Here is a 57,671-nt window from a genome sequence, read left to right on the forward strand (position 1 = left end):
ATGAACCATGTACGCATCATGTTTTCCCTTCATGGTTAAAAAAACATGACCTGCATATAGGTGGGTATATTGATGGGACTATGCTATATAATTTGCATAACATGATGGGAAATACCCATGAATTATCAGCCCAGCCTGAATGACCTAAAGGCATTTGCCTGTATTGCGGCCCGGCAGAGCTTTCGCAAGGCTGCCGATGATCTGGCACTCGCACCGTCGACGTTAAGTCATGTTATCCGTAGTCTGGAAGAGAATCTGGGGGTGCGGCTGTTTCATCGCACTACACGCAGCGTTGCCTTGACCGATGCCGGGGAACACTTGCTGGCAAGGTTGCAACCCTTGTTAAGCGAGCTGGATTTTGCCCTGGATGAAGTGAACAGCTTTCGCAGTAAACCAAGCGGTCTTTTGCGGATCAATTCCAGCGAGATCGCGATTTCATTGCTGCTTGACGATGTGGTGCCCGTTTTTTTGGCACAATATCCGGAAATGTCACTGGATTTGGTGAGTGACGGGCGGTTGGTCGATATTGTGGCGGAAGGGTTCGATGCTGGCCTGCGGCTGGGCGAAACCGTGCCACAGGATATGATTGCCGTTAAGTTTGGTGGGGAGACCCGGTTTCTGGCTGTGGCATCGCCAGACTATTTTGCTCGTCACAAGCCACCCCAAAGCCCGGAGGATTTAAAACGCCATCGTTGTATTCGCCATCGTATGCCCAGTGGCAAGCTTTATCAGTGGGAATTTGAACGCCACGGGCTGGAAGTGCGTATTGATGTTTCCGGTGCCCTGACGCTGGATCATCCAGGGATGATGGTCAAGGCGGCGCTGGCAGGGTTGGGTATTGCCTATGTGCCGCTTTATCTGGTGGCGGATGCGCTTGAGGATGGCCGACTGGTTAATGTACTTGATGACTGGTGCCCGACAATACCAGGCCTGTATTTATATTATCCCGGGCATAGGCATGTGCCAAAGGGGCTGAGGGCCTTTATTGATGTGATGAAGGCACACATGAAGAAAACGGGCAGGCACCAGTAGGTGTTGAACGGTTTAGTACGGGGTTTCGGACGGGGTTTTGTGCTGGCTTAGTGCGACGGGGTCAGTGCTGTATCAAGCCAGAAAGTTTCTATCATTTTCATCAGATCGATAAATTCGAGGACATCGACCGGTTTTCGCAAATAGCAGTTGGCCCCGGCAGCATAACACAAGTCGACATCGCGTTCGGCGGCGGATGTGGTCAGTACAATGACCGGGATGCTGGCTGACGTCGGATCGTTGCGGATTTCACGCAACATTTCGCGGCCATCCTTGCGCGGCATGTTCAAATCCAGCAGGATAAGTTTGGGCCGTGGCGCATTGCGATATTGTCCATCCTGCTGGAGGAATTGCAACGCCGTGATGCCGTCCTTGACGTGATGCAGGTTCACCGGACGGGAGAATTCCTTCAGGGCTTCCTCGACAAGGCGGGCGTCACCAGGATTATCCTCTATCAGCAATAAATCGCTGGGCGTTTTCACCGCTGACATGCTTCTCATGCTCCATTATCCTTACGAACAAGGCCGGCACCTCGGACAGCTAGCTTTGACCTAAACTTCACTATAGCATTGCCGATTATTTATAGGGGAGCCGTTTTTGATTGTCGTTTGCAATTTAGCATCCAAAAGGCAAAAAGCGGCTTTTTTTCCATTTCGTGAAATAAAAGTACGAGATGTGAGCCTGTGAAACGTGCTTTTTTTTCACCCAACATGTGGAATGCCGGGAGAAATGGGTCTCACAAGCCTTTGTTCCATTCCAGCCTAACAGGAGTCGTAATCATATGTACCGCACGATCTTCTGTTAGGGGCAGATAGTGTTTTTGTCGAGATGACGTTGATATGGGCTAATTGGTCGCCAGCCCTACCTGGTTGGCCAGTGCGGCAAGTTGGGCCAGGGCCGGTTTGTTACCCTCAAGCGCGGTTTGCGCCTGTTGATAGCTTTCCTGCGCCTTGTCTTTCATTCCCATCACGACATAAGCGCGCATCAGACGGGCCCAACCGTCCGGGTCTTGCGGGTTTTCCTCAAGCTTTGACGCAAGACGTCCGACCATGCCTTCGATCATTTGACGGCGTTCTTCGGGTGTCATCTCGGCGGCGGCTTTCATGTCCTCCTGCGAGGGGCCGACATTGCCGGCAATGGCCGGCGGTGTTGTAGCAGAGGGCAGTTTTAACCGACCAGAGATATCAATGCCGCTGGCGGTTGCCGTTTGTTCGATTTGACGGACCACCATCGGTAGCCAGGAGGCATCGGCCGGGGCACCATTTGCCAGCGCAATCCAGCGCTCCAGCGCAGCCTGGGTTTGACCCTGCTGCAGGTCGGCCAGGCCAAGGTAAAAGGCGATGCGCGGATTATGGTTGCCGGATTTGGCTGCTTCCTCTAGGGCGCCGCGGGCGGCTGCCGTAACCTGCCCGTCGCTGGCGCGAATAATCGCTTCGGCATACATGGCGAGATAGGCCCCGTCACGATTGGACAGTTTAACGGCTTCAAGAAAAGCGGTTTGGGCCTGTTGCGGGCGATTAAGCGCCATCAGGCTGTTGCCCAGCATTTCCCAGTTTTCAAGATTGTTGGGGTTTTGGATCAGTTTGTTTGACAGATCAGCAACCGCTTTGCGCAGGGCCTGTTCACGTTCGCCATTTTGCAGGCGGGCATTGCGCGCAGCCATTATTTCGTCGCTGCGCTGGGCAATCGGGCGGTCTGGCAGGGCAGGGTGCCCGAGATCAAGATAAAGACCCAGACCGCCAATAAGACTGATCAGCACCAAGGCAATCGCTATCGGGCGGGCAAAGGTACCGTTTTTTTTGCCCGTGCGTTTTTGGGAACGGGCTTGAATGCGCTGGTCGGTGGCAAGGATACGGCGCTGAACTTCGATCCGGGCGGCATCGGCCTGTTCGGCATTTAACACGCCGCGCTCAATGTCACGGTTAATTTCGGCCAGCTGGTCGCGGTAAACATTCAGGTCGCGTTGCAATTCGTCCTGGTCGGACAGGGCCGATGCCTGCGCGGCCATTTGATCGGCGGTTGCATCTTTGGGCAGCGGTTGACCACGACGGGTGCCGACCAGAACAGGCCATAGCACATAGCCCGCAACAGCCAGGGTAACGAGGGCAAAAACAATCCAGACGGTCATGGGTAAAGGGTATCCTGTTTTCGTTTTTGCCGTTTATTCGGCCGGTTGGGCAGTATGGCCGGTTTTGGGGGCTTTTTTGCGTGACCGGTTAGGGGCCCCAACACGATAGCGCCGGTCAGAGAGCGACAACAGGCCGCCTGCCACCATCACCAGTCCGCCGACCCACATCCACGGGATCATTGGTTTGATGTAAAAGCGCGTGACCCAGGTGCCATTATCATCCGGGTCGCCCAGCACGGCATAAACATCGCCAATGAAGCCCGATTTGATGGCGGCTTCCGTTGTTGGCTGGCCTTCGACGGTATAGATGCGTTTTTCCGGGGCAAGAATGGTGGTTTTGTCGCCCGGATGCTGCACCGTGATATGGGCGCGACGGGCCATATAGTTTGGTCCCTGGACTTCCTTGATATCATCAAGCGTAAAAGTGTAGCTGCCAACCTTGACACTGTCGCCAACCGACATTGCCTGCACGCTTTCTGTTGTCCAGGCCTGGGAGCCGGTAATTCCGGCAATAACGATTGCAACCCCGGCATGGGCCAGCATCATGCCATGCGCGGAACGCGGAAGGTTGCGCATGCGGCGGAAACTGTTGCCCAGTGGTTCACGAAACAGCTTGATCCGCTGGGCCCATTCCAGAAGGGAGCCCACAAACAGCCACACCGCCAGCCCCATGCCAAACAGGGCAAAGGCCGGGCCACCCGAGAGCCAATACGTGACCAGTACCGTTAGCACGACGATGGCAATGGCGAGTTTCAGTTTGCCAATGGCAACAAACAGATCGGCACGTTTCCAGGGTAAAAACGGGCCAATTGCCATCACAACAATCAGCGGCGTCATGATCGGCACAAAGGTTGAGTCAAAAAACGGTGCCCCGACCGAGATTTTTTCGCCGGTCAGGGTTTCCAGAAACAGCGGATACAGCGTGCCCAAAAACACCATCGCTGCGGCAATGGAAAGCAGCACATTGTTAAAGACCAGCGCCCCTTCGCGCGAGATCGGCTGAAACAGTCCGCCGCCCTTAAGTGTTGGCGCACGCCAGGCATAAAGCGCAAAGGACCCGCCGACCGACAGGGCCAGCAGCGCCAAAATGAAAATGCCGCGTTTGGGGTCGGTCGCGAAGGCGTGAACCGATGTCAGCGCGCCGGAGCGCACCAGGAATGTGCCCAGAAGCGAGAAGGAAAAGGCGATGATGGCAAGAAAGATGGTCCAGCTTTTAAGGGCGTCGCGTTTTTCAACCACAATGGCCGAATGCAACAGCGCCGTCCCCGCCAGCCACGGCATGAAGGATGCGTTTTCAACCGGGTCCCAGAACCACCAGCCGCCCCAGCCAAGTTCGTAATAGGACCACCATGAACCAAGCCCGATGCCTGCGGTTAGAAAAACCCAAGCGGCCAGGGTCCAGGGCCGGACCCATCGTGCCCAGGCCGGGTCAACCCGGCCTTCGATCAGGGCGGCAACGGCAAAGGCAAAAGCGACCGAAAAACCGACATAACCCAGATACAGGAACGGTGGATGAATGGCGATGCCCGGATCCTGCAAAAGCGGGTTCATGCCCTGGCCGTTTAAGGGCGGGTTGGCAATGCGTTCAAACGGGTTGGAGGTCAGCAGGATGAACAGCAGAAATCCGACCGCGATCAAACCCATGACGCCAACAACACGCGCGAGTAGGCTGGGGGGTAAATTGCGACCAAAGGCCGAGACCGCCGCACCAAACAAAGCCAGGATCATGACCCATAGCAGCATCGAGCCTTCGTGATTGGCCCAGACACCGGTGATTTTATAAATGAGCGGTTTGGCCGTATGGCTGTTTTCCACCACATTAAGAACCGAGAAATCGGACGTGACATAGGCATATGTCAGCGCGCCAAAGGCAAACGCGATCAGGATAAAGCTGGCAATCGCGGTGCGCGGGGCCACCCGCAGCAGCGCGGCATCATTGCGGGCCGCAGCCAGAAAGGGCACGGTGGACTGTGCAAAGGCCATCGCCAGCGCCAGTACGAGGGCATAGTGTCCGAGTTCAACGATCATGGGGGCGTGCGCGTCCTTTATATTCAGGTTCGAGCCGGTATAATGTGTGATGCAAAGTTTGGAAACCTTGCGGAATATCAAATTTGCGCTATTTGCACGGGCACATTAAATAGAATTATTATATACACCCAGCTTGAGTGCCAAGTTAGCCACACCGAAGGGTCGTAAAATGAACCAATGTCCCGTTATTGACATTGCACAGCGGGAAATGTGGGCGCGTCGGGCGACCACGGCGTCCATCATTATTGCTGCGACCCTGATCGTTATTAAGGCGATTGGCTGGTTCATGACCGATTCGGTCAGTCTGCTGTCTTCGATGATTGATAGCATGCTTGATATCGGTACGTCCGTGATCAATTTCATGGCGGTGCGCAGCGCCTGGCGCCCGGCCGACCATGACCACCGTTTTGGACATGGCAAGGCAGAGCCCCTGGCCGGGCTGTTTCAGTCCGCCTTTATGCTTGGTGCGGCGGTGTTGGTGCTGGCCGAAGCCTCATCGCGTCTGATGGACCCGCAACCGATGCGCCTGGCCAATGAAGCCATTTATATTATGGTGGTGTCCCTGGGCATGACGATTGGCCTGGTTCTGTTGCAGCGCAAAGCGATGCGGATGTCCGGCTCGATGGCCGTTGAGGCCGATTCGCTGCATTACAGTTCGGATATTCTGGCGAATGCGGCCGTGATTGTGGCCCTGTTGATGGTGGGGTCGGGCTTTTTATGGGCTGACCCGTTAATTGGCGGCATCGTGGCGCTGTTCTTGCTCTATTCGGCAGGAAAGGTCGGGCGCGAGGCGGTTTCGGTGCTGATGGACAAGGAATTACCGGAATCCGATAGCCAGCGCATTATTGAACTGACCATGAAACACAAATCCGTGATCGGCATTCACCGCTTGCGCACCCGGTCATCGGGCGTGCATCGCTTTGCCGAGATCGAACTGATCATGGATGGCGGTATGCTGATGCGCGAGGCGCACACCATTTGCCATCAGGTGATGGACAGTATTCGCGGTGAATATCCCGACCTGGATATTACCATCCATCCCGAACCGCCCGAAGACATCCATCTTGACGAATTCAACGGTTATACCGAAGACCCGGAATTCTGGCATGCGGCCCGGGCGCGCAAGGTGGGCATGGATGATATTCCCGTTTCCAATAGCGAACTTGCCACCGGGCGGTAAAGCTTGAGCCGGGTTTTGATACGCTGACATGTCGGGCAAAAAGATCGGGGGCCGCTGATGCAGCCCCCGTTGTTGTTCCTGTTGGTGCGCGTTAACGCGATTACAAAACCGTTAGCATGCTGGCAACCAGCGGATGGCGGACAATATCCTTGTCACGCAACTGCACGCAGGCAATATCCTCGACATGTTGCAAGCGGTCCGACATTTCCGACAGGCCGGAAAGTTCGGGCAGAAGGTCGGTCTGGTCCGGGTCGCCGGTCAGGATCATGGTGGAATTCCAGCCCAGGCGCGTGACCAGCATTTTAAGCTGCCCATAGGTGCAGTTTTGTGCCTCGTCGATCACGACAAAGGCATTGTTGAGCGTGCGACCACGCATATAGCCGATGGGCGCAATTTCAATTGTGCCATCGGAAAGATAGGTGCGCAGGCGTTTCGCCCCTAGCCGGTCATTTAACGCATCATAAAGCGGGCGAAGGTAGGGGGCCATTTTGGCCTCTACATCGCCAGGCAGGAAACCGATATTTTCGCCTGCTTCCACCGCCGGGCGGGCGAGAACGATGCGGGCAATGTCCCCGGAATCCAGGGCCTCAACCGCCTTGGCAACGGCGATATAAGTTTTACCCGTGCCCGCCGGACCCAGGGCCAGCACCAGGTTGAAATTGTCAATCGCTTCCATCAGGGCGGCCTGGTTTTCACTTTTTGGCCGGATATGGCGACGGTAGCTTTGATCGCGATGGGTTGGGGGAACGTTCTGACCCTGTTCTGCCAGGGGGTCCCAGCCGGTTTTGCTGTCATCGAACAGTTCGTGGATGTTGCTGTCTGCCTGTTGCGGACGGCTCCGACGGCGTGCTGCGCGCTTACCCATGATGATCACCTCGCGATTTGAAACCGGCAAAACCCGAAAAGTCCCCATTTCGGTTTGACGGTTTACGTTGTGCAAAAAGCAAAACGCGCCATTCCAGTGCAGGAAAGGCGCGTGAACAATTTTCATCGTGCAAAAAGTAAGAGGACGGTCTAGGCAACTGGCCGGATCCCGATACAGGCTGTATCTGCGATCCGGGGGGAGAAAAAATACGATGTGAGACGCTGATTTGCGGCACTCGTTTGTCCCCTGTTAAGCCCGGCTCATGACCGGACACAAGAATCCTACGCCCGCTTTAACGGGCTTGTCATCCTTTTTTGCATTGTTAAATTTGCATGAATCTGGAAAATCGCTGAATTTCAAATGTTTATCTTGCAGGTGCGAAAGAAAAATTTGCTTCACTGCGGCATAGTCCGATGAAGGGATATCTAAAGAAGGTATTTTTGCTTCCGATTTGACTGTGGGTTGCATCGTGTCGGTATCGTTTTTGGGGGCTAACAGCCTGCTTCATGCCCGATATGATGATTTCATTGTGGTAACGCGGCCAAAAATCGCTACAGTGCGCCGCAATTGAATGTGTCAGGATAATTGGAACTACCATGTCGTCGATCGACCAACAGGTATCGCGCCGCCGGACCTTTGCCATCATTGCCCACCCGGATGCGGGTAAAACGACACTGACCGAAAAGCTGTTGCTGTTCGGGGGTGCCATTCAGATGGCAGGTGCGGTGAAGGCGAAAAAGGAACAGCGTGGCGCGCGTTCGGACTTTATGAAGATCGAACAGGATCGCGGTATTTCCGTGTCTTCGGCTGTGATGACCTTCGAGTTTGAAAAAAACATCTTCAACCTGCTCGATACGCCGGGCCACGAAGACTTTTCCGAAGATACCTATCGCGTGCTGACCGCAGTGGACAGCGCGGTGATGGTGATTGACGGTGCAAAGGGCATCGAGGCCCAGACCCGCAAGCTGTTTGAGGTTTGCCGCCTGCGTGACGTGCCGATCACGACCTTTGTCAACAAGCTTGACCGTGAAGCCCGTGATTCGTTTGAACTGATTGATCAGATCGAACAGGATCTGGCGCTTGATGTGTCGCCGGTGACCTGGCCGATTGGTTCGGGCCGTGATTTTCATGGCTGCTACGATTTGGTCAATGATCAGCTTCTGTTCATGGAAAAAGGCGGCAATGTCGTCAAGGAAGCCATTCCGATCAAGGGGCTTGATGATCCCAAGCTTGATGAACTGATCCCGGATTATCTTCTGGAAAAGCTGCGCGAAGAAATCGAAATGGTGCGCGAAATCTGCCCGCCATTTGATTTGCAAAGCTATCGCGAGGGGCATCTTACGCCGGTCTTTTTTGGGTCGGCTGTCAATAATTTTGGCGTGCGTGAATTGTTGCGCGGACTTGGCGATATCGCACCAACCCCGCGCCCGCAGGAAGCGGCAACGCGCATGGTCGAGGCGGTCGAGCCCAAGGTGGCGGGCTTTGTCTTCAAGGTGCAGGCCAATATCGACCCCAACCATCGCGACCGTATCGCATTCATTCGCCTGTGTTCGGGCCATTTCAAACGCGGCATGAAACTTAAACATGTGCGGGCCGGTAAACAGATGGCGGTGCATAACCCGATGCTGTTTTTTGCCAATGAACGCGATATTGCCGAAGAAGCCTGGCCGGGGGATATCATTGGTATTCCCAACCACGGCACATTGCGCATCGGCGATACCCTGACCGAAGGCGAAGACCTTCGTTTCCGTGGTGTTCCGGCCTTCGCACCTGAATTGCTGCAAAAGGTGCGTCTGGATGACCCGTTAAAGGGCAAACATCTTCAGCGTGCGCTTGAACAGCTTGCCGAAGAAGGCGCATCACAGGTGTTCAAGCCGATGATGGGCGCGGACTGGATCGTTGGTGTGGTCGGACAGCTTCAGTTCGAGGTTCTGAAAGAACGTATCGCGGCCGAATATGGCATCAAGGTTCACTTTGAACCGACCCCGGCCTATGCCGCGCGCTGGGTGATGTGTGATGACCCGCTGGAAATGAAAAAGTTCCGCGATGCCAACCAGTCGGCCCTGTATGAAGACCATGACGAAACGCTGGTTTTCATTGCCCGCAACGCCTGGCACCTTGAAACCATCGAACGCGACTGGCCGAAATGCAAATTTGAAGCCACCCGCGAACAGAATATGGTTGCGGCGTAAAACACGCGATTAAGCCTGTTATGATAGTTTGAAAAACCGCCCGGTTCATGTCGGGCGGTTTTTTGTTATGTGATTATTGCAAAAAAAAGCCGCCAGGTCGCAGAACTGGCGGCTTTGTGTCACGGGGGGAGCGTGACACATGGAGACTGATGGGTTGAGCATCAGGCCCCGAAAAAATAACGTCCCGCGGCGACCAGCCCCATACCGGCGATCATGGCGGCAAAGAGATTGCGGGTGATGATCATGGCAAGCAGGGTGGCGCAGGCGCCGATCATGCCGATCAGCCCGGCGGAAAGCGCGCTGGGCACCCAGACGGAAATCAGAACAGCACCCGGTAAACGTTCCAGCACATGGGCCCAGCGGCCGGTTTGGGGCAAACGGTCGGCCATCAAAAGGCCCCCCAACCGCATGCCATAGGTGACAACGGCCATGCCAAGAATGGTCAGGACGGCTTCGGGGGTGAAGCTTGTGAAATCGGGCATGGTTTATTCTCCGGCGCGGGGCGAGAGGGAGCGATCATTGGGAACGGGCGTGTCATCACCGTCAGAGATGCCATCGCGGATGGTTTCAGGCTGGGCTGATTTATCGTCATCACCCTTCCAGGTCAGGGCGGAAACCACAACACCAGCCCCCGCACCGGCCAGGATCGACCAGGTGCCGGGCAATAGATAATGCCCGATGATGGAGCCAATGGCCGCTGCAATCCAGGGCAGTAGGTCCGCCCGGCCTTTCCACATGCCAATGGTCAGGGCGGCGAAAATGGCGGTAAAGGCAAAATCCAGGGCATAGACATTGGGGTCGGGTATGCCACCTGCCAGCAGATAGCCAATGGTGTTACCACTGCCCCATATCACGGCAAGGAACAATCCGCCGCCCAACAGAAAGCCCGGTATGGGTGTTTCCTTTTGCGCCATCGTCATGGCCCAGTTTTCATCGGCAACCATGTGCATCGCGCAGATTTTGACCCATAAGGGCCGCCCGCGAAAAACCGGGCGCAGGGAGGCGCCGATCAGGACATAGCGCAAATTGATGATCAGGGTGGCAACAATGATGGTCAGTGCGGGAATGGTTTCGCGCCACAGGTCAACCGATACAAACTGGGCGGAACCGGCAAAGACCGTGAGGCTCATGAACAGCAATTCACCCAGGCTAAGCCCGCGCTGGGTGGCAAGCACACCCAGAACCGCGCCAAAAATAAAGGTGCTGGGCAGCAGCGGCAGGCAGGCAATGGCCCCGCGCCGGATGGCATCGGTGGTGAAATGGGCATTATGGTCGTTATGGGGACTGGTGGGCATGATCGTTCCCGAACGGTTTCTTGGTGGCATTTATCATTGAACCCTCTATGCCACTTTTTAGGTGTTCTGATCTTGAACGATATTGCTGTTATCGGGTGTGGGGAATAAACGCGCTGGGGCTGACTCCCCACATGGCCTTGAAATGCCGGTTTAAATGGCTTTGATCGGCAAAGCCGGTGGCGGCTGCCGTATCGGCAATGCTGCACCCGTCAAACAGCATCCGTTTGGCCCGGCGCAGGCGCATATGGTTCAGATAGGTATGCGGCGGCAGGCCGGTTGCGTCGCGAAAAACGCGAAGCAGATGAAAACGGCTTAACCCGGTTAAGGCTGCCAGGCTTTCAAGCGAGATATTTTCATCCTGGTGGCTGTGCATATAGTCGATGACCTGGCGCACGCGGCGGTCTTCGGCCCCGGGTTTGAAATCATACGGGGCGGCATCGGCATGGCGGAGCGACAGGCGGGCGGCACTGTAAAAAAGCTGGGTGTCGCGTTCAAGGTCGCTGGTCAAATGCCGGCCTTCGGGGGCAAAAATGCGATGGAGTTTTTGCAACAGTAAATGCAGGTCGGGATCGTTGATGACATGCTGGCTAAAGCTGGGCAGGCCTTTGCTTTTGGGTGAAATTTCCGCCACCAGATCGGCAAAGATTTGCGGGTTAATGAACAGCACCTGATAGTGATAGCCGTCATCGCAACCCGGGCCGCCATCATGGACCTGCATCGGGTTCATGGCAATTAACTGCCCGCGCCGGGCAATGTGGCTGGTGCCGCGTGTGGTAAATTTCTCCGCCCCGTTCAAAACCGTGCCAAAGGCGTAATAGTCGTGGCTGTGTTTGGGAAAGGTGAAGCGTTTATAGTCTGCTTCAAACAGGTCAATACCCTCTGCCGCGCGCCAGTGGCGGGCACGTTCACGGGGGCGCTGGTTCGCCCGGGCGGGGTGTGTCAGCATGGTCATGGTCGCACTATAACGCGGAAAAGGGATGTCATCTTGTACAATATTGACACCATACAATTTGGCTGAATGACAAGAGTGGGGCATTTTTATTGGCGAATCGTGCCGGAATATCGTGCGGCGGGTGACGGTTTGAGATTCCTGATCGTAAGAGTAGGTTCATTTAGTGCGCCAAGTGGGATGATAAATGTTCGTTTGATGCTTTTACGATGGTTGTTTCGGCAAAAAACCCGCTGAAACATGATCTTAATGGAAGTGTTACATTCGCCAGAGTGATTTCGCGCTAAGGCAGCAGCATGAACGCTTTTTACCGACTTTTCGGAGCCGTCATGTTGTTTGACCGAATTCGTATTGGCCATCGCATTTACGCCGGGTTTTTGATCCTTGTTGCGATGTTGTTGGGTTTAAGTGCCCTGTCATCCTGGTATTTGCTGGGATTCGCCAGTGATGCGGACCATATCGCCAAACGAACCGAACTGGTTGGTCTTGCCAATGATTACGCGTTGAAGCTGGAGCGCCTGTCCAACCAGGTGCTGCTGTATGCGCAAACGGTGGACCCGGACGTGCGCAGCGAAATCGCCATCATTCAGGATAATGCCATTGCCAGCCGTAAATCGCTGGCCGATGCCCTGATTGCCATTGGCGACGAGGTCAAGGCAAACGAGCTTAAGGTTCTGGCGGAAAAATACATTGCCACACTGGAACCCCTGGTGCTGCGGGCCGAAAATATGACGGCATCGGCCGATACCATTTTGCTCGGAGCGAACCAGATGGGTGGATCATCGTCGGAACTGGTATCGTTTATCAATAAACGCGACCCGGAAATTGCCGAAAAATATGGGGATCGCTTGTCGAAAGCGAACCTGAATGCGATTGTTGCCAATTTGGAATATGCAATTGTCCATACGCCAGCAGCACTAGAGAGCGCGCGTAATGCCACCGCAGCCCTGACGGATTTGCACGAAGAAATCAAATCGGCGATGGGGAAGTTAAAGCGGGCGGATAAAAAGCTGTTTTCCTATGCCACGCGCGATAATGACCTGCTTAAGCAGGGGGCAAATCAGCTTGAAGGATCATTTAGTGGTTTTGGTCAGTCGATGAATGACTTTAAGGCCGCCGTGCGTGAAGTGCAGAAGATTACCGGGCAAATCCGAACCGAAGCGATTGCCGGGCAGAATGAACTGGTTGATGTGGTGCATGGCAAATCGCAAAGCTCCGCCATGACCAATATGATTGTTGCGATTGTCGGGGCCTTGGTTGCGATTATCCTGGCGGCGGGCACCGCAACCAGTATTTTGCGCCCGCTACGCCGGGTGAATGGCGATATGGTGCGGTTGGCAAGCAACGATACGGCTATTGACCTTGCCGATATTAAGCGCCGTGACGAATTTGGCGCGATGGCGCGCACGGTGTCGATTTTCCGCGATAATGCCCTGAAAATCGAAACAATGGCCGAAGAACGCATCGAACTTCAGCGCCAGGAAGAGGAAAAACGCCGGGCATCGCTGGGCGGAATGGCCGAAACGATTGAAGGCGAAACATCGGGGCTGGTAGAATCGGTTTCGCGCCAGGTGAACCGGATGCGCGATGCAGTGGGCGAAGTTGCCGCCGCCGCCGACCGTGTGAACGGCCAGACCGAAGCCGCCACCAGTGCCGCAGAACAAAGCCGTGAACATGCCCAGTCGATCAGCGATGCCGCCAGCCGCCTTTCCGGGGCGATTGGCACCATTGCCGGGCGGGTGGAACGCCAGCGTACCATTGCCCAGTCCGCTGTTGAAAGCACCCGCCAGTCCGCCGCTGCCGTGGATGATTTGCGCGAAGTTGCCAGCGGGATTGAACAGATGGTGGACCTTATTCGTGGTATTGCCGCACAAACCAATATGCTGGCGTTGAATGCGACCATTGAGGCCGCCCGCGCAGGCGAGGCCGGGCGCGGTTTTGCCGTGGTTGCCGCCGAGGTCAAGAACCTGGCCGGGCAAACCGCCGAAGCCACCGAACAGATTACCAGCCATGTGGGGGCGATGGGCAGTGTGACGGACCGGTGTGTTTCGGCGATGGAAAATGTTGGTGTGACGGTGCATGACATGATGGCGATTTCCGATGAAGTTGCCGGGGATGTAATTTCGCAGCGCCGCGCAACCGAGGAAATTACCCTGGCCATTCAGGCCGCCAGTGATGCGGCGAAAAATGCCGGCGATGCGATCATGGAAGTTTCGCGTGATATTGACCATGCCCGTAACCTGAGCGTGGATTTGACCGGTCATGCCGATGATGTTACCGCCCATGTCAGTGAATTGACTCTGTCGCTTAATCGGGCGGTGCGCGATGCAGCGGAAAAAGACAATGACAAAAACAACGACCCGATTGTAACGGCTGGCCGGGATATACGGGTGATGTTTGATGATCAGGGGACACGCGTCGAAACCAGCCTGTTTGACCTGTCGATTGGCGGGCTTTCGGTAACACCGCCGCAAAGCTGGGAACGTGGTCGCAAGATGGCGGTGGAAATTGAGGGTTTGCGCGGCAAATATAATGTCGAGGTTATGAGCCGCCGGGGGCTTGATGCCCCGAAAATGCGCCTGAAATTTACCGATCCGCTGGAGCAGCGCGGGGATCTGGTGATGTTTGTTGCCCGCATGTGGCAAAAACACCTGGCGGAAAGTCAGATGACCCAGGGGCACGATGAAAACAGCCTGCGGGCCGAGGCCGCCAATGACTATTTGGCCGCACCGCAGCTGATTGCCGGATAAGGCCGTCGTCTGCCTGTCGATAGATTTCGCATTCAATGCAAAACGAATTAAGCCGGGTAACGCATTGCGTTACCCGGATTTTTTTGGCTGACCGTTAAAATTGCCGAGGCGAAAGACCGGGATTATTGCCCGTTATGGCTATACGTTTGGGAATAAATCCAGTTTTCATCATGCTGCGTACGTTTTGATACAATGACGTACAATTTTGCACTCGTACAAATGTCGGGCCGGTGGCACTGTACGTGCGAGAATGGTTTTAAAGCCCGGTGATGGCTTTGGGATATTTTCATTTTTGCTATGGGACGCATGTGGATTTCAGGGGACGGGACAGTCAATGTCACGAATGGTAAGGCTTGTTGTAATTTGTGTGGTGGCGATTGTCCTTATTGGCGGGCTTTTGGCCTATCGTGCCGGGAAATTGCCGTTCCTGTCGGTTGACGGGCCGATCATTGTGCAAAATAACGGGGCTGCCTCGGCGGCAAAAAATGGGGACAAGGGGGCGATGCCTGCTGCCCCGCCCTTGCCGGTGATTGCCGAACGCGCCGTTTTAACCCCCAATGACACTGTGGTGGAAGCCGTTGGAACCGGGCGCTCCGCCATTGGGGTCACGCTTTTTCCCCCGGTGGCGGGCGAGGTTAAGGATGTGCTGTTTCACGCCGGAGACAGGGTGAAAACCGGGCAGGTTTTACTGATTTTGGATTCCGCACGCGAAAAACTGGCACGCGACCTGGCCGCTGTGCAGGTGCGCGATGCCAAACAGCTTTTGGACCGCTATGAAAAGGCCCGCCCGCGCGGGGCGGTATCGGACAGCGAAGTGGACGAAGCCCGCACCGCCCTGGCAGAGGCCCGCATTCGCCTGGATCAGGCGGCGGTGGACCTGGATGATCGTACCATTTTGGCCCCGTTTGATGGCATGATGGGGATTCCGGCGGTTGAGCCGGGCGACCGGATTGAAAAAACCACGGCCATTGCGACGCTGGATAATATTGATAGCGTGCTGGTGGATTTTGAAGTTTCCGAAACCCGTTTTCGTGATGTGAAACCGGGGCAATCCGTGCGGGTGGAAACCTGGAGCCTGCCGGGCGAGAAATTTGAAGGTGTTGTCGACGTTATTGGCAGCCGGATTGACCCGCAAAGCCGTACATTTTCGGTGCGTGCGCGTATTCCTAACCCTGATGGGCGTTTGCGCTCTGGCATGTCCTTTGCGGTTTATATCGATATTGCCGGGCAGTCTTATCCGGCAGTGCCGGAAATTTCGGTGCTGTGGGGTGATAAGGGTACCTACGTTTGGCGGATCGAGGATAACAAGGTCAGTCGTGTGCCCGTGCGTGTTGTGAAGCGAACGACGGGTCGCATTTTGCTCGATGGTCCTATCAAGGCGGGCGACCTGATTGTGGTGGAAGGCGTGCAACGCCTGCGCCCCGGTCGTGATGTGGCCGCCACCATCCGTGATGACGAACAGGGCGTTGCCCAGCGAAACGGGCCGTCGGACGGGGGATCGTAATATGTCGCAACATAATGATATTGCGTCATTAAGCGTGCGTCGCCCGATCTTGATTGTCGTGATTTCCCTGCTGATCATTCTGGCCGGTCTGGCGGCGATGATGGGAGTGGAAATTCGCGAACTGCCCGATGTGGACCGGCCTGTTGTTACCATTTCGGCGACCTATACCGGCGCCTCGCCCGAAACGGTGGATACCGAAGTGACCAGTGTCATCGAAGGGGCGGCATCGCGCGTGAGCGGCGTGGAGGATATCAGCTCCAGCAGTGAAGAAGGGAGTTCGCGGGTTCGTATCGAATTTTCGCCTGATGTGGAAATTAATGATGCGGCCAATGACATTCGCGAAGCTGTCAGCCGCGCCCAGCGCAGCCTGCCTGACGAGGTGGACAATATTCGCGTGGTCAAGGCGGATTCGGACGCCAGCCCGATTTTGCGGCTTGGCGTGGTCAGCAACCGTTTGACCGAAGATGAACTGGCAAATGTGGTGGAAGACCAGGTTATTCCCGCCTTTTTGTCCGTCCCCGGTGTGGCCGAGGTCAATGAATATGGCGACCGGGAAAAGGTCTTGCATGTGCGGGTGGACCCGTTGCGCATTGCCAGCTATGGCCTGTCGATTGACGATATTGCCGATGTGTTGAAAACCGCCAAATTTGATATTCCGGCAGGCAGCTTTGATTCCAGTGACCAGAACCTGTTTGTGCGTGCCGATGCGTCGGTTTGGAAACCGGCCGATGTGAAGGCGATTTTTGTGCGCGATGGTGTGCGCCTGGGCGACTTGGCCGATATTTATTATGGCCCGGACGATGCCACATCCTATGTGCGCCTGAATGGCCGCGCGGTGATTGGCCTTGGCATTGTGCGCCAGGCGCAGTCCAATACGATTTCGATTTCCAAGGGGGTTCATGCCACCGCTGAAAAGCTGAACAAACAGCTTGATGGCGTGCAGGTGATGGTGAATTCCGACGACGCCGTGTTTATTGAAGGTGCCTTGTGGGAGGTTGTGCGCAGCCTGGCGCTGGCGGTGGTGATTGTTGTTGGCGTGCTGTATCTGTTTTTAAGGTCCCTTAGCGCGACCCTTATTCCAACCGTGACCATCCCCATTGCCCTGATTGGCACAGTGGCGGCCATCTGGTTGCTGGGATTTTCAATCAATATTCTGACCCTGCTGGCGCTGGTTCTTTCAACCGGGATGATTGTGGATGACGCGATTGTGGTGCTGGAAAATATCCAGCGCCGACGTCATCAGGGGATAAAGTCGCTGGCGGCGGCGGTATTGGGCACACGGCAGGTGTTTTTTGCCGTGATTGCCACCACCTTAACGCTGATGTCGGTTTTTGTGCCGATTTCGTTTTTGCCCAGCACGGCTGGCAGGCTGTTTCGTGAATTTGGCTTTGTGTTGGCGGTGTCGGTGGCGATTTCGTCCTTTGTCGCCCTTACTTTGTGCCCGCTTTTGGCATCGCGCCTGAAACATATCGACCCCGAAGCCCCCAAAAAGGGCGATGGAAAATTTCATCTTCTGGATCGTGCTGGCGCGTTTTTTGCCGGGCTTTATAAGGCAGTGCTGGAACTTGTGCTGCGATTTCCGGTGATGACGGTGATTGCATCGCTGTTGGTGGCAGTGTTGGCGGTGGGCGCATTCAAGCTGGTAAAACAGGAATTGCTGCCCGACGAGGACCGGGGCCGGTTGCTGGTATCGTTGCGCGGGCCGGATGGTGTTGGCATTGATTATATGGACCGGCAGGTGGAGGCGGTGGAAAATATTTTGAGGCCCATCGTTAATCGCGGTGAAGCACAGAATATTTATACCATTGTTGGTTTTCGCGATAAAAACCGGGCCCTGGTGATTGCCAGCCTGGCCCCGTGGGAAGACCGCAGCCGCAGCCAGCAGGAAATTACCGCCTCCATTCGCGGGCAGTTAAATGCCCTGCCCGGCGTTCAGGCCTTTGTCTATCAGCCCAATTCGCTGGGGTTGCGCGGCAGCAGTTCGGGTGAAAGCCTGGAATTTGCCTTAACCGGCACCAATTACCGCAAACTTGCCGCCAATGCCCAGGCCCTGCAAAAGGAACTGGAGGCAAATTACCCCAATATTACCGGTGTTCGTGTGGGTTATCAGACAACCCAGCCGCAGCTTTTGGTGAATATTGACCGCCAGCGTGCCTTTGACTTGGGCATTTCGATTGAGAGCCTTGATACCACCCTGCGCGCCATGATTGACGGTTACGAAGTGACCGATCTTTCGGTGGATGATACGACGGTGCCGATTAAATTGCGCAGCACCGCCGGGGCGATCCGCGATCCATCGGACCTGGATAACCTGTTTGTGCCGGGCAAGGACGGGCGCATTTTGCCGCTATCTTCGATCATTCATCTCGATGAAGAGGCGGTGGCTTCCGAACTGGACCGTGAAGGCCAGCAGCGTGCCGTGACGATTTCGGCCAATATGGCGCCGGGTTATACCCTGCAACAGGCGGTATTGGATGTTGAAAAGGCCGCGCAAACGGTGGTGCCAACCGGGACGGGCCTGCTGTTTTTGGGCGATGCCGCGGCCCTGGGTGAAACGTCGCATGATGTAATGATCACGTTTTTGGTGGCGGTGCTGGTGGTGTTGCTGGTATTGGCCGCGCAGTTTGAAAGTTTCATGTCGGCGTCCGTCGTGGTGTTAACGGTGCCGTTTGGCCTGGCGGCAGCGATTTTTGCCCTGGTGATCAGCCATACCTCGATCAATATTTACAGCCAGATCGGCCTTGTCATGCTGGTGGGGCTGATGGCGAAAAACGGGATTTTGGTGGTGGAATTTGCCGACCAGTTGCGTGACCGGGGTAAATCGGTTCGCGATGCCATTCATGATGCGGCGATGATCCGGTTGCGCCCGATCATGATGACGATGATTTCAACCGTGCTGGGCGGGTTGCCCCTGGTGCTGGGCACTGGTGCCGGGGCCGAGGCCCGGGCCGCGATTGGCTGGGTCATTTTTGGCGGCTTGGGCTTTGCCACGGTTTTTACCCTGTTTTTAACGCCGGTTTTATATTTGCTGCTGGCCCCGCTGGTGTCAGCCCGCGCCGATGGCAGCCAGAAACTGGAAGATGAATTGCGCCTGGCCGAAAACATTCCCGATGCCGATGAATATGAAGGGAGTGCCGGGTGATGCGGTTTTGTGCCCTGTTAAAACATGGCCCGGTTTTGGGCAGTGCGATGCTGGTATTGGCCGGCTGTGTCACCGCGGGGCCGGATTATCAGGCCCCGCAATTTGACCTGAAGGCAACCTACAGCCCGCAAATTCCGCAAATTGCCGATCATAAACCCGATCAGGCGCGCTGGTGGGAAAGCACAACCGACCCGGTTTTATCCCGGCTTGTGGCCGATGGCCTCAAAAGCAATATTGACCTTAAAATTGCCGCCAGCCGCATTGCCGAGGCCCGGGCCGTTGCCCGGGGTGTTACTGGCAATAATGGCCTGCAAATTGGCGCAACGGCGGGCGGGCGACAGGAGCGACAATGGTCCACGCGCGAAAAGGGCAATTATCAGGATGATCTGGGCGGGAATGCTGGGATTGACCTTTCGTGGACGCCGGACATTTGGGGCGGGCAGGCGCGCGAGGGTCAGGTGGCCGAGGCCGATGTGTTGCAGCAGGTTTATTTGCGCGAGGATGTGTATCGCGTGGTAATTGCCGATATTATCCGCAATTACATCACCCTGCGCGGTACCCAGCAACGCCAGATTTTGTTGCGCAATTCGCTGGATTTACAACGCCAGACCCGCGATATCGTCGATTTGCGTGCGCAGTCCGGCTTGGCATCGGACCTGGATTTTTCACGCGCCCAGGCCGAGGTTTCCGATATCGAGGCAACATTGCCCGTCCTGCAAACCAGCATTGACCGGTCCATTAATGCCATTGCCATTTTAACCGGGGCGCAGCCGGGCACTTACCGTGATCTGTTAAGCAAGTCCGCCCCCCTGCCGGAATTTGACAGCGCCCCACCCATTGGCGTGCCCGCCGATTTGTTGCGCCGTCGCCCCGATGTGCGGGCGGCCGAACTGGGCCTGATTTCCGCCACAGCCGAAATTGGCGTGCGCACGGCAGAGCTTTATCCTGAACTGAAACTGGATGGCAGCCTGTCGCTTGCCGCGTCTGGCTATGGCAGCGGGCCGATTGTACGTACCGCCCTTGCCGCGATCAGCGCGGTAATTGATGCCACCATTTATGATGGCGGCGTGCGCAAGGCCAATATCACCGTGGCCGAAGAACAGGCCCGGCAGGCCTTTTATACCTATCGTAAAACGCTTTTGGCCGCGATTAGCGATGTTGAATCGGCGATATTTGGCTATGTCGGTGCGGTATCGCAGCGCGATAGCCTGGTTCTGGCGGTATCACATCATCGCCAGGCATTCGAGCAATCGCGCGTGCGCTATACCCAGGGCCTGTCGAATTTTTTGGATGTGCTGGATGCACAACGCACTTTGACACGATCCGAACAGGATTTGGCCGATGCACAAACCAGCCTGGAACTGGAAACCATCAATTTGTATTCGGCCGTCGGGCTGGATGCGGAGGAAGTGGACCGGCTGGCGGAAAATATGAACCGGGACAGCGCGCCTGAAAAGGATGGGTTTGACCCGTTTTATGTTCAGCCTGCCGGATAAGGCAGGCATTTGGAAAAAGCGGGCGATGCCGTAAGTGATGGCATCGCCCGGCTGTTTTATGGCGCGATTGCGGGTGGCAAGAGCGGATACCACAGCGCAAGGGCCAGCAGGGTTAAAAACAGCACCGGTGTGGTGATGACGATGCCAACTTTCATATATTGCCCCCAGGTGATTTTATGGCCTTTGCCCGCCAGCACATGTAGCCAAAGCAGGGTGGCAAGGCTGCCTATCGGGGTGAATTTGGGGCCCAGGTCATTACCGATGACATTGGCATAAATCATCAGTTGCTGAATGACGGGCGGAACATGCCCGCCAACATGATCAACCGCAAGGGCGCCAATAAGCGTGGCGGGCAGGTTGTTCATCACCGATGCCAGAATGGCAGCGGCAAAGCCGGAGCCAATGGTGGCAATATAAATGCCCTGATGGCCGATAATGGCCAGAAAATCGGCTGCATCGGCGGTGAGCCACGCCTGCCCCAGCCCATAGACCACCAGATACATGCCAATGGAAAACAGCACGATTTGCCAGGGCGCGTTTTTCAGAACGTGCGAAAGCGAAATCACCCGGTTTTTGCCCCCGGCAAACCAGCGCCCGGCAATCGCCATCAGCGCCAGGGCGGCGGCCCCCATGAACAGGCAAATGGGAATACCCAGATGGGCGGTGACGAACAGGGCAATCAGCAGCACCCCAATGATGGGAAAGGCGGCATAAAAAACCTGCCGGTCGCGAATGGCGTGGGCGGGTTCTTCCAGCCGTTCCAGCGGGTAGCTGCGCGGAATGTCCCGGCGGAAATACAGCCACAGGACCAGCAGCGTTGCCAGCAATGAAACGATATTGACCGGCACCATCACCAGCGCATAACGCGCAAAACTGACACCGAAATAATTGGCGCTGACAATATTGACCAAATTGGAAATCACCAGCGGCAGGCTGGTGGAATCGGCAACAAAGCCGGTGGCAATGATAAAGGCCAGGGCGGATTTTTCGCTGAATTTAAGGCGCAGTAAAATCGCCAGCATGATGGGCGTTAACAGCAGGGCCGCCCCGTCATTGGCAAAAAAGGCCGAAATGATGGCACCCAAAATAATGATCAGCGGGAATAACCGCCGGCTGCTGCCCTTGCCCCAGCGGGCAATATGCAGGGCGGCCCAGGCAAAGAAACCGGCATCATCCAGGACCAGCGAGATAATGATCAGCGCGACAAAGGTAAAGGTCGCATCCCAGACAATATCCCAGACAATGGCAACGTCGCCCCAGCCCACCACACCGGCCATCAGGGCCGCGCAAGCCCCGGCAAGGGCACTCCAGCCAATGCCCAGGCCACGGGGTTGCCAGATCACGAAAACAAGCGTGATCACAAAAATCAGCAATGCAAGCATATGCCAGGTCCTGACTAGAGGGAGGGTTGATTGACCCGCCGGGAAAGCTCCTCGGCGGTTTCAACACGTTCGGAATAACGCGATGTCAAATAGGCGGAATGATGGCGGGTCAGGAGCGTGAATTTCACCAGTTCCTCGCAGACATCGACAACGCGGTTGTAATAGGGCGAGGGTTTCATGCGCCCGGTATCGTCAAATTCGTTGAAGGCCTTGGCAACGGATGACTGGTTGGGGATGGTCAGCATCCGCATCCAGCGGCCCAAAATGCGAAGCTGGTTGACCGCATTGAAACTTTGGCTGCCGCCACAAACCTGCATGATGGCAAGGGTTTTGCCCTGGGTGGGGCGCACACCGCCCAAGGATAGCGGGATCCAGTCTATTTGGGCTTTCATCACCGCTGTTATGGCGCCGTGGCGTTCGGGTGAAACCCACACCATGCCTTCGGCCCATTCGGCTAGGCCGCGTAATTCGTGAACCTTTGGGTGTTCGGCGTCGGCATCATCGGGCAAAGGCAGGCCGGAGGGGTTAAAGGTTCTCACCTCGCAGCCATACCATTCCAGCAGGCGGGTGGCTTCCTCCGATAACAGGCGCGAATAGGATCGTTCCCGTACCGACCCATAAAGTACCAGAATACGCGGGGCATGTTTGGGGGTATCTGGGCCTGCCAGCTTTGCAAAATCAATCGGCTGGAGGCTGTTCCCGTCGATATTGGGCAGGTCGGAAAAGTCTTTTTCGGTCATGATCAGTCTGCTGGCGTAAGGGTGATGATTTCGCCGTCTTCCTTGGTGAAAGACGTGACCGGATGGGGCAGCAGGGCCAGTACCTGTTCGGACGGGCGACACAGCCTTGTTCCCAATTCGGTGACAACAATCGGCCGGTTGATCAGGATGGGATGGGCCATCATGGCATCGATGAGTGCATTGTCATCAAGGGTTTCATCCTCTAGCCCCAGTTCGTCATAGGGCGTGCCTTTTCGCCGCAACAATTCGCGGGGGGTGATCCCCATCGCCGTAATCAGGTCGCACAGCTTGGCGCGGGTTGGCGGCGTTTTCAGATATTCAATAACGTGCGGTTCCTCGCCAGATTGCCGCATGATTTCAAGCGTATTGCGCGATGTGCCGCATTCCGGGTTGTGATAAATCACCGAGATCATTTTTCAGCTTCCATTTTGCACGATGCCTTTGCCGCTTGGGGCTGTTGCAGGGGCAGGCACAGTTCGGGATGACCGGCACAGCAGTCATTGACCATGAAAGCCACCACATCATTCATTCGCGCCAGGCTGGCGCGGTAGATGATGGAGCGTCCCTGCCGTTTTGAGGTGATCAGCCCCGAGCGCGATAATACCCCCAAATGGGCCGACATCGTGTTGTGGGGTACCTCAAGCAAACGGGCAAGCTCACCTGCCGGCAAACCTTCCGGTTCATGCCGGACCAGCAGGCGAAATGCCTCCAGCCGGGTGACTTGCGACAGGGCAGTAAAGGCATCGATGATTTCATTTGTGTCCATATGTCCAAAGATATGGACATATTTGGCAAAAAGCAACAGACATTTATATGACAATGACGGGCGGTGTGGGTGGAAGCGGAATTGGAAACAGGGCCGAGTTTGAAAAAACAAACCCCGACCTTGCATGTAAGGCCGGGGTTCATTTTGGGGCGAGTTTGATGGGCAGATTTTAGTCGGCGTTCTTTAGCAAACTCTTAACCTGGCCATAAAGTGTTTCGGAATGGCCCGAAAGGTCGCTTGAGAAGCTGGTAAGGCGGTTGGCCTGGTCCGATGTCTGGTCGGCAAGCTCGTCCAGCTTGCCAAGATCGCTGGAGATCGTTTTGACGCCACTGGCAACTTGCTGAATATTGACGGTGATCTCCTGCGAGGCAGCACGCTGCTGTTCGACAACGGTGCCAAGATTGCCAGCTATTTCCTCGTTTTCCTCGATCACGGTGCGGGTATCGCTGAGTTCGTTGACAACGCGGCTGGTATTGTCGCGAATGGCGCTGATGCGATCGGTAATTTCCTGGGTAGACCGGGCGGTTTGGGTTGCCAGGGTTTTAACCTCGTTGGCAACCACGGCAAAACCTTTGCCCGCATCCCCGGCACGGGCCGCCTCGATGGTGGCATTAAGAGCCAAAAGGTTGGTCTGGCTGGCGATGTCCTGAATGATTTTCACCACCGAGCCTATTTCATCCACCGCATCACTAAGTTGGTTCATCACCGAACCGGTATGGTCCATTTCCTTGACCGCACGATTGGCAATTTCGGTCAGCCGGTCGATCTGGCGGGAAATTTCGTTGATCGACTGTGTCATTTCCTCGGAGGCGGAGGCAACGCGCTGGGCGGTGACGGCGGTGGTATCGGAAGCCGAGCGAACATTTCCCGCCAGCTCGGCACCTGTGGTAGAGGACTGGGTTAGTTCGCCGGACAGTTTTTTTAGGGCAATGGCGGAATTACTGACCTCGCGAGACAATTCAACGCAGTTCTTACCAAGGGAAACTTCGTCGGTGATAATGTCGGCCGATAGCGCAAAACCGTTGGGGGTGCCGTCGTCATTCTTCATGACGGTAATGGCGACCAGAATGGTGTCCTCGTCGATACGAATGCGATATTCCAGCGGCAGGCGATTTAAGGACCGTCCCAGATTCCGGAACTTGTCCTGGCCTAGGACGCGGTGCAGATCGTTGATGTTTTTGCCTTTGGCGGATGCTGCATTTTCACCCCGCCCCGAATAGATCAGTTCGCCAAAACCATAAGACATATAACGCACATTGCCCTCAAGGTCACAGGCAAGCAAACGGCTGGGAATGGCGTTCAGGATATGCTTGTAAAGCAGGGCTTCTTCCTGCTGTTGGGCCTGCGCCTGGGACAGGGCGGTCTGGTTTTCGCTGATCTGATTTCGTTTCGACAGAAACATGAATACTCCCCCTTGGTGTGACTTTGCCTGCAATCCGTGATGTGTGCGGCGGTACAGTGCGGGCGCGCATTTTCGGATGTGTGCCGGTTTGCCGGACGTTATTGCTGGAAATTGTCGTCCCCGCCTCACTATGTCGCGGCATTTTCAGGGCGATATCAATTGGAAAAGAAAAATGCCGCCAGGGTGACATCCAACCGGACGGTAATCCTGGGATGAATAAGTATTGGTTCATAATCTTCCGTATAATTAACGGGTCGGTTTTTTGATAAAATGACCAGGCATAGTCTGAAACGGGGGCGTTCTTTTTGCGGTGCAAAATGACGAGTCGGTGTGTGATTTTGAGCTCATCCCATTTGTGCGGGTTGCCCATTTGGCGTCAGAACCGGTTTTGGGTTTCCTCAGTGGTCTGATTTTGGGTGTTTTTTTGCCGATGGCCATGGGGTATTTGTTTGCGGGTAATATGGGGGCATATTGTATTTTGGAACGGCAGGGCGCGATTTGGTGTTTGGTTTGATGCGGTGCAATATGAACCGCATCACCCGTTATGGCGCGGGTGGTGGTTGGGTACTTCAAATTTGTCGCAAAACCGCCTAAACCATTGATATGGAATTCATCCATTCCATTTAGGAAAGAACGGACCCATGCGCGACCTGTTTGCTGATCAGCCCCCGCAAAATATGTTGCCCTGTGATGGTGATGCCCGGCTGTACCGGGATGTTTTGCCCATCGACGAGGCCGACCGCATTTTCGAGCGGCTGCACATGGCGCTGAACTGGCAGCAGGAAACGGCCCATATTATGGGGCGCGATATTGCCGTACCCCGCCTGACATCCTGGTATGGTGAAGTGGCCTATCGTTATAGCGGTGTTTATCACCCGGCAGCCCCCTTTCCCAAAATATTGCTGCCGTTACGCAAGCTGGCCGAAGAACATGCCGGGCAAAGTTTTAACACTGTGTTGCTGAATTTGTATCGCGATGGCCGTGACAGTGTTTCCTGGCATGCCGATGACGAGGATGTTTTAGGCGATAACCCGGTGATTGCCAGTTTATCCTTTGGCGGGGAAAGGCGGTTTCATATGCGTCATAACCAAAGTGGCGAACGGGTCAGTATTGATTTGCCCCATAATTCCCTGCTGATCATGGGTGGGGCGATGCAGCATTACTGGCAGCATCAAATTCCCAAAACCGCGCGTCCGGTGGAACCGCGCATTAACCTGACCTTTCGTAAAACCGTGGCCGAGCGGAACGCCTGAACACCAACAGCGGATAAAAAACCGCCCCTGAAACATCGGGGCGGCAGGAAATCGAAGTGCAATACGAAATTGCCGGGAAAACCGCAAACACACATGTGCGCGACAGTGACAGATTGTAAAGGGAGGATCTGTCACATAAAATCGAAATGAATCGATTCAATAAAACCATAGTGGTGGTTGCGAGGGGCACTTGTCAATAATATCGTGACCCCGTTCAAAAAAATGTTGTCGCTTGTGCTATCGTGGCAGCGCACAATGGCAGAAAATGGGAGAATTTTGGCATATGGGCAATCGGGTTCGTCTGGTGGATGTGGCCAGGGCTGCAGGGGTTTCCCAGGGGACGGCATCTAATGCGTTTGGCAAACCGCACCTGGTGCGCGATGAATTGCGCGAGAAGATTTTGGCCGTCGCAGCCGAAATGGGCTATCGCGGACCCCATGTAATGGCGCGCATGTTGCGTACTGGCAAGGCTGGTGCGCTGGGGGTGGTTTTTCCCGATAACCTTGAATATGCCTTTAGTGACCCGGTGGCGATTGAATTGTTGCGCGGCATTGGCCGCGAATGTGCGCGTCAGTCGGTCAATATGATGATCATTTCGGCCGAAAACCACGAACAGGCGGTGGCTGCGGTGAATAATGCCGCCGTCGATGCTTTTCTGGTGCATTGTTATTCTGAACATAACGACGTCATTGCTGCCATTCGCCGCCGTAACCTGCCAATGGTGGGCATTGATACCGACATTGCCGGGGCAACAGCCACGGTGGTGCTCGATGATTTTGAAGGGGCGGCAAGTGCCGCGCGCCACTTGCTGGAATGCGGGGCGCGCAAATTTGCCATTCTATCGCTTCAGGCCGATGAAGAGGGGCAATTTGGCCTGATGGATGCACGAAGGCGTGGCGCGGTGAGCCATCGTGTCGTGCGTGAAAGGCTGGCGGGCTACCATTCTGTTTTGAAAGAGGCCGGTATTGATGTTGCCGACATTGTGCATATTGAATGCGAAAACCTGTCGGAAAATGTGCGCGGCCAGGTGGTGGAGCTGATGGCGCAGTTCCCCGATCTTGATGGCATTCTTGCCATGTCCGATGTGATTGCGATTGGCGCGTTAGAAGCCCTTGCAAAAACCGGCCATGAGGTGCCCGGCCAGGTGCGGGTGATGGGCATTGATGGTGTGGCGCGCGGGGCGCGCACAACACCGCCGCTGAGCACGGTTGCACAAAATTCGGTCGAAAAGGGCCGGGTCGCTGCCGAATTGGCCCTTGCGGGGGATGATGTGGCCGAACCGGTTTTACTTAAAACCCGCCTGCTGGTAAGGGCGAGCAGCCAGGTTATTGCGCCTTGAACCTTATCTCGTGATGCGGTTAGCCGCGCGTAAGGTCATGATAGCGGAAACAGTCGGTGGTGTGGTCCATCACCAGGCCGGTTGCCTGCAAATAGGAATAAATGATCGTTGATCCGACAAAGCGCATGCCGCGTTTATGCAGGTCCTTTGACAGTGCATCGCTGACTTCGGTGGTGACAGGCACATCCCCGATATTTTGCCAGTGATTGATGATGGGCTTGCCATTAACAAACCGCCAGACATAGGCATCAAAGCTGCCAAATTCCTCGGCGATATCAAGGAATATCTGGGCGTTGCGCACACTGCTGACGACTTTCAGGCGGTTGCGGATGATGCCGCTATCGGCCAAAAGGGCGGCCTGTTTGGCATCGTCATAGGATGCAACCTTTTCCACGTCGAAATTGTCATAGGCCGCCCGGTACTGGTCGCGCCGGGATAAAACCGTTAGCCAGCTTAACCCGGCCTGGGCGCCTTCCAGGATCAGCATTTCAAAAAAATGCCGGTCATCATGCACGGGGACACCCCATTCCCTGTCGTGATATTCAACGTAAAACGGCTTGTCGATATGGGTGTGTGCCCATTTGCAGCGTGTTGGTTCGCTGTGGGCTGTTGGTGCAGCAGGTCCCTGGCTGGCATGCTTGGAGTTGGTCATCGGACAACTGCCTATAATAAAACACGAAACAGGGCTTTGACCTTAGCATGTACTGGCGAACGGGTAAGGGATTTTGTTGCAGGTTGCATGCAAAGTATGAAGCGCCACAAGCGGAGATATGCCAATTCCGCAGGCGTTGACACAAAATTGCAATCAAAATGCAATTGAAGATTAAAAACGGAAATAATTTTCGCATGATACATGCTTGAACGGTAAATTCCCAACATCAGACCGTTCATTCGATGATTTCTGCTGAAAATTCTGCCGGGCAAACCGGTTCCCCGGTTGTTGTGACACAAACGTCACAGCGTTTTGGCCGCAATACCGTGCTAGAAGCCATTGATCTTGCCGTTGCGCCGGGCGAGGTGGTTGCGCTGCTGGGCCCGTCGGGCTGCGGTAAAACCACATTGTTGCGGTTACTGGCCGGCCTGTCGCGGCCGACAACGGGCAGCATTCATATTGGGGATCAATTGGTGGCCGATGCGTCATCCGGGGCGTTTGTGCCGCCGGAACGGCGCTCCATTGGCATGGTGTTTCAGGATTATGCCCTGTGGCCACATATGACGGTGGCGCAAAATGTCGGTTTTCCGCTGGAAATGCAAAATATTGGCCGCGCCGAACGCGACACCCGCATTGCCGGTGCGTTGGAAATGGTCGGGCTGGGCCATGTGGCAGAGCGCCAGCCAGGCACGCTTTCGGGCGGGCAGCAGCAGCGTGTTGCCCTTGCCCGTGCGATTGTGTCGCGCCCGCGTTTGGTTTTGTTTGATGAACCGCTTTCAAACCTGGACCGCGAATTGCGCGAAAGCCTTGTGGTCGATATTGCCGCTCTGTTGCGCAAACTGGGCATGACGGCGGTTTATGTCACGCATGATCATGGCGAGGCCTTTGCCATTGCCGATCGTGTCGCCATTCTTCACAGCGGCCATATTTTACAAATTGATGCCCCCGAACAGCTTGTTGGCAAACCCGTTTCGCCGCAGGTGGTGGATTTCCTCAAGCTGGGGCTGGTGCTGCCCGCCGAGGTGCAAAATGGCGATCTGGTTATTCGTGGTGGGAAACAGCGCCTCTCGCCTCCGTCAACACTGATCAATGGCAGTCGTTCTGGTGATTTGTTTTTGCCGCGTGCTGCCCTTCGGGCTGCATCGGGCTCTGGCGGGCCGGAAAAGGGTAGTGCGATTAGCGGCATCGTGATTCACAGCATGTTTCGCGGTGATGGTTATGCCGTGCAGATGCGGTTTGACCAGAATATCGCAATTGAAATGTTCAGTGCCACGCGCCTGGGGGACGGCACGGTGCATGACCTTGATATCTCGTGGGATCGGGCCTTTTGGTATCCGCATGATGCGGCACAGGTCCCGTCTCATACATAACGTTCAATAGGGGATGACAAAGATGAAAAGCCTGAAAACGGTTCTGCTGGCTGGGTTTGCCTGCCTTGCCCTGACGGGAAATGCAATGGCGCAAAGTGTGACGGTTTATACTGCCGGTCCGGGGGGATTGATTGAAAAGCTCGCCGCTGGTTTCAAGGATGAAACCGGCATTGATGTGAATGTGTTTCAGGCCACCACCGGCAAGGTCATGGCCCGCCTTGAAGCGGAATCCGCCAACCCGGTTGCCGATGTGGTGATTTCGGCATCGTGGAAAACCGCCACCAGCTTTGCCAAAAAGGACATGCTGCTGGATTACACCAGTGCAAATGCCAAAACCGTGCCCGATTTCCTGAAAGGTCCGGGATATGTCGCCCAGGGTATTTCCGCCCTTGCCATTGCCTGGAATCCCAAAAGCGGCACGCCGAAACCGGCCGATTGGTCCGATTTGACCAAGGCGGAATATAAAGACCTGATCACGATGCCAGACCCGGCACAGTCTGGCTCAGCCTATGAGCTGCTGGCCGCGCTAACCGCCCAGCCGGATTTGGGTTGGAAACTGTTTGAAGGTTTGGCGGCCAATAAAATGATTGTACCCGGTGCGAACGCCCAGGCCCTGAACCCGGTGTTGCAGGGGGCCAAGGCGGTTGTGTTTGGTGCGGTCGACTATATTGGCCTGTCACAGGCGGCCAAAGGGGAATCAATCGAGGTGATTTTCCCGAAAAGCGGCACTGTGATTGCCCCGCGTCCGATGATGATTTTAAAAACCTCGTCCCATCAGAACGAAGCCAAAAAATTCATCGATTACGTTTTGTCCGATGCCGGTCAGGCGATGGTGGCAAAAACCCAGTTGATGCCTGCCCGTTCCGACGTCAAGGCTGACCGTCCGTTGATTGCGGATCTGAAAATCCTGGAAGTTGATCCGAAAACCGACCGCAAGGCGGTGCTTGATCGCTTCGCCAAGACCTTTGGCATGGAATAATAGGCCCAACGTGCGCCTGACACATTTAAAATCACGGGTATTTGGCAACGGCGGCATGATTTTTGCCGCCGTTGCCCCTGTTTTGACCATTCTGGTGGCATTTCCGCTGCTGTTTGTGGTGTTACAGGCGATTTTTCCCGATATTGCGCGGGGCATTTTTGCCAATCCGTTTTCCCGTTTTGTCGAAACCCTGTTTGACAAACACCTGATCGCCTGGACGTTAAACACCCTGATGCTGGGTGGCAGTGTGGTGCTGGTCGCGTCCCTGGTGGCGGTGCCGCTGGGCATTTTGCGTGGGCTTTTTCGGGTGCCGTTTGCCGGGCTGTGGGATGTGGTGTTTTTGGTCCCCTTCACCATTCCGCCCTATATCGCCGCCCTTGGCTGGATCATGGCTTTGCAGCCGCGCGGTTATCTTGAACAAATCACCGGCGTTAATTTTGGCGGTTTTCTTTTTTCATTTTGGGGCGTTGTGTTTGTCATGACGCTTAATGTTTTTCCGGTTGTTTATTTTGCCGTTTCGCGCATGGTTTCCTCGATTGGCGGGCGCTACCTTGAGGCCGCGCGTGTTGCGGGCTGCCCGCCGATGCGGTCCTTTTGGCGCATTACCCTGCCTTTGACGACGCCGGCGATTGCCGCCAGTCTGCTGCTGGTTTTTGCCATGTCGATCGAGGAATTTGGTACCCCTGCGGCGCTTGCGGCACGTAGCGGTTTTTTAGTGCTGGTCACGGGTATTGAACAGCGCCTGTCGGATTACCCGATTGATTTGCCCGGGGCTTCGCTGCTGTCGGTTATTTTGGTGGTAATTGCGATGGCGGCCTTTGTGTTGCAGCATCGCATTGTCTCGCGCCGCGATTTTCAAACCGTGTCGGGCAAACCCGGGGCCAACCGCGCCGCCGAACTGGGCGTGTGGCGCATTCCGGTTGTGCTGTTTTTTGCCATTATCGGCTTTTTGGGCGCGGTCATGCCGATTTTATCGGTGGTTCTTACGGCCTCGACGCGCACCATTTCGGGCGGGCTGGCGGCGGATAATTTCTCGACCGAGAATTTTGCCGAAATTTTCGCCAATTCCGGTGGCGCGATGGAGGCCCTGGGTACCAGCCTGTCGCTGGGGCTGGGCGCGGCGGTTATTACTGGTATTTTGGGCACCATGACGGCCTATGTCGTGGTGCGCCAGCGCACGGTTTCGTCCCGTATTCTCGATTTTCTGACGCTTATGCCCAACACCATTCCCGGTGTTGTTGTGGCGGTCGGGCTTATTCTGGCGTGGAACCAGCCTTGGCTGCCGGTAACCCCCTATAACACCATCGGTGTTTTGGTGCTGGCCTATTGCTGCTTGTTGCTGCCTTACCCGGTGCGTTATGCCAATGCAGCCCTGCGTCAGGTCAGTGTCAGCCTGGAGGATGCGGCCCGTGTTGCCGGGGCAGGCGGGATCAAGGTGTTTTTTCGCATTTTGATGCCATTGATTTTTCCCAGCATTCTGGCCGCTATGCTGCTGGTTTTTGCCGTGGCAGCCCGTGAACTGGTGGCAACCATATTGTTGGCCCCCATTGGCACCAAGACGGTGGCGCTGTTTATCTGGCGGCAGTTTGAACAGGGATCGGTCGGTATGGGGATGGCGATGAGTGTCATGGCCATTGCCATAACCATGACCATTCCGGTCGCGGTGGCGATCTGGGCGCGAAAACAGGGGCGTCTGTTCTGATTTTTGATTGGAAATATCGGAAAAATTGACCAAATCCGGGTGTTTGGGTGGCTTCGCGCTTGCGCCTTTCTGTCCTTGTCATTACCTTCGCGATGAACTGGTTTCCGTCATCCCAACGGGCAAGACAACACGAAGGAGCGGTAATGCAATCTGTCCTGATCCTGATAAGCACAGTGATCAAGCTTTATATCTGGTGCTTGATTCTTCAGGCGATCCTGAGCTGGCTGGTCGCGTTTAACGTGATTAATACCAGCAACCGTTTCATTTATATGGTCGGTGATTTTCTCTATCGCATTACCGAACCGGCCTTGCGCCCGATCAGGGCGATATTGCCCAATCTTGGCGGGATCGACCTTTCTCCGATTGTGTTGATTTTGTTGCTGAGTTTTGCGCAGAACCTGCTGTTTGAACTGCTTGCGCCAATGGTATATGGCTAAGGCAGAATTGACGCAGGCGGGCATTTTGTGACGATGGCAAAAGCTGCTTATGAAGTTGTGTCAGACGGGCAGCAGGTAAAGCTGTTTGTGCGGCTAACGCCAAAGGCGTCGCGAAATGGTCTTGGCGGCGTGCAGGAAGATGCCGACGGGCAAAAACGCCTGAAAGCAACGGTGACAACCGTACCGGAAAATGGCAAGGCCAATGACGCGCTGATAAAGCTGATGGCAAAGGCCGCGAAATGGCCTAAATCGGCGATTGTTATTGTCAGTGGTCAGACGGACCGTAACAAGGTGCTGCTGGTATCGGGTGAGGCAACGCAAATTGTTGCGCAAATAAACCAATGGACGGGCGAGAATTGATATGAGCAATGCGAAAATCATTGATGGCAAGGCATTTGCCGCCAAATTGCGCGGTGACATCACCACCGAAGTTGCCAAACTGAAGGCCGAACACGGGATCGTGCCCGGTCTTGCCGTGGTTTTGGTGGGCGAAGATCCGGCCAGCCAGGTTTATGTGCGCAACAAGGGCAAGCAGACCATCGAATGCGGCATGAATTCCTATGAACATAAATTGCCCGCCGCCACCACACAGGAAGATCTGGTTGCCCTGATTACGCAGCTTAACAATGATCCCAAGGTGCATGGCATTCTGTGCCAGTTGCCGGTTCCCAAACATATTGATGAAAATGCCGTTCTTGCCGCAATTGACCCGGCCAAGGATGTGGACGGGTTTCACATTATTAATGCTGGTGCGCTGGCAACGGGTGGCGATGGCATTGCGCCCTGTACGCCTTATGGCTGCCTGATGTTGCTGAAGGATACGTTGGGTGATTTGTCGGGCAAGCGGGCGGTGGTTGTGGGCCGGTCCAACATCGTTGGCAAACCGATGGCGCAGTTGTTGCTCAAGGAAAACTGCACCGTGACCATTGCGCATTCGCGCACCCGTGATTTGCCCGAAGAAGTCCGCCGCGCCGATATTGTTATCGCCGCCGTTGGCCGCCCGAATATGATCAAGGGTGACTGGATCGGCAAGGGGGCGACGGTGATTGATGTGGGCATCAATCGCATTGAAGGCGAAAACGGCAAAATGAAACTGGTTGGCGATGTTGACTTTGACAGTGCGGCAGAGGTTGCCGGTGCCATTACCCCGGTTCCCGGCGGTGTCGGCCCGATGACGATTGCCTGCCTGCTCAACAACACCCTGATTGCCGCCTGCCGCGCCAATGGTGTGGAAGCCCCCAATCTGGGTTTTGATAGCTAAGCTGTTATCACTGCAAGATGATGATAAGGCGGAGCCGGTGAAAGCGGGCTCCGTTTTTTGTTGCCTGCTTTTGGGCGTTTTGCTGTTGTCCATGATGGGAACAAAAACAGAAAACCAACTGCCAAAATTGTCAGTAGGGTGTGTTAGGATCGCCTCAACAATTTGAAAGATCAGAAAATCTCTTTCGGGGATGCCATGCCTGACCTTAGTACGCCCAAACCTGTTGCAATCTCGGCACGGCAGGCGCGCCACCTTGCCCTGGCCGGGCAGGGGTTTGAAAAGCCCGATGCGGGTAAAACCGTTGATCGCCGCCGGATCATGAAGATGATCCGTAAAACCAATATGCTGCAAATTGACAGTGTGAATGTGTTAAGCCGCGCCCATTACATGCCGGTTTTTTCGCGCCTTGGCATTTATGACCGTGATTTGCTGGATCAGTTAAGTTGGGGTACTTCAAAGCAGCGCAAGCTGTTTGAATATTGGGGCCATGAGGCATCGCTGATCCCGGTGGAGGATTACCCGCTTTATCGCTGGCGGATGGAGGATGCGCTGAACGGGCAGGGCATGTGGGGCGGCATTGCCCGCACCGCGCGCGAACATCCCGAATTTGTTCGCGATATTTTAGAACACCTAGAACGGAAAGGCACGACCGCGGCCAGTGACTTGAATGACGAACCCCGCGAAGGCGGTAGCCAATGGTGGGGCTGGACCAAAACCAAAACGGCGATGGAATATTTGTTTTGGAGTGGTCAGGTCATGGCGCGCAAGCGGCGTGGGTCATTTGAACGGGAATATGACCTGCCGCATCGTATTATTGGCGATATGGCCCATGACCCGGTTCTACCCCGCGATGTGGCCCAGCGTGCCCTGATCGCCAGGGGCATTGTCGCAATGGGGGTTGCTACCCTGGCTGACCTGCGTAAATATTTCCGCCTGCCAACGGATGATGCCAAGGCGCGGGTGGCTGAAATGGTCGAAAACGGGGATTTACTGCCTGCCAGCGTGGAAGGCTGGACGCAGCCAGCCTTTATCGCACCTGATGCCAAAATAAGGCGGCGATCATCGCCCACGGCCCTGATGGTGCCGTTTGACCCGGTGATGTGGGAACGCGACCGGGTGGAGCGCATTTTTGGCTTTAATTACCGCATCGAAATTTATACCCCGGCGGAAAAGCGCCAATATGGCTATTACGTTTTGCCCTTCATGCTGGAGGGTGATTTTGTTGCCCGGGTGGATTTGAAGGCCGATAGGAAGGCAAAGGTTTTGCGGGTGTTTTCGGCCCACGCCGAAGAGGGTTGCGATAACGACATGGTTGCAGCAGCCCTGCATCACCACCTGTGCCAGCTTGCCGTTTTTTTGGATCTGGAAGATGTGGTGGTGACGGAAATGAACCCGTTTTCCAAACGGCTTGCGGCGCAAAAACCGGTTTAATGGTGTGATGAAAAGCGAACGGGGCGCAGGTCCCACAACCACGCCCCGTTCTTTCCCTGTTTTGGCCCGATCACAGAAGTTTTTTAGAACAATGTGATCGCGGGCTTTCCTGCCGCCTTACCAGCAGGTATAGCCCCCATCCGCCAAAACAATGGAACCGGTCATCAGGCTTGCCGCGTCGGATGCCAGAAACAAAACGACGGAAGCTATTTCATGGGTTTCGCCCAGGCGCGCCATCGGGGTGCCGTTGATCCAGGCGTCATACATTTCCGGCTTGGATTTGACAAATTCGTTGAGTGGCGTTGCGATATAGGTTGGCGCAACCGCGTTAACACGTACCCCGCGTGCGCCCCATTCGGCCGCCAGCGATTTGGTCAGATGATGAACGCCTGCCTTTGAGGCGTTGTAATAGGCCTGTTCCTGCGGCTTATTGACGATAAAGCCGGACATGGAACCGATATTGACGATGGCGCCGCGTTTTTTATCCAGCATCTGTTTACCAAATTCGCGACAGCACCAGAAGGTGCCATTCAGGTTGACGTCGATCACATTGCGCCAGTGTTCGTCGGCCACGGTTTCGGCCGGTGTTTCGGAACGCGCGATACCGGCATTGTTGACCAGAATGTCGATGCCGCCCTGTTCTGCCTGCTTGGCGGCACTGGTGCGGACCTGGTCGGGGTTGGTGACATCCATCAAATCGATGCTGGCCTCATAACCCTTCGATTTCAGGTAATCGCGGCCTTCTTCGGCGACTTCGGCGCTGATGTCGCCGATCACCACATGGGCACCCGCTTCGGCAAGGGCCTCGCAACAGGAAAGGCCAATGGCGCGACCGCCCCCGGTGACATAGGCGCGGCGTCCGGTCAGATCGAACATTTTCAGATACATTTTGATCTCGCAGTTTGGTCGGTGGTCAAAAAGGAAAAAGGCCTGCTATTTTTGGCGTTAGACAGTCCCTGTTCCGGAAATTTGCCGGTTTCCTTAGCGGGAAATGGCTTTATCGTTGGCGTCAAAGCGATGAATGCGGTCAGCATCCGGTGTCAGCCAGATGCGGTCATGTTCGCCAAGCGGCACTTCGCCGGTAGCCCGGATTGTCATTGGGCCAATATTGTCGGCATTGACATGCAAATAGGTTTCGGCCCCCAGATGCTCGGCAATTTTTACGGTTGCCGCGATGTCGCCGGAGTCCTGGCTGATGGCAAAATGTTCGGGCCGAATGCCGACACAATGGCAGTCATGTGCCTTGGCATACGCGCCTTCGATGAAGTTCATCTTTGGCGAGCCGATGAAACCGGCGACAAATTTGTTGGCCGGGTTGGTATAAAGATCCATCGGCTTGCCAACCTGTTCGACCCGGCCGGCCTGTAACACCACGATTTTGTCGGCCATGGTCATGGCCTCCACCTGGTCGTGGGTGACGTAAATCATGGTGGTTTTCAGTTCCTGGTGCAGGCCGGTAATTTCCAGGCGCATATTGACGCGCAAGGCGGCATCCAGGTTGGAAAGGGGTTCGTCAAACAGGAAGGCTGCCGGGTTGCGCACAATGGCACGGCCAATGGCAACGCGCTGGCGTTGCCCACCGGAAAGTGCGCCGGGGCGACGATCCAGATAGTCGGTCAGATTGAGGATTTTGGCCGCGTTGCGGACTTTTTCCTCGATCACGGCCTTGGATTCACCCGCCATTTTCAGGCCAAAGGCGATGTTGTTATAAACCGTCATATGCGGATAAAGCGCATAGGACTGAAATACCATCGACAGCCCGCGTTTGGCCGGCGAGGCATCGGCCATATCGACATCATTGATCATGATTTTGCCGCTGGTGACATCTTCCAGCCCGGCAATCAGGCGCAGCAGGGTGGATTTGCCACAGCCCGACGGGCCGACAAACACGACAAACTCGCCATCATTGATTTCAAGGTTGACACCGGGAATGACGTCGATATTTCCGAACGTCTTTCGGACATTTTCCAGTCGGATTGCACCCATTGTGGTGTTCCTTCCTTACATAACTTGAGAATGCTGCGGTTTATTTCACCGCGCCAAAGGTCAAACCGCGAACAAGCTGTTTTTGCGAGAACCAGCCAACGACCAGGATGGGCGCAACCGCAAGGGTCGATGCTGCCGACAATTTGGCCCAGAACAGCCCTTCGGGGCTGGAATAGGATGCAATAAAAGCGGTCAGCGGGGCGGCATCAGAGGTTGTCAGGTTCAGGGTCCAGAAGGCTTCGTTCCAGGCCAGAATGATGTTGAGCAGCATGGTCGATGCGATACCGGGAACCGCCATGGGCAACAGCACAAAGAAAATTTCCTTGGGCAGGGTCGCGCCATCCATTCGGGCGGCTTCAAGGATGTCTTTGGGGATTTCCTTGAAATAGGTGTAAAGCATCCAGACCATGATCGGCAGGTTCATCAAAAACAGAACCATGATCAGGCCAAAGCGGCTGTCAAGCAGGCCCCAGTCGCGAAAGACCAGATAGATGGGCACCAGCACGCCGACCGGCGGCATCATTTTGGTCGAGAGCATCCAAAGCAGGGTATCCTTGGTGCGTTTGGTCGGGTTAAAGGCCATTGCCCAGGCGCAGGTAACGGCAAAAACCAGCCCTATAATTGTGGAACCAAAGGACAGGATGATCGAATTCATGGCGAACTTGAAGTAGTTCGACTGTTCGAGAATCCCGGTATAGTTTTCCAGCGTCCAGTTAAAATCGAAAAACAGCGGCGGCATATTGACCGCATCAATTTCGGATTTGAAACTGGTCAGCGCCATCCACAGGATGGGGAAGAAAATGGCCAGGCCAACAATCCAGGCAAAGACAGAATAGGCAATTTTCCCAATGGGTGATTTGAAATTGTTTTCCATTTTCGCCCCCTACGCGTCCAGGTTTTTGCCAATGAGGCGAACCAGAAAGATCGCGACAATATTGGCCAAAATGACCGCAACGATACCGCCTGCCGAGGCACCACCCACATCGTATTGCAGCAGGGCCTGGGTATAGACGAGAAAGGCGATATTTGTGGTTGCAAGGCCGGGGCCGCCGCCCGTGGTGACAAAGATTTCGGCAAAGACGGTGAGCAGAAAGATCGTTTCGATCAGAATGACAACCGTAATAGCCCGGCTGAGATGCGGTAGGGTGATATAAAAGAAAATCGCAATCGGTCCGGCGCCGTCCATCTGGGCGGCTTCTTTTTGGTCGCGGTCCAGCGATTGCAGGGCGGTCAGCAAAATCAGAGTTGCAAATGGAAGCCATTGCCAGGCCACCATAATGATGATGGCGGTCAGCGGGGCTTTGGTGAACCAGTCAATCGGTTCCAGGCCCAAGGACATCGATATCCAGGCAAAAAAGCCGGAGACCGGGTTCATCAACAGGTTTTTCCAAACCAGCGCATTGACCGTGGGCATGATGAAAAACGGTGAAATCACCAGAATACGCAAAATGCCACGGCCAAAAATCGCCTGATCGAGCATCAGGCCGATCAGAATGCCGCCGATCACGGTAATGACAAGGACAGAGCCAACCAGGATCAGCGTATTGGCAAGGGAGGCAAAAAAGGCATGATCGGTCAGGAAGAATTTGTAATTCACAAAGCCGATCCATTCCTCCATACCCGGTGACAGCAGGTTGTAGCGAAGGAATGAGAAGTAAATTGTCATGCCCAAAGGCACGATCATCCACAAAAACAAGGCGATGATCGACGGCGCGGACATAATGCGCCCTGCCAGGGTCGAAGCCCGTGTCGACATGATGCGCTCCCCGTTTGCAGTGTCTTTGACAGACCCGGGAAGAAAAGGGGTGGCGAAGTGCCGCCACCCAAGTCTACCAGGTCAAGGAGGTCTGGTCAGAAAGCGGAAATCAGTAATATCCGGCTTTTTGCATGGTCCGATCGGTGGATTGCTGCGCATTTTGCAGGGCCTGATCGACACTGATCTGACCGGCAAGTGCAGCCGAGAACTGCTGACCTACAACGGTGCCGATGCCCTGGAATTCCGGGATGGCGGCGAACTGAACGCCGACATAGGGTTTCGGTTTCAGCGTTGAGTTGATCGGATCAGCACTGTCGATGGCCGCCAGGGTCTTGATGGCAAACGGTGCGGCATCAAGATATTTCTGGTTTTGATACAGCGACATGCGGGTACCCGGCGGGACATTTGCCCAGCCATCTTTGCTGGCAACCAGTTCGAGATAGGATTTCGAGGTTGCCCAGGCGATGAATTTTTCCGCTGCTTCGGTATTTTTGGAGGATGACGGTATTGCCAGGTTCCAAGCCCACAACCAGTTGGCACCGGTGCAGGTGACAGCACAGGGGGCTTCGGTGAAGCCAACCTTGTCCGCCACTTTGGATTCTTTGGGGTTGGTCACAAAGGAGGCGGCAACCGTGGCATCAATCCACATACCGCATTTGCCGGCGTTAAACAGCGACAGGTTTTCGTTAAAGCCGTTTGACGTTGCACCCGGAGGGCCATAATTGCCGAGAATGTCGACATACATCGACAGGGCGTCTTTCCATTCCTGTCCGTTAAATTCCGGTTTCCATTCCTCGTTAAACAGGCGTGCGCCATAGGCATTGCCCATTGTCGTGATCAGCGCCATATTTTCGCCCCAGCCTGCCTTGCCGCGCAGGCAGATGCCATAAACGCCATTGGCTGGATCATGCAGCTTTTTGGCAATATCAAGGGTCTGGTCCCAGGTCAGACGGCCATTGATTTCGATGCCCGCTTTCTCGAACAGATCCTTGCGATACATCATCATCGAGCTTTCGGCATAGAACGGTGCGGCATAAAGCTTGCCATCATTGCTCAGTGCGGAACGGATCGCAGGCATGATGTCGTTAACGTCATAATCGGCGCCCAGATTATCCAGCGGCGCAAGCCAGCCCTTTTTCGCCCAGATCGGTGCTTCATAGGTGCCAATCGTCAAGATGTCATACTGGCCGCCCTTGGTGGCGATGTCGGTGGTGACACGCTGGCGCAGGGTATTTTCTTCCAGTGTTACCCATTCCAGCGAGATGTCGGGGTTTTTGCTGGTGAAATCATCCGTCAGCTTCTGCATGCGGATCATGTCACCGTTATTCACTGTGGCGATGGTCAGCTTGGTTTCGGCGTTGGCCCCAAAAGCGACGCCACTGGCCAACAGCGCGCAAAACGCTGCTCCCATGATGTGTTTCATAATTCCTCCCAAAAGGACTTTTTCCCATTGAACAAACTGTGTCGTTTGTTTTGATCATTTGCTCATTACGTGAACATTCACTCAATTTACACCTCCGGTGTCAACCAAATTCGATTGTGCGGCGCAACAGAAAAACCCGCGGTTTTGTGCCGCGGGTTTGGGTTAGTTGCTTGATTTTTATGGGTAATTATTCGGGATTTAGGGTAATAAAGCTTTTGCCGTGGCTTCGTCTGTAACCAGCGATGTAATCAGGTTTCCTGCCATCGCACCGCGAATCGCGGCGACCTTTTTAGCCCCTTTGGCGACGGCGATGGTATTTTGCGCCGGGCATTGCAGCGGCGCACTGGTGACGCGGTTATTGACATCATGATCCAGAATTTGACCGTTCTTATCAAAGGTCCAACTGATCAGCTCGCCAATCCCCCCGTGTTCCTGCAGGCTTCTAAGCTCGGCAGGGGTAATAAAGCCATCCACCAGAAGCGGGGCGTCATCGCCCATTTGTCCAATGCCGACAAATCGCACATCGGCGTGGGCGGCAAGATACAGGATATTGTCCATTGGGGCCTGTTCCTGCATCGGTTTGCGCTGTTCGGCATTGGGGACAATCACCGGAATGGATAATGGATAATGCGGTGCACGGGTTAAATCGGCCAGTTCGGTGACGGCATCATAAAAACTAGCCGCACCATCTGTTGCGATGGTGCCAACGAGGGACACGATTTTATGATGGCGGGCATCAATACGCTGGACTTCATTGACCATGCCGCGCATGGCGCGCCCGGTTCCCAGGGCGATAATTTTGGGTTCAGGGGATTGTAAAACCCGCTCCAGCAGGTTGGCAGCCGCCTGGGCAATGCCGAACATGGCATCGGGGGCTGCGGGGTCTGTCGGCACAACCTCGCAATGCTCCAGCTTAAACTGCGCGCAAAGACGGGCTGCCAGCTCCATGCAATTGGCAATTGGATGATCCAGGCGGACCTTGACCAGCCCCTCGCTGACTGCAGCCGATACCAGGCGTTGTGCCGTCGGGCGCGAAACGCCCAGTTTGGTGGCAATTTCATCCTGGGTATTGCCAGCGCAATAATACAGCCAGCCGGCACGGGCGGCTTCATCCAGTCTTGCGGCTTCTTTGCGGGTCCGTTTTACCATCCCAGTCTTCCGTTTTTATCGTGCCTTGGCGCTGCAGAAAGTTGAGGTCGCCTTTTTGCAGCCTTTAAATGTTAGGGGCAATTCCGATGATAGGGAAGATCATAAAACAACAGGACCGTCCGTTCAGGACGGCCCTGTTTGCAAAATGCCGGGTAGAAAGGCGGTTATTTTTTCGGCAGATAATCCGAAACCAGCAATTCGGCGATCTGAACAGCGTTAAGGGCGGCCCCTTTGCGCAAATTATCGCTGACACACCAAAGCGACAGGGCATTGGGAATGCTGGGGTCCTTGCGGATGCGCGAAATGAACACGCTGTCTTCCCCGGCCACTTCCTGCGGGGTGACATAGCCTTCATCCTGGCGGTAATCGATCACGGAAATACCCGGGAAGGCCTTAAGCGCCTTGCGTGCTTCCTCGACGGTGACGGGCATTTCAAATTCGATATTCACGGCTTCACCGTGGCCCACGAAAACCGGCACCCGAACACAGGTGGCATGAACTGCCACATCCGGGTCCAGTATTTTGCGGGTTTCGGCGGTCATTTTCCATTCTTCGCGGGTCGCGCCATCATCCATGAATTCATCAATATGCGGGATGACGTTAAAGGCGATTTGCTTGGTGAACTGTTCCTTAAGGGGCGGGTCATTCACGTAAATGCCGCGTGTTTGGTTAAACAGTTCGTCCATTGCGGCCCGACCAGCCCCCGAAACCGACTGATAGGTCGATACCACCACGCGCTTGATCGGCTGCAGGTCATGAAGTGGTTTTAACGCCATGACCATTTGAATGGTCGAGCAATTCGGGTTGGCGATGATGTTTTTCTTGGCATATCCGGCAAGGGCATCGCCATTGACCTCGGGCACCACCAGCGGAACGCCCGGTTCCATGCGCCAATAGCTGGAATTGTCAATCACAACACAACCTGCTTCGGCGGCCTTGGGGGCCAGGGTTTTTGCCGTGCTGCCGCCAGCCGAAAACAGGGCAATGTCCACCTGGGAAAAATCAAAGCGGGCGGCGTCCTGAACGGTCAGGTCGTCATCACCATAAGAAACGGTGCGTCCGATCGAACGGGACGATGCCAAGGCAAAGACTTCCTCGGCAGGAAACTTGCGTTCTGCCAGGGTGTTGAGCATTTCGCGGCCGACATTGCCAGTTGCGCCAACAACGGCGATTTTATAACCCATCAAGTGCCTCTTTCTGTTTTGGTTCGGACCGGGACAAGCCGTGATCATAACATTTGACAATCCGGCAGAATATCTCTCGGCCGACCGGTAAGCTGCGCGAGATGTAAGGCTTTCTGCGGCGTTGCGCAAGGATGGTTTGGGTTTTTACCGCTTGAGATTGTAGTGAAATATGTCACTATATTGCCTGGGGGTTGCAGAATGTCGCCCGATATTTTGCAATTTTTGGGGGTTATCGCATTTCCGGCTTGAGAAGGACGGCTATGACGTACCCAATGACTTTGAATTGGACTGACAGAAAAGTCCTCGATTTTTTTCGCGAACATGTCACACGCGGCACGCTTGTTGTGCGCGTCAATGACCGGCACGAGGTTGCGCTGGGTGATGGCGGCGAACCGCGTGCGACCATGACACTGCCAAATTGGACCGATGCCGTAAAAATGGCCCTGAGCCCGGACCCGGGCTTTGGCGAAGTCTATATGCAGGGCGGCATTGATATTACATCTGGCGAGCTTGAAGACCTGATCCGGGTGTTGCGCCTTAATTTTGATGGCGGGCATTCCAGCAGCAGCTTTGGCTTGCTGATTGAAAAGCTCCAGGCCTTCAAGTTCCGCATTGCGCAATTTACCTCGGTCGAGGCGGCGTCGCGCCGGGTGCGCCACCATTATGACATCGGCAATGACCTTTATACCCGGTTTCTTGATAGCGACATGCAATATTCCTGTGCCTTCTGGGATGACGGGGCGCATGACCTGGCCGCGGCCCAGCAGCATAAAATGCAACTGACAACAGATCGTTTGAAAATTACCGACCCGAACACGCGTGTTGTGGATATCGGCTGTGGCTGGGGTGGGTTAAGTCGCTTTATCCGCCGGACCACGGGGGCCGAAGTGCACGGCATTACGCTTTCAAACGAGCAATATAACTGGGCACTGGAACGCAAGGCCGAACTGCCCGCTGATTTTCATGAGGGCCTGGATTACCATTTGCAGGATTACCGGGTTTTTGCCCAGGCCAATCATGACCGTTATGACCGTGTGGTGTCGGTGGGCATGTTTGAACATGTCGGGCGGCCGCAATTTAAAACCTATTTCGAGCAGGTTGCCCGACTGCTTAAGGCCGGTGGGCGCGCGGTGATCCATACCATCATCAAACCCCGGCCCGATTTTACCTCTCCCTGGATTGATCGTTATATCTTTCCCGGTGGTTATATTCCTGCGGTTCACGAAGTTGTCGAGGCAGCGGAAATGGCCGATCTGGATGTAGAGGCCTGCCATTTTCATGCGGGCGAAAACTATGCCCGCACCTTGATGGCCTGGCGCGAGAATTTCCGTAAAATCGAGCATGAGCTGGACCCGGAAAAATACGATACCGAGTTCAAGCGGATGTGGGAGTTTTATCTGGCAGGCTGCATTAATGCCTTTGACCCTCGCGAGGGCGGTGGCGGGATGCGGGTGGGCCAGTTTGTGTTCACCAAGTCGGGTTTTCGGCATCATTAATGTTGCATGCGGGCGGCAGGGCATTTGCATCTGCCGCCAACAGCCCCATATCTGAATCCTGCCTTTGATTTGTTCTGGTTTATTTTGATTTGCGTTGTGGACGTAAAATGACAGGCCGCAAGAGCCTGCCTGACGGGACGCAGGGATACAACCGGCCCTGATGCCCTGATATAAACGGTTGTTTTCCGTATCAGGAGGAAACCCATGCTGTATTCAACCCCCGTTGCCGGTGCAGGCCGTGTCGATGATGCTGTTTTTCCGATTTTGACGGATGATGATGCCCGACCGCCTTATGTTGGTTCGGCCCGTCAATACGCGGCGGCATTGGCGCTTGTTGATCTTTCCAGTTGCGAACGCGATATGTTGCGTGCCCATCTTCGCGCACCCGAACAGCGCATAACCGGTACTGAACTGGCTGCGGCTGCCGGGCATTTTGGATCACGTATCGGACATAAAAAATATGGGCGCGTGGGCCGTAAAATTGCCCTTGCTGCCGGGTTGCCGCAGTGTCAGGCCGATGTCAGCGACTATCTTGCGGCCATTTTTACGCTGGCGGATGGTACTCAAATGGAAAGCGAAGACTGGCACTGGGGCCTTCATCCGTCACTGGCGCAAGCTTTGCGCGCGTGTGGATATGCGTAACCGTATTTGACAGGCGAAGTCAGAAATCCATAAAAAAGCGCGTCATCTGTAACAAATGCCAGTGCTGTTTCGTCCTGTTTGCAGAGCGTGATTTCAAAATCACGAAATGCAAGACGGAGGACGAAGATGAACCGCTTTGACTTTGCCAAAACCAGCCCCGTGCTTTTCAAAGGGCTGTATCATGCCTCGACTGTGTTCAATGCAAATACCCGGCTGAGCAAGATGCTGGTGGAAATCGTTAAATGCCGGGTATCGCAGTTAAATAGCTGTTCTTTTTGTCTGCGCATGCACCGCGATGATTATCTGAAACAGGGCGGTGCGCAGGATAAAATCGATATGCTGGCGACCTGGCGCAATGCCCGGGATTTTGAACCCGATGAACGTGCAGCACTGGATTGGGCTGAGAAGCTGACTTTGAGAGCAGATACGGCCGAGATTGATTCCAGTTTTACAGCCCTTCAGGCATGTTTCTCGCCTGAGGAAATTTCCGAACTGACAATGGCAATTGCCCTGATCAATGCCTGGAACCGATTGGGCGTTGCACAGCATCCTTTTGCCTAAAGACGGTTATTGTTGGAAAATAGGCGGTGCGGACCGGGATTTGGTCCGCGCCGAATTTTGCGTTGAGAGCGGGAATAGATACCATGTCGACGGCGATTTTTGAACAACTGCGCCCGCGCCTGTTTGCTTTGGCCTTTCGGTTTTTGGGCAGCTATGCCGATGCCGAAGATGCGGTTCAGGATGTTTGGCTGCGCTGGCATCAGACCGATATTTCCAGCCTGAAAGATCCGACCGGCTGGCTGATCCGGGTATGTTCGAATTTGTGCCTAGATGTTTTGAAATCGGCGCGGCGGCGACGGGAAAATTATGTTGGCCAATGGCTCCCCGAACCGTGGGTCAACCCGTTTTTGCGGGAAGGTGAAGACAGGCTCGTGGATCAGGCGTATCTGTCGCAGGCCTATTTGGTGATGCTTGACGAATTGTCGCCGCATGAACGCATTGCACTGGTGTTGCATGATGTTTTTGACTGGGATCACGCTGCCATTGCCGAAACATTGGGAAACAGGCCCAACACTACGCGGCAAATTCTGTTTCGGGCGCGCCGTAAAATGGAGGGAGTGACGCCTGAAAGAGATAATATTGAAGACGGAGAAAAGGCACGTATGCCCGCTTTCAGGTTGCAGGGTGCCGAGGATAAAAAGCCGCTGACGGCCACTGACCTGACGGGTTTTGTCGAGGCTTTGCAATCGGGGCAGGCGGACCGGATTGCCGCATTTCTGGCCCCGGATGTTACCTTGCAAGGGGATGGTGGTGGTAAGGCCACGACCAACATCAATACCCTGTTTGGAGCGGATCGGATTGCGCGCTTCTTTGCAGGGATCTGGCGCAAGAACCTTGTCAATGCCGGGCTTACGGTTGTTGAAACGGGGGCGGAGAACTGGCTTCTGTTCTCTATTGGCGGTGTCGTCGATACGGCATTGACCGTTTCGCTGGCGCGTGACGGGATAAAACGTGTTTTTTTACATCGCAATCCCGACAAACTTGCCCATTTTAACGCACTACCGGTTAATAAGCTTGATTGAAGCTATTTTGCCAGCGTCGTGACTGGCTGAGCATGTGCTCATAAACGAAAAGGCCGGGAGAATGCCCCCCGGCCCTTATGTGTTGATGGTCCTGTTTTTTAATTTGCCGGATTGGCAACGTCGTCATTGGCAAGAATTTTCAGGCCGAAGGTTTCTGCCAGAACCGGGGGAGCAGGCGGAACCGGGCTGTTCATCAGGTCCGCAAACGGAACCGGTTTTTCCGGAGTCAGCGTGATTTTCAGGTGCTGCGGTTTGGCAAGCCAGTTTGCCAGTTGCTGTAGCGATGTTCCCAATTGCCCGGTTGTGCCAAACTGTTGTTGCATCTGCATGATGCTCATGCCGGCAGTTAGCTGCAACTGATCGGACGGAATACCGGTTTTAAGCGCAATCAGCCGTAAAATGGAGGGAACCAGATTATCGCCATAAATTTCAAGCGAGGCTGATTTCAGTTGCCCATGTTCGCCAAATACAAAAGGCAGTTGTCGTTCGGCGCGCATTACCGGAATGGATTGCAGCTGATCAACAACTTCCGGGGTTAAACCGCTTAAGGTCAGCGAGAATTTAATGGTGCCAAAGTCCCGTACGGTAAGTTCATCAACGGCATATTGGAAATCACCGCTTTCTGCAGACCATTTTTGATGGGCATCCATATCCAGCGTGATCTGGGAAAACTTCTTAAGGCCCAGTGCGTCCAACAACAGAGGGTCGTTTGCAAACTCGTCCGGGATATCAATGCTGACCCCGCCGACATGGCCGGTTTGGGCGCGGGCAACGTCTCTGCCGCCTTCGATGACAGGACCAACATCACCGATTGCACCGCCAAATTCATCGATGGTCAGGTGAAAGTCCTGAACCCCGGAAACGCCCACTTCCAAACCGGAAAACACATAGGTCGAGAAATAGGGAACGCTGAAGGGGAAACCCATTTCGCCCAATGTGCGGGTTTCCAGCAAGGCAAGCTGTTCGGCCTCGTCTGCCACGGGTGTGATATATTCCAGGGTCGAGGCGATGCTTTCAAGGTTGACGTCGCGCAATGTCAGATTGTCGAGGCCAAGCTTGGTGGTAATGCCGGAATCGCTGCCATGTATGGAAAAGCCGCGCGAGGCAACCTCGCTGATCATCTGATCGCCAAGATTTTGAATGGAAAAATGATCCCAGCGAATTTCGGCTTCCGGGCTGGAATAAACCTGGTCTGAAAGTTCCAGCTTGCCAATTTTAACGGTTTCAAAGGCTGTCAGCCAGCGGCCAAAATCGAATGGCTCGCCGGGCATGGGAATTTGCTCGGGGTCAATCGCCTGGTCAAAATCATTGACTTCAATGCGGCCAATTTCAAAGGCACCCCGATCTTCAGGCAGGTGGACCTTGAGGCCGTTGACACTGGCCTTTTTAAAGGATTGATTGTCCAGGCCATCAATCAGGACACCGGCTGCCGTCAGCTTTGAATGATCGGGCAGGGACATGGCAAGATCGGCCAGAGCCATATGCTCGCAGGATTCAGCCGAATTCCAGTTAAACTCTGCGGTATCTGCCTGTTGAAGCAGCGTCATTGGCCCGGCGCAGTTAGCAAAAATGCTTTGTGCAACACTGGCTTTGCCAAATTCAGACCCGGCGTCATAGCTCCAGGCACCCGTGGTAATGCCACCAATATGGTCAAAGGCAATATCTTCGATATGGATATCGGCGATGTTGCTGTTTTGCCCAAGGAAAGTGTGTTTCAGGCCGGGGCTTTTGATGTCACCGGCGGAAAATGTTTCGGGAAGCCAGCTTGATGTATCGGCCGAAACATCGGCAAGCTCCGCCTTATCAAAACTGATAACGCGACCGTTACTCTCGATCCGGGCATTTGCAAGCTGCATTTTGGCAGCCAGCGCATCACCAAGGGGGTTAACACCATAAACGGCGAGCCAGTCGATGCCGGAAATATCAACGTTACCTGCCTGGTAAACGGTGCCATCCATGCTGATGATTTTCACGTCATCTGCCGACATGGTGCCCTTGAACAGCGACATGTGGAAATTGGAAAATTCACCGCGAATTTGGGATTGCGGGTCGGTCAGGGCGCTTCGCAGGTTTTTTTCGGTGTAAATGGGGGCCATATAATGCAGCCCGACACCAATGGCAGCGACGATTACGACACTGCCAATAATGAATTTTGCGGTTTTTGCCATCAGTTCACGCGGTCCTAGCCATTTTGTAACATGTTTTTTGCCACTATATCACGTCATGCGTGCATTGCATGATCCGATTGCGGTTTTGTGTGCTTCTTTTTTGTGTCATGCGATTGAAATAAAATAAAAAGGCCGGGATTTTGCCAATCCCAGCCTTTGGTATCTAATCGGTCGTTAGACGATCAAACCAGTTTGTTCAGCTCGTTGATAACGGCTTCGCCCATAACGGTGGTCGAAACCTTTGCCATGCCCGGCTGCATGATGTCTGCGGTGCGCAGTCCACCCTTCAGAACGTTCTGAACGGCGGTTTCGATCATGGTGGCGTCTTCGCCCATATCGAAGGAATAACGCAGCATCATTGCAAAGGACAGCAGGGTTGCCAGCGGGTTTGCAAGATCCTGACCGGCGATATCCGGGGCGGAACCGTGTACCGGCTCGTAAAGGGCTTTGCGTGCGCCGGTTTCATCGGCGGCACCCAGCGACGCGGACGGCAGCATACCAAGGGAGCCGGTCAGCATGGCGGCACAATCGGACAGGATGTCGCCAAACATGTTGGTGGTAACCATCACGTCAAACTGTTTCGGGTTACGAACCAGCTGCATGGATGCGTTATCGACATACATGTGGCTGACTTCGACTTCCGGGAAGTCCTTGGCAACGCGTTCAACAACTTCGCGCCACAGAACGGTGGATTCCAGAACGTTGGCTTTATCAACCGAGCACAGGCGCTTGTCGCGCTTCATTGCCATGTCAAAGGCAACGCGGGCAATGCGTTCGACTTCGGGTTCGGAATAAACCAGGGTGTTGAAACCAAAACGTACGCCATCGCGTTCTTCAACGCCGCGCGGCTGGCCGAAATAGATGCCGCCGGTCAGTTCACGCAGGATCATGATATCCAGACCCTTGACCACATCTTCCTTCAGGGTCGATGCGCCAACAAGGGCGTCAAATACCAGGGCCGGGCGCAGGTTGGCAAACAGACCCATTTCCTTGCGGATTTTCAAAAGGCCACGTTCCGGTTTGATATCGAACGGAAGGTTATCCCATTTCGGACCCCCAACTGCCCCCAGCAGAACCGCATCGGCTGCCATGGCGTCGGCCAGGGTTTCATCGGTCAGCGGGTTGTTGTGGGCATCGATCGAGGCCCCACCAATAAGACCTTCAGTAACGTCAAAATTGATGTCACGCTTTTTTGCCATCCAGTCCATGACACGCTGGACCTGGCGCATAACTTCGGGGCCAATGCCGTCGCCCGGCAACATCAGGACTTTTTTGGTAATCGTCATTTTCTAACCTTCGCAAAGATAGTGCGGCGCGCAGGCGCGCCAGATATGCGGGAAATCGAAAAAAGGCGGCGCATATTGACGCCGCCCGAATTTTTACAGCGACAGCCAGGGCTGGGACGCCGCGCGCTGGGCTTCAAACGTGGCAATGTCGTCAGCCTGCTGTAAGGTCAGGCCGATGTCATCAAGGCCATTAAGCAGGCAATGCTTGCGGAACGGTTCAACATCAAATTTGATGCAACCGCCATCCGGGCCGGTGATTTCCTGTTTTTCCAGGTCAATCGTGACGGTGGCATTGGCACCGCGTTCGGCATCGGCCATCAGCTTGTCCACATCTTCCTGCGGCAATTTGATCGGCAAAATGCCGTTCTTAAAGCAGTTATTATAGAAGATGTCGGCAAAGCTCGGTGCGATAATGCAGCGAATGCCAAAATCCAGCAGCGACCACGGCGCATGTTCGCGCGAGGAACCACAGCCAAAGTTGGCCCCGGTGACGAGGATTTTGGCATTGCGATAGGCCGCCTGGTTCAAAACGAAATCAGGAATTTCATTTCCATTGTCGTCATAACGCATTTCATCAAACAGGTTTTTACCCAGACCCGAACGTTTAATGGTCTTGAGGAACTGTTTGGGGATGATCATGTCGGTATCGACATTGAGCATCGGCAACGGTGCGGCCACACCGGTTAAAGTGTCGAACTTTTCCATTGTCTTATCCCTTGTTTTCGGCATCCCACACCAGACCGAGGGCTTCGATCAGGTCTTCGGTGGCGTCGATGTCATTGGCAACGAAATCGGGGAGGTTGATCCCGGTGAGCTGGGGCAGAAGGGTTTCAAGAACCATTGCCCGGCCAAACCGCGAGATACCTTCGTCCCGAATGATAAAGCTTTGTGCAGACATTATGGGGCCTTACACGATTTCAAGTTTGCGAACATCGGCCAGATGGCCGGTGACAGCGGCGGCAACAGCCATCGCCGGGCTCATCAGGTGTGTTCTGCCACCCCGGCCCTGACGTCCTTCAAAGTTCCGGTTCGAGGTCGATGCACAACGCTCGCCCGGCTCCAGACGGTCCGGGTTCATCGCCAGGCACATCGAGCAACCCGGTTCACGCCATTCAAAACCGGCTTCGATAAAGATCTGGTCCAGACCTTCGGCTTCGGCCTGTTCCTTAACCAGGCCAGAGCCCGGAACCACCATCGCATTAACATGGTCTGCAACCTTGCGACCCTTGGCAATAACGGCGGCAGCGCGCAAATCTTCGATGCGGCCATTGGTGCACGAACCGATAAAGACGCGGTCAACCTTGACCTCTTCCAGCGGGGTGCCGGCAACCAGACCCATATATTCAAGTGACCGGGCAATGGCTTTTTTCTTGCCAGGATCGGTGACATCGTCGGGGCCGGGAACAACGGCACTGATCGGTGCGACGTCTTCCGGGCTCGTACCCCAGGTTACTTGCGGGATGATGTCATTGGCATCCAGTTCGACAACCTTGTCGTAATGTGCCCCTTCATCCGATGGCAGGGTCTTCCAATATTCAACAGCCTGTTCAAAGGCTGCACCCTTGGGTGCCATCGGGCGGCCTTTGATATATTCAAAGGTTTTTTCGTCCGGTGCGATCAGACCGGCGCGTGCGCCCCCTTCGATCGACATGTTACAGACGGTCATGCGGCCTTCCATCGACAGCGACCGAATGGCCGAACCGGCATATTCGATCACATAACCGGTGCCGCCTGCCGTGCCGATACGGCCGATAATGGCAAGGGTGATATCCTTTGCGGTCACACCCGGATGCAGGTCGCCTTCAACCTTGACCAGCATGTTTTTGGCCGGTTTTTGAACCAGCGTCTGGGTTGCCAGAACATGTTCAACTTCGGAGGTGCCAATACCAAATGCCAGTGCGCCAAAGGCACCGTGGGTGGAGGTGTGCGAATCGCCACAAACCATCGTCACACCGGGCAGGGTAAAGCCTTCTTCGGGGCCAACAATGTGAACAATGCCCTGACGCAGGTCATTCATCGGGAAATAATGAATGCCGGTATCACGCGCGTTCTGGTCAAGGGTTTCAACCTGGATACGGCTGTCTTCTTCCTTGATGCCTTCCGAACGGTCGGTGGTCGGCACGTTATGGTCGGGAACGGCCAGTGTCAGTTCCGGGTGACGTACCTTGCGACCGGCATTGCGCAGGCCTTCAAAAGCCTGCGGGCTGGTAACCTCGTGAACGAGATGGCGGTCGATGTAAATAAGGCAGGTACCATCTTCCTGCGTGTTAATCACATGGCTTGCCCAAATTTTGTCAAAAAGGGTTTTCGGGTTTCCCATTTCGACCTCCTCTCTTATCGAACCTGTATGCGGGATGCAAAACGTGTCGCTCGGGCTGGCGCAAAGAATGATATCGGGGCCTGCCATTCATCAATGAATGATGGCGGGATAGGTCTGGCGCGAACTGAAACCGCCATGTCCCCCGACGCAGCTTTTCACTGCGAAATATTATTATTCAGAAACACCTGCCCGGGGCTGTTTTTGCCGCGGGACTGTTTTTATACACCGCACTTTTTAAAGCGCAAGCGTCGCTACGGGTGTTTTTTTGAACGACTGCGTCTTTAAATAGAGCGTCCGAAAAATCGGCACTTATAAAGTGCCAAACCGGCCTGTTTCCCGAGCTTTTAAAATTCATCAGGAATATCTGATATAGAATAAAGTGATGGGTAAGGCCTAACAATTCTGCCATTATGTGGAAATACGCAGAAAAACGGCGATTCGCTATAATGCAACTTTAAGACGTAAATCGTGTTTGCAAGTCGCGACGTTTGGGGGCGGCGCGGGTGAGGTGCCGAGGGCAGGGAAGCAGGCAGGAAGGAGGCATTATAAAATAAAACGGGCCCATCCGAAGAGGGGCCCGTTTCGTATTTATGCAATCCGGTTGCCCGGAGGCAAACTTATTTCTTGCGTTCGGCAGCGGTGAGCTTGCCTTTGTGACCGGTGGTCTGTTCGGCGATACGAGCCGATTTACCGGTACGACCACGCAGGTAGTACAGTTTTGCGCGGCGAACGTCGCCACGACGAACGACTTCGATTTTGTCAATCGCCGGGGAGTAGTTCTGGAAAATACGCTCTACACCTTCACCCGAAGCGATTTTACGCAGGGTGAAAGAAGAGTTGAGGCCGCGGTTTTTACGGGCGATGCAAACGCCTTCAAACTGCTGGATACGCTCGCGCGTGCCTTCAACAACTTTCAGGTGAACACGAACGGTATCGCCAGCGTCGAATTCCGGCACGGCGCGCTTTTCGGAGATTTTATCAAGCTGATCTTTTTCGATCTGCTGGATGATTGCATTGGTCATGATTTAACCCTCTTTGCTGGGCCCGTGGCAACATACTGATCCCAAAGGTCAGGACGCCGTTCACGAGTGATTTCTTCTGCCTGGTCAAGCCGCCAGGCCTGTATCTTGGCATGATGCCCGGAGAGTAGAATTTCCGGCACGTCACGCCCGTTCCAATTGGCCGGGCGCGTGTAATGCGGATATTCCAGCAACCCGGTTTCAAAGCTTTCCTCATCGACGGAAGCAGCGGTATTCACCACCCCTTCGATCAGGCGTATGCACGATTCAATCAGGACCATGGCCGGCAATTCGCCGCCCATAAGGATGTAATCGCCAATGCTGATTTCCTCGACCTGATGTTCATCCAGTACGCGTTGGTCGATACCTTCGTATCGGCCGCATAACAGCATCACACCTGGTCCCGCTGCCAGTTCGCGGCACCGTTTCTGGTTCAGCATTTTTCCCCGCGGGCTGAGATAAATCAGCGGTAATTCCGGTGCCGAAGCACGAAGTTCACGCAGGGCGGCATCGACGATATCCGGGCGCATGACCATACCGGCCCCACCCCCGAAAGGATTATCGTCGACCGTGCGGTGGCGGTCCGTCGCATGGTCGCGAATGTCTTTGATATCCAGCGACCAGATCCCGTTTTCCAATGCCTTGCCAGCCAAAGCCTGGCCGATGGCACCGGGAAACATTTCCGGGAACAGGGTTGCGACCTTGGCCTGCCACACGGGCATCCTTCAGGCCTCCTTTCCGCTGCCGGTCGCGGTTTCCGCGCCTGCCGCATCTGCGGTCACGGCTTCGGAGTCACGGTCGGCCTGGGTATTGTTACGCGATTTGGACGCGCGACGCGGGCGATTGCCCGGTCCGTCTTCTTCGTGTAACAGCCCCTCGGGCGGATTAACCACCAGCTTGCGTTCCGACAAAATCACATCGGGCACAACTGCGCGGGTAAACGGCAACACAACGACTTTTCCCCGGCTTTCTTCGAGGGCGATTTCGATAACATCGCCCGCCCCAAAATCGGCCACGCCGCGGACAGTGCCAAAAACCGATCCATTCACATGGATTGCTTTAAGGCCCACCAGATCGGCAAGATAGAATTCGTCCTCGGTTTCCGTGTCCGGCAGGGCCGTCCGTGGAATATGAAGCCGGGTTCCGCGCAGTCGCTCGGCACCGTCACGATCGTTCACACCTTCGATCTTTGCGATCAACTGGTCACGAACATGGCCAACGGGCGACAGTTTGAATTTCTGTTTCCCTTTGGCATCGAATAACGGGCCATAGCCAACCAGATTATCCGGATCGACGGTATAGCTTTTGACGCGCACGGCACCACGAACCCCGTGTGGGGCCGTGATCATGCCGATGCAGACAAAATCCACGTCGTTTTTGGATTTACGGTTCTCAGCCATGTCAGTTCACAATTACCTGGTATCTGATCAGATCGTACGATCAGCCAATTATTCGCTGGCAGATTCAGCTTCGGCAGCAGCTTCGGCCGCAGCAGCAGCTTTTTCAGCCTTTTCACGAAGACGTTCCTGGGCTTTCGCCTTCGGAGCAGACTTCTTGGGCTGTTCGGTCGGTTTGAAGGCATCGGCCAGACCGGCTTTACCCAGGAAACGGGCAACACGCTCGGTCGGCTGGGCGCCAACGCCGAGCCAGTATTTAATGCGCTCTTCTTTGAAGGTAACGCGGTTTTCAGCTTCTTTCGGGAGCATCGGATCATAGGTGCCGACTTTCTCGATGAAGCTGCCATCACGCGGAGCGCGGGCGTCAGCAACTACGATACGGTAGTACGGACGTTTCTTTGCACCGCCACGGGAGAGACGAATCTTGACAGCCATTCGGATAAGTTCCTTTCAGCTCGGGTTTAGTAGTCTTTAAAGTACGGCCTCTTGCGAGACCAATTTGATCCGGTTCGACAGAACCATAAATTCCGGTTCCTGCGAGACCGCATGATGTGGTTCTTGCGAACCGGGGGCCTGGTTATTTCTTTTTACCAAACCCCGGAAAGCCCGGCGGCAATCCACCGCCGCCCAATCCCGGAAGTTTCGGCATACCGCCGCCAACTCCGGGAAAACCTTTGGGAAGCTGCATATCGCCAGCATCCCCACCTTCCAGCATGGATGGGTCCATCTGGGGCATTCCTTTGCCAAACAGTCCCTTTTTGCCCATTTTGCCGACCTTTTTAATCATCGTCGCCATGGTCTGGTACTGTTTGAGAAGTTTGTTGACGTCCTGAACGCTCAGGCCACAACCCGCCGCAATGCGCTTTTTGCGTGATGCCTTGATGAGTGCTGGGTTTTCGCGCTCTTTCGGGGTCATCGACTGGATGATGGCTTCCTGGTGTTTCAGGAGTTTCGGGTCAATCTTGGTCTGGGCCATTTGCTTTTTCATGGCACCCATGCCTGGCAGCATGCCCATGATACCCGACAGATCACCCATTTTCTGAAGCTGTTTAAGCTGGGCAAGAAGGTCGTTTAAATCGAACTGGCCCTTTTGCAGCTTCTTGGCCATCTTTTCAGCGTCTTCACGCTCGATGGTTTCAGCGGCACGTTCAACCAGGCTAACAACGTCGCCCATACCCAGGATACGGCCCGCGATACGATCAGGATGGAAGGGCTCCATCTCGTCGATCTTTTCGCCAACACCGAGCATCTTGATCGGGCAGCCGGTGATCTGGCGCATCGAAAGTGCTGCACCGCCGCGCGCATCGCCGTCAATACGGGTCAGGACGATACCGGTAATGCCAACCTTGTCGGCAAATTCCTTGGCAACATTGACCGAATCCTGACCGGTCATGGCGTCGGTGACCAGCAGGGTTTCCGTCGGGTTGACCGCATCACGGACCTGGGCGACTTCGCTCATCAGTTCCATGTCGATATGCAGGCGACCGGCGGTATCAAGGATCACGGCATCAAAGCCTTCCTTGCGGCCCATATCCATCGCACGCTTGGCAATCGCAACCGGCTTTTCACCCATGATGATCGGCAGGGCATGCAGACCATTGGCATCGGCCAGAATTTTAAGCTGCTGCTGGGCGGCCGGACGATAAATGTCGAGAGATGCCAGCAGAACTTTTTTATTGCGCTTTTTGGTCAGGTGCAGGGCGATCTTGGCCGAGCTGGTGGTTTTACCCGAACCCTGCAAACCAACCATCAGAATCGGCACCGGCGGGGTGGCGGCAAGATTGATGTCTTCGCCTTCGCCCAGCATGTTTTTGAGTTCATCATGGACGATCTTGACGACCATCTGACCCGGCGTAACCGAGCGCAGCACATCCTGGCCGACGGCGCGTTCGGTTGCGTTGGTGATGAATTCCTTGACCACAGGCAGGGCAACGTCAGCCTCAAGCAGGGCGACGCGGACTTCGCGCATGGCTTCGCGGACGTCAGATTCCTTTAACGCACCGCGTTTACGCAGTTTGTCGAGAACGCCGCCAAGCCGATCGCTAAGTCCTTCAAACATCCCATATCCCGTCTGTTTGCTGGTGTTTCCACCGAGTGCGCACAAAAAAAATTTGCCCAGTGCCCGAAAACTCGAGGACTGGGGGAGTCACCATATGGGTGACCTTTGGTGAGGGCTGTTTAAGTCAGTGTGGGATAAGAGTCAAGCGCAAACCAAGGAAAATGGCCCGGTTCCGCTGCTTTTTGATCGACTCGGGGCTGGTTTTTCGGAGCGAAATTGATTCTGCCCCGAAACAGCTTTTGAAATGTCGTTTGCGCCGTGGTTCAGTCCGCGCCATTGGCGGGAATAATCGCCATATTGTCAATCAGGCGGGCCTTACCCAACCGGGCGGCGACAAAAACCCGTGCCGGGCGGTCAATTGTACCGTGCATGAGTTCCAGGTTTTCCGCATCCCGGATTTCCAGATAGTCAATCGGATCAAACCCGACCGATGCAATTTGCTGCCGCCCGGTTTCAAGTAGCGGTTCGATGGCATCGCCCCGGCTGGCCCTTTGCGCAATCGAGGAGAGAACCTGTGACAGTGTTGTTGCGGTTTTGCGTTCGTCCGGCGAAAGGTAGCGATTGCGTGACGACATTGCCAAGCCATCCGCCTCGCGATGGATGGGGCCGCCGATAATGGTGACAGGAATGTTCAGGTCGGCGACAAAACGTTTGATGACCATCAGTTGCTGGTAATCTTTTTCGCCAAACAGGGCGATATCAGGTAGGGCCTGAAGCAGCAGTTTGGTTACAATTTGCGCCATGCCGTCAAAATGGCCGGGGCGGGAAGCCCCGCACAGCATATCGGTCAGATTATCAATATGCAGGCGGGTGGCAAAACCGGAGGGATACATTTCCTCGACCGACGGTGCAAAGCAGAGCTCCACCCCAGCACCCTTCAGAATCTTCTGATCCGCTGGCAAGGTGCGTGGATAGGCAGCGAAATCTTCGC

The 57,671-nt window shown here is 54.9% G+C and carries 52 protein-coding genes (2 of these 52 running past the window's edge); 20 read left to right on the plus strand and 32 right to left on the minus strand.

Features of this window, described 5'->3' with window-relative positions; genetic code table 11:
* Nucleotides 1-17, minus strand: partial view of an SDR family oxidoreductase gene (locus LF95_RS00550; RefSeq protein ID WP_371440794.1) — the start only. The gene continues 808 nt to the left of window position 1, outside the view; 17 of the gene's 825 nt are visible here — the first part of the coding sequence; its start codon is at nt 15-17; its stop codon lies off the left edge, out of view.
* 100 nt (nt 18-117) lie between these two features.
* On the opposite strand from LF95_RS00550, the gene LF95_RS00555 reads away from it, so the two are divergent.
* Complete coding sequence (locus tag LF95_RS00555; protein ID WP_073953204.1) at nt 118-1,032, plus strand: LysR family transcriptional regulator; 915 nt, start codon at nt 118-120, stop codon at nt 1,030-1,032.
* 47 nt (nt 1,033-1,079) lie between these two features.
* On the opposite strand, the gene LF95_RS00560 is transcribed toward LF95_RS00555, so the two are convergent.
* From LF95_RS00560 to LF95_RS00570, 3 genes are all read right to left on the minus strand, one after another.
* Nucleotides 1,080-1,529 (minus strand): response regulator, encoded by a 450-nt coding sequence (locus LF95_RS00560; RefSeq protein WP_252509608.1) that lies wholly within the window; start codon nt 1,527-1,529, stop codon nt 1,080-1,082.
* Between the two features lie 344 nt (nt 1,530-1,873).
* Complete coding sequence (gene ccmI / locus LF95_RS00565; RefSeq protein ID WP_073953206.1) at nt 1,874-3,157, minus strand: c-type cytochrome biogenesis protein CcmI; 1,284 nt, start codon at nt 3,155-3,157, stop codon at nt 1,874-1,876.
* A gap of 33 nt (nt 3,158-3,190) precedes the next feature.
* Nucleotides 3,191-5,185, minus strand: a complete 1,995-nt coding sequence (locus LF95_RS00570) for a heme lyase CcmF/NrfE family subunit (protein ID WP_073953207.1) — start codon at nt 5,183-5,185, stop codon at nt 3,191-3,193.
* 169 nt (nt 5,186-5,354) lie between these two features.
* Here LF95_RS00570 and LF95_RS00575 point away from each other — a divergent pair, with 169 nt between their 5' ends.
* Complete coding sequence (locus tag LF95_RS00575) at nt 5,355-6,365, plus strand: cation diffusion facilitator family transporter (protein WP_073953208.1); 1,011 nt, start codon at nt 5,355-5,357, stop codon at nt 6,363-6,365.
* Between the two features lie 100 nt (nt 6,366-6,465).
* Here the strand turns inward: LF95_RS00575 and LF95_RS00580 are convergent, their stop codons facing one another.
* The gene (locus LF95_RS00580) at nt 6,466-7,230 is read right to left on the minus strand and encodes a PhoH family protein (protein WP_073954730.1); all 765 of its coding nucleotides are present in this window, start codon (nt 7,228-7,230) and stop codon (nt 6,466-6,468) included.
* Nucleotides 7,231-7,826: 596 nt separating this feature from the next.
* Between LF95_RS00580 and LF95_RS00585 the strand changes: the two genes are divergently transcribed.
* The gene (locus LF95_RS00585) at nt 7,827-9,422 is read left to right on the plus strand and encodes a peptide chain release factor 3 (RefSeq protein WP_073953209.1); all 1,596 of its coding nucleotides are present in this window, start codon (nt 7,827-7,829) and stop codon (nt 9,420-9,422) included.
* A 161-nt stretch (nt 9,423-9,583) separates the two neighbouring features.
* Here the strand turns inward: LF95_RS00585 and LF95_RS00590 are convergent, their stop codons facing one another.
* The 3 genes from LF95_RS00590 to LF95_RS00600 form a co-directional block, all read right to left on the minus strand.
* Nucleotides 9,584-9,904, minus strand: a complete 321-nt coding sequence (locus LF95_RS00590; RefSeq protein WP_073953210.1) for an AzlD family protein — start codon at nt 9,902-9,904, stop codon at nt 9,584-9,586.
* 3 nt (nt 9,905-9,907) lie between these two features.
* The gene (locus LF95_RS00595; protein ID WP_083607435.1) at nt 9,908-10,717 is read right to left on the minus strand and encodes an AzlC family ABC transporter permease; all 810 of its coding nucleotides are present in this window, start codon (nt 10,715-10,717) and stop codon (nt 9,908-9,910) included.
* An 88-nt stretch (nt 10,718-10,805) separates the two neighbouring features.
* Nucleotides 10,806-11,669 carry an AraC family transcriptional regulator gene (locus LF95_RS00600; protein WP_073953211.1) on the minus strand — a complete coding sequence of 288 codons (864 nt, stop codon included), beginning with the start codon at nt 11,667-11,669 and terminating at the stop codon, nt 10,806-10,808.
* A 326-nt stretch (nt 11,670-11,995) separates the two neighbouring features.
* Between LF95_RS00600 and LF95_RS00605 the strand changes: the two genes are divergently transcribed.
* The 4 genes from LF95_RS00605 to LF95_RS00620 all read left to right on the plus strand — a co-directional run bounded on the left by LF95_RS00605 (nt 11,996) and on the right by LF95_RS00620 (nt 20,558).
* Nucleotides 11,996-14,416: a methyl-accepting chemotaxis protein gene (locus tag LF95_RS00605; RefSeq protein WP_083607437.1), complete on the plus strand. Its 2,421-nt coding sequence runs from the start codon at nt 11,996-11,998 to the stop codon at nt 14,414-14,416.
* A gap of 334 nt (nt 14,417-14,750) precedes the next feature.
* Nucleotides 14,751-15,920 carry an efflux RND transporter periplasmic adaptor subunit gene (locus LF95_RS00610; protein ID WP_252509609.1) on the plus strand — a complete coding sequence of 390 codons (1,170 nt, stop codon included), beginning with the start codon at nt 14,751-14,753 and terminating at the stop codon, nt 15,918-15,920.
* 1 nt (nt 15,921) lies between these two features.
* Nucleotides 15,922-19,062, plus strand: a complete 3,141-nt coding sequence (locus LF95_RS00615; protein WP_073953212.1) for an efflux RND transporter permease subunit — start codon at nt 15,922-15,924, stop codon at nt 19,060-19,062.
* Nucleotides 19,062-20,558 carry an efflux transporter outer membrane subunit gene (locus LF95_RS00620; RefSeq protein WP_083607439.1) on the plus strand — a complete coding sequence of 499 codons (1,497 nt, stop codon included), beginning with the start codon at nt 19,062-19,064 and terminating at the stop codon, nt 20,556-20,558. The genes LF95_RS00615 and LF95_RS00620 overlap by 1 nt, the downstream gene beginning before the upstream one ends.
* Before the next feature lie 56 nt (nt 20,559-20,614).
* Here LF95_RS00620 and LF95_RS00625 read toward each other — a convergent pair whose 3' ends face one another.
* The 5 genes from LF95_RS00625 to LF95_RS00645 all read right to left on the minus strand — a co-directional run bounded on the left by LF95_RS00625 (nt 20,615) and on the right by LF95_RS00645 (nt 24,848).
* Nucleotides 20,615-21,940 (minus strand): arsenic transporter, encoded by a 1,326-nt coding sequence (locus LF95_RS00625; protein ID WP_073953213.1) that lies wholly within the window; start codon nt 21,938-21,940, stop codon nt 20,615-20,617.
* Nucleotides 21,941-21,954: 14 nt separating this feature from the next.
* A complete protein-coding gene (gene arsH / locus LF95_RS00630; RefSeq protein ID WP_073953214.1) occupies nt 21,955-22,680 on the minus strand; it encodes an arsenical resistance protein ArsH in 726 nt (241 codons plus the stop codon).
* A 2-nt stretch (nt 22,681-22,682) separates the two neighbouring features.
* Nucleotides 22,683-23,093 (minus strand): arsenate reductase (glutaredoxin), encoded by a 411-nt coding sequence (arsC, locus tag LF95_RS00635; RefSeq protein WP_073953215.1) that lies wholly within the window; start codon nt 23,091-23,093, stop codon nt 22,683-22,685.
* On the minus strand, nt 23,090-23,446 hold the full coding sequence (locus tag LF95_RS00640; protein ID WP_073954732.1) for an ArsR/SmtB family transcription factor: 357 nt from the start codon (nt 23,444-23,446) through the stop codon (nt 23,090-23,092). Before LF95_RS00640 ends, arsC begins: the two co-directional genes overlap by 4 nt.
* 169 nt (nt 23,447-23,615) lie before the next feature.
* Nucleotides 23,616-24,848, minus strand: a complete 1,233-nt coding sequence (locus LF95_RS00645) for a methyl-accepting chemotaxis protein (protein ID WP_073953216.1) — start codon at nt 24,846-24,848, stop codon at nt 23,616-23,618.
* 641 nt (nt 24,849-25,489) lie between these two features.
* On the opposite strand from LF95_RS00645, the gene LF95_RS00655 reads away from it, so the two are divergent.
* The gene (locus LF95_RS00655; protein ID WP_083607440.1) at nt 25,490-26,101 is read left to right on the plus strand and encodes an alpha-ketoglutarate-dependent dioxygenase AlkB family protein; all 612 of its coding nucleotides are present in this window, start codon (nt 25,490-25,492) and stop codon (nt 26,099-26,101) included.
* A gap of 283 nt (nt 26,102-26,384) precedes the next feature.
* Complete coding sequence (locus LF95_RS00660) at nt 26,385-27,440, plus strand: LacI family DNA-binding transcriptional regulator (protein ID WP_073953219.1); 1,056 nt, start codon at nt 26,385-26,387, stop codon at nt 27,438-27,440.
* Nucleotides 27,441-27,459: 19 nt separating this feature from the next.
* Here the strand turns inward: LF95_RS00660 and LF95_RS00665 are convergent, their stop codons facing one another.
* Nucleotides 27,460-28,092, minus strand: coding sequence for a DNA-3-methyladenine glycosylase I (locus LF95_RS00665; RefSeq protein WP_083607441.1), 633 nt, complete (start codon nt 28,090-28,092; stop codon nt 27,460-27,462).
* 242 nt (nt 28,093-28,334) lie between these two features.
* On the opposite strand from LF95_RS00665, the gene LF95_RS00675 reads away from it, so the two are divergent.
* From LF95_RS00675 to LF95_RS00705, 7 genes are all read left to right on the plus strand, one after another.
* On the plus strand, nt 28,335-29,462 hold the full coding sequence (locus LF95_RS00675) for an ABC transporter ATP-binding protein (RefSeq protein ID WP_073953221.1): 1,128 nt from the start codon (nt 28,335-28,337) through the stop codon (nt 29,460-29,462).
* A gap of 22 nt (nt 29,463-29,484) precedes the next feature.
* Entirely contained in the window at nt 29,485-30,441 is a 957-nt protein-coding gene (locus LF95_RS00680) for an ABC transporter substrate-binding protein (protein ID WP_083607442.1), read from the plus strand.
* A 55-nt stretch (nt 30,442-30,496) separates the two neighbouring features.
* On the plus strand, nt 30,497-32,143 hold the full coding sequence (locus tag LF95_RS00685) for an ABC transporter permease (protein WP_073954735.1): 1,647 nt from the start codon (nt 30,497-30,499) through the stop codon (nt 32,141-32,143).
* Nucleotides 32,144-32,286: 143 nt separating this feature from the next.
* Nucleotides 32,287-32,580, plus strand: coding sequence for a YggT family protein (locus LF95_RS00690; RefSeq protein WP_073953223.1), 294 nt, complete (start codon nt 32,287-32,289; stop codon nt 32,578-32,580).
* A gap of 33 nt (nt 32,581-32,613) precedes the next feature.
* A complete protein-coding gene (locus LF95_RS00695; protein WP_073953224.1) occupies nt 32,614-32,940 on the plus strand; it encodes a DUF167 domain-containing protein in 327 nt (108 codons plus the stop codon).
* 1 nt (nt 32,941) lies between these two features.
* Nucleotides 32,942-33,841 (plus strand): bifunctional methylenetetrahydrofolate dehydrogenase/methenyltetrahydrofolate cyclohydrolase FolD, encoded by a 900-nt coding sequence (gene folD, locus LF95_RS00700; protein ID WP_073953226.1) that lies wholly within the window; start codon nt 32,942-32,944, stop codon nt 33,839-33,841.
* A gap of 195 nt (nt 33,842-34,036) precedes the next feature.
* Complete coding sequence (locus LF95_RS00705; protein ID WP_073954736.1) at nt 34,037-35,272, plus strand: winged helix-turn-helix domain-containing protein; 1,236 nt, start codon at nt 34,037-34,039, stop codon at nt 35,270-35,272.
* Between the two features lie 117 nt (nt 35,273-35,389).
* Here the strand turns inward: LF95_RS00705 and LF95_RS00710 are convergent, their stop codons facing one another.
* From LF95_RS00710 to LF95_RS00740, 7 genes are all read right to left on the minus strand, one after another.
* On the minus strand, nt 35,390-36,160 hold the full coding sequence (locus LF95_RS00710) for an SDR family NAD(P)-dependent oxidoreductase (protein WP_073953227.1): 771 nt from the start codon (nt 36,158-36,160) through the stop codon (nt 35,390-35,392).
* Nucleotides 36,161-36,253: 93 nt separating this feature from the next.
* Entirely contained in the window at nt 36,254-37,258 is a 1,005-nt protein-coding gene (locus LF95_RS00715) for an ABC transporter ATP-binding protein (RefSeq protein WP_073953228.1), read from the minus strand.
* A 40-nt stretch (nt 37,259-37,298) separates the two neighbouring features.
* Nucleotides 37,299-38,132: a carbohydrate ABC transporter permease gene (locus LF95_RS00720; RefSeq protein ID WP_073953229.1), complete on the minus strand. Its 834-nt coding sequence runs from the start codon at nt 38,130-38,132 to the stop codon at nt 37,299-37,301.
* Between the two features lie 9 nt (nt 38,133-38,141).
* Complete coding sequence (locus LF95_RS00725; RefSeq protein WP_073953230.1) at nt 38,142-39,014, minus strand: carbohydrate ABC transporter permease; 873 nt, start codon at nt 39,012-39,014, stop codon at nt 38,142-38,144.
* Between the two features lie 109 nt (nt 39,015-39,123).
* The gene (locus tag LF95_RS00730) at nt 39,124-40,437 is read right to left on the minus strand and encodes an ABC transporter substrate-binding protein (protein WP_073953231.1); all 1,314 of its coding nucleotides are present in this window, start codon (nt 40,435-40,437) and stop codon (nt 39,124-39,126) included.
* Between the two features lie 198 nt (nt 40,438-40,635).
* Nucleotides 40,636-41,586, minus strand: a complete 951-nt coding sequence (locus LF95_RS00735) for a sugar-binding transcriptional regulator (protein WP_073953232.1) — start codon at nt 41,584-41,586, stop codon at nt 40,636-40,638.
* Nucleotides 41,587-41,750: 164 nt separating this feature from the next.
* Nucleotides 41,751-42,770, minus strand: coding sequence for an aspartate-semialdehyde dehydrogenase (locus LF95_RS00740; protein WP_073953233.1), 1,020 nt, complete (start codon nt 42,768-42,770; stop codon nt 41,751-41,753).
* Nucleotides 42,771-43,042: 272 nt separating this feature from the next.
* On the opposite strand from LF95_RS00740, the gene LF95_RS00745 reads away from it, so the two are divergent.
* The 4 genes from LF95_RS00745 (at nt 43,043) to LF95_RS00760 (ending at nt 46,491) form a co-directional block, all read left to right on the plus strand.
* Entirely contained in the window at nt 43,043-44,266 is a 1,224-nt protein-coding gene (locus LF95_RS00745; RefSeq protein WP_073953234.1) for a class I SAM-dependent methyltransferase, read from the plus strand.
* Between the two features lie 204 nt (nt 44,267-44,470).
* A complete protein-coding gene (locus tag LF95_RS00750; protein WP_073953235.1) occupies nt 44,471-44,908 on the plus strand; it encodes a hypothetical protein in 438 nt (145 codons plus the stop codon).
* A gap of 126 nt (nt 44,909-45,034) precedes the next feature.
* The gene (locus LF95_RS00755; RefSeq protein ID WP_073953236.1) at nt 45,035-45,469 is read left to right on the plus strand and encodes a carboxymuconolactone decarboxylase family protein; all 435 of its coding nucleotides are present in this window, start codon (nt 45,035-45,037) and stop codon (nt 45,467-45,469) included.
* An 83-nt stretch (nt 45,470-45,552) separates the two neighbouring features.
* Complete coding sequence (locus LF95_RS00760; protein WP_083607443.1) at nt 45,553-46,491, plus strand: sigma-70 family RNA polymerase sigma factor; 939 nt, start codon at nt 45,553-45,555, stop codon at nt 46,489-46,491.
* A 98-nt stretch (nt 46,492-46,589) separates the two neighbouring features.
* Here the strand turns inward: LF95_RS00760 and LF95_RS00765 are convergent, their stop codons facing one another.
* The 11 genes from LF95_RS00765 to panC all read right to left on the minus strand — a co-directional run.
* The gene (locus LF95_RS00765) at nt 46,590-48,659 is read right to left on the minus strand and encodes a hypothetical protein (RefSeq protein ID WP_073953238.1); all 2,070 of its coding nucleotides are present in this window, start codon (nt 48,657-48,659) and stop codon (nt 46,590-46,592) included.
* Nucleotides 48,660-48,841: 182 nt separating this feature from the next.
* Nucleotides 48,842-49,945 (minus strand): 3-isopropylmalate dehydrogenase, encoded by a 1,104-nt coding sequence (leuB, locus tag LF95_RS00770; RefSeq protein WP_073953239.1) that lies wholly within the window; start codon nt 49,943-49,945, stop codon nt 48,842-48,844.
* Nucleotides 49,946-50,038: 93 nt separating this feature from the next.
* Nucleotides 50,039-50,650 carry a 3-isopropylmalate dehydratase small subunit gene (leuD, locus tag LF95_RS00775; RefSeq protein ID WP_073953240.1) on the minus strand — a complete coding sequence of 204 codons (612 nt, stop codon included), beginning with the start codon at nt 50,648-50,650 and terminating at the stop codon, nt 50,039-50,041.
* Between the two features lie 4 nt (nt 50,651-50,654).
* Nucleotides 50,655-50,843: a hypothetical protein gene (locus tag LF95_RS00780; protein WP_073953241.1), complete on the minus strand. Its 189-nt coding sequence runs from the start codon at nt 50,841-50,843 to the stop codon at nt 50,655-50,657.
* A gap of 9 nt (nt 50,844-50,852) precedes the next feature.
* Nucleotides 50,853-52,265, minus strand: a complete 1,413-nt coding sequence (gene leuC, locus LF95_RS00785; RefSeq protein WP_073953242.1) for a 3-isopropylmalate dehydratase large subunit — start codon at nt 52,263-52,265, stop codon at nt 50,853-50,855.
* A 617-nt stretch (nt 52,266-52,882) separates the two neighbouring features.
* Entirely contained in the window at nt 52,883-53,287 is a 405-nt protein-coding gene (gene rplS, locus LF95_RS00790) for a 50S ribosomal protein L19 (protein ID WP_073953243.1), read from the minus strand.
* Entirely contained in the window at nt 53,284-54,006 is a 723-nt protein-coding gene (gene trmD / locus LF95_RS00795) for a tRNA (guanosine(37)-N1)-methyltransferase TrmD (protein WP_073953244.1), read from the minus strand. Before trmD ends, rplS begins: the two co-directional genes overlap by 4 nt.
* 3 nt (nt 54,007-54,009) lie before the next feature.
* Nucleotides 54,010-54,684: a ribosome maturation factor RimM gene (gene rimM / locus LF95_RS00800; RefSeq protein WP_073953245.1), complete on the minus strand. Its 675-nt coding sequence runs from the start codon at nt 54,682-54,684 to the stop codon at nt 54,010-54,012.
* A gap of 48 nt (nt 54,685-54,732) precedes the next feature.
* A complete protein-coding gene (gene rpsP, locus LF95_RS00805; protein WP_073953246.1) occupies nt 54,733-55,116 on the minus strand; it encodes a 30S ribosomal protein S16 in 384 nt (127 codons plus the stop codon).
* A 142-nt stretch (nt 55,117-55,258) separates the two neighbouring features.
* The gene (gene ffh / locus LF95_RS00810; protein ID WP_073953247.1) at nt 55,259-56,740 is read right to left on the minus strand and encodes a signal recognition particle protein; all 1,482 of its coding nucleotides are present in this window, start codon (nt 56,738-56,740) and stop codon (nt 55,259-55,261) included.
* Nucleotides 56,741-57,003: 263 nt separating this feature from the next.
* Nucleotides 57,004-57,671: the 3' portion of a pantoate--beta-alanine ligase gene (panC, locus tag LF95_RS00815; protein WP_073953248.1), read on the minus strand. It continues 199 nt past the right edge of the window; the window shows 668 of its 867 coding nt (coding positions 200-867); its start codon lies beyond the right edge, outside the window; the stop codon is at nt 57,004-57,006.

Source organism: Thalassospira sp. TSL5-1 (assembly GCF_001907695.1).
Taxonomy (GTDB): domain Bacteria; phylum Pseudomonadota; class Alphaproteobacteria; order Rhodospirillales; family Thalassospiraceae; genus Thalassospira.

Excerpts from the sequence above, each read along its gene's own strand:
- LF95_RS00555 (WP_073953204.1), top strand. The coding sequence starts at position 118 with ATGAATTATCAGCCCAGCCTGAATGACCTAAAGGCATTTGCCTGTATT.
- LF95_RS00560 (WP_252509608.1), bottom strand. The coding sequence starts at position 1,529 with ATGAGAAGCATGTCAGCGGTGAAAACGCCCAGCGATTTATTGCTGATA.
- ccmI (WP_073953206.1), bottom strand. The coding sequence starts at position 3,157 with ATGACCGTCTGGATTGTTTTTGCCCTCGTTACCCTGGCTGTTGCGGGC.
- LF95_RS00570 (WP_073953207.1), bottom strand. The coding sequence starts at position 5,185 with ATGATCGTTGAACTCGGACACTATGCCCTCGTACTGGCGCTGGCGATG.
- LF95_RS00575 (WP_073953208.1), top strand. The coding sequence starts at position 5,355 with ATGAACCAATGTCCCGTTATTGACATTGCACAGCGGGAAATGTGGGCG.
- LF95_RS00580 (WP_073954730.1), bottom strand. The coding sequence starts at position 7,230 with ATGGGTAAGCGCGCAGCACGCCGTCGGAGCCGTCCGCAACAGGCAGAC.
- LF95_RS00585 (WP_073953209.1), top strand. The coding sequence starts at position 7,827 with ATGTCGTCGATCGACCAACAGGTATCGCGCCGCCGGACCTTTGCCATC.
- LF95_RS00590 (WP_073953210.1), bottom strand. The coding sequence starts at position 9,904 with ATGCCCGATTTCACAAGCTTCACCCCCGAAGCCGTCCTGACCATTCTT.
- LF95_RS00595 (WP_083607435.1), bottom strand. The coding sequence starts at position 10,717 with ATGCCCACCAGTCCCCATAACGACCATAATGCCCATTTCACCACCGAT.
- LF95_RS00600 (WP_073953211.1), bottom strand. The coding sequence starts at position 11,669 with ATGACCATGCTGACACACCCCGCCCGGGCGAACCAGCGCCCCCGTGAA.
- LF95_RS00605 (WP_083607437.1), top strand. The coding sequence starts at position 11,996 with ATGTTGTTTGACCGAATTCGTATTGGCCATCGCATTTACGCCGGGTTT.
- LF95_RS00610 (WP_252509609.1), top strand. The coding sequence starts at position 14,751 with ATGTCACGAATGGTAAGGCTTGTTGTAATTTGTGTGGTGGCGATTGTC.
- LF95_RS00615 (WP_073953212.1), top strand. The coding sequence starts at position 15,922 with ATGTCGCAACATAATGATATTGCGTCATTAAGCGTGCGTCGCCCGATC.
- LF95_RS00620 (WP_083607439.1), top strand. The coding sequence starts at position 19,062 with ATGCGGTTTTGTGCCCTGTTAAAACATGGCCCGGTTTTGGGCAGTGCG.
- LF95_RS00625 (WP_073953213.1), bottom strand. The coding sequence starts at position 21,940 with ATGCTTGCATTGCTGATTTTTGTGATCACGCTTGTTTTCGTGATCTGG.
- arsH (WP_073953214.1), bottom strand. The coding sequence starts at position 22,680 with ATGACCGAAAAAGACTTTTCCGACCTGCCCAATATCGACGGGAACAGC.
- arsC (WP_073953215.1), bottom strand. The coding sequence starts at position 23,093 with ATGATCTCGGTGATTTATCACAACCCGGAATGCGGCACATCGCGCAAT.
- LF95_RS00640 (WP_073954732.1), bottom strand. The coding sequence starts at position 23,446 with ATGGACACAAATGAAATCATCGATGCCTTTACTGCCCTGTCGCAAGTC.
- LF95_RS00645 (WP_073953216.1), bottom strand. The coding sequence starts at position 24,848 with ATGTTTCTGTCGAAACGAAATCAGATCAGCGAAAACCAGACCGCCCTG.
- LF95_RS00655 (WP_083607440.1), top strand. The coding sequence starts at position 25,490 with ATGCGCGACCTGTTTGCTGATCAGCCCCCGCAAAATATGTTGCCCTGT.
- LF95_RS00660 (WP_073953219.1), top strand. The coding sequence starts at position 26,385 with ATGGGCAATCGGGTTCGTCTGGTGGATGTGGCCAGGGCTGCAGGGGTT.
- LF95_RS00665 (WP_083607441.1), bottom strand. The coding sequence starts at position 28,092 with ATGACCAACTCCAAGCATGCCAGCCAGGGACCTGCTGCACCAACAGCC.
- LF95_RS00675 (WP_073953221.1), top strand. The coding sequence starts at position 28,335 with ATGATTTCTGCTGAAAATTCTGCCGGGCAAACCGGTTCCCCGGTTGTT.
- LF95_RS00680 (WP_083607442.1), top strand. The coding sequence starts at position 29,485 with ATGAAAAGCCTGAAAACGGTTCTGCTGGCTGGGTTTGCCTGCCTTGCC.
- LF95_RS00685 (WP_073954735.1), top strand. The coding sequence starts at position 30,497 with ATGATTTTTGCCGCCGTTGCCCCTGTTTTGACCATTCTGGTGGCATTT.
- LF95_RS00690 (WP_073953223.1), top strand. The coding sequence starts at position 32,287 with ATGCAATCTGTCCTGATCCTGATAAGCACAGTGATCAAGCTTTATATC.
- LF95_RS00695 (WP_073953224.1), top strand. The coding sequence starts at position 32,614 with ATGGCAAAAGCTGCTTATGAAGTTGTGTCAGACGGGCAGCAGGTAAAG.
- folD (WP_073953226.1), top strand. The coding sequence starts at position 32,942 with ATGAGCAATGCGAAAATCATTGATGGCAAGGCATTTGCCGCCAAATTG.
- LF95_RS00705 (WP_073954736.1), top strand. The coding sequence starts at position 34,037 with ATGCCTGACCTTAGTACGCCCAAACCTGTTGCAATCTCGGCACGGCAG.
- LF95_RS00710 (WP_073953227.1), bottom strand. The coding sequence starts at position 36,160 with ATGTATCTGAAAATGTTCGATCTGACCGGACGCCGCGCCTATGTCACC.
- LF95_RS00715 (WP_073953228.1), bottom strand. The coding sequence starts at position 37,258 with ATGGGTGCAATCCGACTGGAAAATGTCCGAAAGACGTTCGGAAATATC.
- LF95_RS00720 (WP_073953229.1), bottom strand. The coding sequence starts at position 38,132 with ATGGAAAACAATTTCAAATCACCCATTGGGAAAATTGCCTATTCTGTC.
- LF95_RS00725 (WP_073953230.1), bottom strand. The coding sequence starts at position 39,014 with ATGTCGACACGGGCTTCGACCCTGGCAGGGCGCATTATGTCCGCGCCG.
- LF95_RS00730 (WP_073953231.1), bottom strand. The coding sequence starts at position 40,437 with ATGAAACACATCATGGGAGCAGCGTTTTGCGCGCTGTTGGCCAGTGGC.
- LF95_RS00735 (WP_073953232.1), bottom strand. The coding sequence starts at position 41,586 with ATGGTAAAACGGACCCGCAAAGAAGCCGCAAGACTGGATGAAGCCGCC.
- LF95_RS00740 (WP_073953233.1), bottom strand. The coding sequence starts at position 42,770 with ATGGGTTATAAAATCGCCGTTGTTGGCGCAACTGGCAATGTCGGCCGC.
- LF95_RS00745 (WP_073953234.1), top strand. The coding sequence starts at position 43,043 with ATGACTTTGAATTGGACTGACAGAAAAGTCCTCGATTTTTTTCGCGAA.
- LF95_RS00750 (WP_073953235.1), top strand. The coding sequence starts at position 44,471 with ATGCTGTATTCAACCCCCGTTGCCGGTGCAGGCCGTGTCGATGATGCT.
- LF95_RS00755 (WP_073953236.1), top strand. The coding sequence starts at position 45,035 with ATGAACCGCTTTGACTTTGCCAAAACCAGCCCCGTGCTTTTCAAAGGG.
- LF95_RS00760 (WP_083607443.1), top strand. The coding sequence starts at position 45,553 with ATGTCGACGGCGATTTTTGAACAACTGCGCCCGCGCCTGTTTGCTTTG.
- LF95_RS00765 (WP_073953238.1), bottom strand. The coding sequence starts at position 48,659 with ATGGCAAAAACCGCAAAATTCATTATTGGCAGTGTCGTAATCGTCGCT.
- leuB (WP_073953239.1), bottom strand. The coding sequence starts at position 49,945 with ATGACGATTACCAAAAAAGTCCTGATGTTGCCGGGCGACGGCATTGGC.
- leuD (WP_073953240.1), bottom strand. The coding sequence starts at position 50,650 with ATGGAAAAGTTCGACACTTTAACCGGTGTGGCCGCACCGTTGCCGATG.
- LF95_RS00780 (WP_073953241.1), bottom strand. The coding sequence starts at position 50,843 with ATGTCTGCACAAAGCTTTATCATTCGGGACGAAGGTATCTCGCGGTTT.
- leuC (WP_073953242.1), bottom strand. The coding sequence starts at position 52,265 with ATGGGAAACCCGAAAACCCTTTTTGACAAAATTTGGGCAAGCCATGTG.
- rplS (WP_073953243.1), bottom strand. The coding sequence starts at position 53,287 with ATGACCAATGCAATCATCCAGCAGATCGAAAAAGATCAGCTTGATAAA.
- trmD (WP_073953244.1), bottom strand. The coding sequence starts at position 54,006 with ATGCCCGTGTGGCAGGCCAAGGTCGCAACCCTGTTCCCGGAAATGTTT.
- rimM (WP_073953245.1), bottom strand. The coding sequence starts at position 54,684 with ATGGCTGAGAACCGTAAATCCAAAAACGACGTGGATTTTGTCTGCATC.
- rpsP (WP_073953246.1), bottom strand. The coding sequence starts at position 55,116 with ATGGCTGTCAAGATTCGTCTCTCCCGTGGCGGTGCAAAGAAACGTCCG.
- ffh (WP_073953247.1), bottom strand. The coding sequence starts at position 56,740 with ATGTTTGAAGGACTTAGCGATCGGCTTGGCGGCGTTCTCGACAAACTG.